The sequence below is a fragment of the Massilia sp. ZL223 genome (assembly GCF_018119395.1).
Taxonomy (GTDB): domain Bacteria; phylum Pseudomonadota; class Gammaproteobacteria; order Burkholderiales; family Burkholderiaceae_D; genus Telluria.
On sequence record NZ_JAGPWD010000026.1, the window covers coordinates 1 to 57671 of the forward strand.

Annotated in this window: 47 protein-coding genes and 1 tRNA gene (1 of these 48 running past the window's edge); 22 read left to right on the forward strand and 26 right to left on the reverse strand. The window is 66.8% G+C overall.

What is annotated here, in order from left to right:
• Window positions 1-128: 128 nt before the first annotated feature.
• Window positions 129-1304: a right-handed parallel beta-helix repeat-containing protein gene (locus tag KBW95_RS16095; protein WP_229429795.1), complete on the reverse strand. Its 1176-nt coding sequence runs from the start codon at window positions 1302-1304 to the stop codon at window positions 129-131.
• 368 nt (window positions 1305-1672) lie between these two features.
• Window positions 1673-2560, reverse strand: a complete 888-nt coding sequence (locus tag KBW95_RS16100; protein WP_211526797.1) for a cytochrome c5 family protein — start codon at window positions 2558-2560, stop codon at window positions 1673-1675.
• A 194-nt stretch (window positions 2561-2754) separates the two neighbouring features.
• Between KBW95_RS16100 and KBW95_RS16105 the strand changes: the two genes are divergently transcribed.
• Window positions 2755-2830, forward strand: a tRNA-Arg gene (locus KBW95_RS16105).
• Between the two features lie 85 nt (window positions 2831-2915).
• Here KBW95_RS16105 and KBW95_RS16110 read toward each other — a convergent pair.
• The 4 genes from KBW95_RS16110 to KBW95_RS16125 all read right to left on the reverse strand — a co-directional run bounded on the left by KBW95_RS16110 (window position 2916) and on the right by KBW95_RS16125 (window position 9052).
• Complete coding sequence (locus KBW95_RS16110; protein WP_211526422.1) at window positions 2916-3974, reverse strand: polysaccharide deacetylase family protein; 1059 nt, start codon at window positions 3972-3974, stop codon at window positions 2916-2918.
• A 97-nt stretch (window positions 3975-4071) separates the two neighbouring features.
• Window positions 4072-5127 carry an acyltransferase gene (locus KBW95_RS16115; RefSeq protein WP_211528747.1) on the reverse strand — a complete coding sequence of 352 codons (1056 nt, stop codon included), beginning with the start codon at window positions 5125-5127 and terminating at the stop codon, window positions 4072-4074.
• The gene (locus KBW95_RS16120; protein ID WP_267875470.1) at window positions 5124-6461 is read right to left on the reverse strand and encodes a putative O-glycosylation ligase, exosortase A system-associated; all 1338 of its coding nucleotides are present in this window, start codon (window positions 6459-6461) and stop codon (window positions 5124-5126) included. Before KBW95_RS16120 ends, KBW95_RS16115 begins: the two co-directional genes overlap by 4 nt.
• 446 nt (window positions 6462-6907) lie before the next feature.
• Complete coding sequence (locus tag KBW95_RS16125) at window positions 6908-9052, reverse strand: hypothetical protein (RefSeq protein ID WP_229429796.1); 2145 nt, start codon at window positions 9050-9052, stop codon at window positions 6908-6910.
• Window positions 9053-9601: 549 nt separating this feature from the next.
• On the opposite strand from KBW95_RS16125, the gene KBW95_RS16130 reads away from it, so the two are divergent.
• The 5 genes from KBW95_RS16130 to KBW95_RS16150 all read left to right on the forward strand — a co-directional run bounded on the left by KBW95_RS16130 (window position 9602) and on the right by KBW95_RS16150 (window position 16652).
• Window positions 9602-11107, forward strand: a complete 1506-nt coding sequence (locus tag KBW95_RS16130) for a right-handed parallel beta-helix repeat-containing protein (RefSeq protein ID WP_211526425.1) — start codon at window positions 9602-9604, stop codon at window positions 11105-11107.
• 66 nt (window positions 11108-11173) lie between these two features.
• The gene (locus tag KBW95_RS16135; protein ID WP_211526426.1) at window positions 11174-12916 is read left to right on the forward strand and encodes an asparagine synthase-related protein; all 1743 of its coding nucleotides are present in this window, start codon (window positions 11174-11176) and stop codon (window positions 12914-12916) included.
• Window positions 12917-12947: 31 nt separating this feature from the next.
• Window positions 12948-14393 (forward strand): lipopolysaccharide biosynthesis protein, encoded by a 1446-nt coding sequence (locus KBW95_RS16140; protein WP_211528749.1) that lies wholly within the window; start codon window positions 12948-12950, stop codon window positions 14391-14393.
• 137 nt (window positions 14394-14530) lie between these two features.
• Complete coding sequence (locus KBW95_RS16145; RefSeq protein WP_211526428.1) at window positions 14531-15730, forward strand: hypothetical protein; 1200 nt, start codon at window positions 14531-14533, stop codon at window positions 15728-15730.
• Window positions 15723-16652, forward strand: a complete 930-nt coding sequence (locus KBW95_RS16150; protein WP_211526429.1) for an AAC(3) family N-acetyltransferase — start codon at window positions 15723-15725, stop codon at window positions 16650-16652. The genes KBW95_RS16145 and KBW95_RS16150 overlap by 8 nt, the downstream gene beginning before the upstream one ends.
• On the opposite strand, the gene KBW95_RS16155 is transcribed toward KBW95_RS16150, so the two are convergent.
• From KBW95_RS16155 to KBW95_RS16170, 4 genes are all read right to left on the reverse strand, one after another.
• Window positions 16653-18023 carry a glycosyltransferase gene (locus KBW95_RS16155; RefSeq protein ID WP_229429797.1) on the reverse strand — a complete coding sequence of 457 codons (1371 nt, stop codon included), beginning with the start codon at window positions 18021-18023 and terminating at the stop codon, window positions 16653-16655.
• 53 nt (window positions 18024-18076) lie between these two features.
• Window positions 18077-19060, reverse strand: coding sequence for a polysaccharide deacetylase family protein (locus tag KBW95_RS16160; protein ID WP_211528750.1), 984 nt, complete (start codon window positions 19058-19060; stop codon window positions 18077-18079).
• Complete coding sequence (locus tag KBW95_RS16165) at window positions 19057-20235, reverse strand: glycosyltransferase family 4 protein (protein ID WP_211528751.1); 1179 nt, start codon at window positions 20233-20235, stop codon at window positions 19057-19059. The genes KBW95_RS16160 and KBW95_RS16165 overlap by 4 nt, the downstream gene beginning before the upstream one ends.
• An 85-nt stretch (window positions 20236-20320) precedes the next feature.
• Window positions 20321-21382 carry a GNAT family N-acetyltransferase gene (locus tag KBW95_RS16170; RefSeq protein ID WP_211526432.1) on the reverse strand — a complete coding sequence of 354 codons (1062 nt, stop codon included), beginning with the start codon at window positions 21380-21382 and terminating at the stop codon, window positions 20321-20323.
• A gap of 374 nt (window positions 21383-21756) precedes the next feature.
• Here KBW95_RS16170 and KBW95_RS16175 point away from each other — a divergent pair, with 374 nt between their 5' ends.
• The 5 genes from KBW95_RS16175 (at window position 21757) to prsR (ending at window position 29189) form a co-directional block, all read left to right on the forward strand.
• Window positions 21757-23046 (forward strand): nucleotide sugar dehydrogenase, encoded by a 1290-nt coding sequence (locus KBW95_RS16175; protein ID WP_211526433.1) that lies wholly within the window; start codon window positions 21757-21759, stop codon window positions 23044-23046.
• Window positions 23047-23143: 97 nt separating this feature from the next.
• Entirely contained in the window at window positions 23144-24172 is a 1029-nt protein-coding gene (locus tag KBW95_RS16180) for an SDR family oxidoreductase (protein WP_211528752.1), read from the forward strand.
• A 51-nt stretch (window positions 24173-24223) separates the two neighbouring features.
• Window positions 24224-25627 (forward strand): TIGR03013 family XrtA/PEP-CTERM system glycosyltransferase, encoded by a 1404-nt coding sequence (locus KBW95_RS16185; protein WP_211526435.1) that lies wholly within the window; start codon window positions 24224-24226, stop codon window positions 25625-25627.
• 73 nt (window positions 25628-25700) lie between these two features.
• Complete coding sequence (prsK, locus tag KBW95_RS16190) at window positions 25701-27809, forward strand: XrtA/PEP-CTERM system histidine kinase PrsK (RefSeq protein ID WP_211528753.1); 2109 nt, start codon at window positions 25701-25703, stop codon at window positions 27807-27809.
• Between the two features lie 21 nt (window positions 27810-27830).
• Entirely contained in the window at window positions 27831-29189 is a 1359-nt protein-coding gene (prsR, locus tag KBW95_RS16195; protein ID WP_211528754.1) for a PEP-CTERM-box response regulator transcription factor, read from the forward strand.
• Here prsR and KBW95_RS16200 read toward each other — a convergent pair.
• The 6 genes from KBW95_RS16200 to KBW95_RS16225 are packed head-to-tail and all read right to left on the reverse strand — an operon-like array spanning window position 29176 to window position 33769.
• Entirely contained in the window at window positions 29176-30048 is an 873-nt protein-coding gene (locus KBW95_RS16200) for a hydrolase 1, exosortase A system-associated (RefSeq protein WP_211528755.1), read from the reverse strand. The genes prsR and KBW95_RS16200 overlap by 14 nt on opposite strands.
• The gene (locus KBW95_RS16205; protein WP_211528756.1) at window positions 29949-30452 is read right to left on the reverse strand and encodes a hydrolase 1, exosortase A system-associated; all 504 of its coding nucleotides are present in this window, start codon (window positions 30450-30452) and stop codon (window positions 29949-29951) included. The genes KBW95_RS16200 and KBW95_RS16205 overlap by 100 nt, the downstream gene beginning before the upstream one ends.
• Entirely contained in the window at window positions 30445-31281 is an 837-nt protein-coding gene (locus KBW95_RS16210) for a hydrolase 2, exosortase A system-associated (RefSeq protein WP_211528757.1), read from the reverse strand. The genes KBW95_RS16205 and KBW95_RS16210 overlap by 8 nt, the downstream gene beginning before the upstream one ends.
• On the reverse strand, window positions 31282-31530 hold the full coding sequence (locus KBW95_RS16215; RefSeq protein WP_211528758.1) for an acyl carrier protein: 249 nt from the start codon (window positions 31528-31530) through the stop codon (window positions 31282-31284).
• Complete coding sequence (locus KBW95_RS16220) at window positions 31527-32600, reverse strand: GNAT family N-acetyltransferase (protein ID WP_229429798.1); 1074 nt, start codon at window positions 32598-32600, stop codon at window positions 31527-31529. Before KBW95_RS16220 ends, KBW95_RS16215 begins: the two co-directional genes overlap by 4 nt.
• Window positions 32597-33769, reverse strand: a complete 1173-nt coding sequence (locus KBW95_RS16225; protein WP_229429799.1) for a DegT/DnrJ/EryC1/StrS family aminotransferase — start codon at window positions 33767-33769, stop codon at window positions 32597-32599. The genes KBW95_RS16220 and KBW95_RS16225 overlap by 4 nt, the downstream gene beginning before the upstream one ends.
• 128 nt (window positions 33770-33897) lie before the next feature.
• Here KBW95_RS16225 and KBW95_RS16230 point away from each other — a divergent pair, with 128 nt between their 5' ends.
• The 3 genes from KBW95_RS16230 (at window position 33898) to KBW95_RS24880 (ending at window position 38078) form a co-directional block, all read left to right on the forward strand.
• Window positions 33898-35484 (forward strand): acyl-CoA ligase (AMP-forming), exosortase A system-associated, encoded by a 1587-nt coding sequence (locus KBW95_RS16230; protein ID WP_211528760.1) that lies wholly within the window; start codon window positions 33898-33900, stop codon window positions 35482-35484.
• Complete coding sequence (locus KBW95_RS16235; RefSeq protein ID WP_211528761.1) at window positions 35481-36713, forward strand: pyridoxal-dependent decarboxylase, exosortase A system-associated; 1233 nt, start codon at window positions 35481-35483, stop codon at window positions 36711-36713. Before KBW95_RS16230 ends, KBW95_RS16235 begins: the two co-directional genes overlap by 4 nt.
• 159 nt (window positions 36714-36872) lie before the next feature.
• Complete coding sequence (locus KBW95_RS24880) at window positions 36873-38078, forward strand: GNAT family N-acetyltransferase (protein WP_211528762.1); 1206 nt, start codon at window positions 36873-36875, stop codon at window positions 38076-38078.
• 84 nt (window positions 38079-38162) lie between these two features.
• Here the strand turns inward: KBW95_RS24880 and KBW95_RS16245 are convergent, their stop codons facing one another.
• The 10 genes from KBW95_RS16245 to KBW95_RS16290 are packed head-to-tail and all read right to left on the reverse strand — an operon-like array spanning window position 38163 to window position 51260.
• Window positions 38163-39380 carry a TIGR04063 family PEP-CTERM/XrtA system glycosyltransferase gene (locus KBW95_RS16245; protein ID WP_211528763.1) on the reverse strand — a complete coding sequence of 406 codons (1218 nt, stop codon included), beginning with the start codon at window positions 39378-39380 and terminating at the stop codon, window positions 38163-38165.
• Between the two features lie 5 nt (window positions 39381-39385).
• On the reverse strand, window positions 39386-41302 hold the full coding sequence (locus tag KBW95_RS16250; RefSeq protein ID WP_211528764.1) for an XrtA/PEP-CTERM system amidotransferase: 1917 nt from the start codon (window positions 41300-41302) through the stop codon (window positions 39386-39388).
• Window positions 41290-42468: a TIGR03088 family PEP-CTERM/XrtA system glycosyltransferase gene (locus KBW95_RS16255; protein WP_211528765.1), complete on the reverse strand. Its 1179-nt coding sequence runs from the start codon at window positions 42466-42468 to the stop codon at window positions 41290-41292. Before KBW95_RS16255 ends, KBW95_RS16250 begins: the two co-directional genes overlap by 13 nt.
• Window positions 42468-43997: an exosortase A gene (xrtA, locus tag KBW95_RS16260; protein ID WP_229429800.1), complete on the reverse strand. Its 1530-nt coding sequence runs from the start codon at window positions 43995-43997 to the stop codon at window positions 42468-42470. Before xrtA ends, KBW95_RS16255 begins: the two co-directional genes overlap by 1 nt.
• Window positions 43997-45250 carry a TIGR03087 family PEP-CTERM/XrtA system glycosyltransferase gene (locus tag KBW95_RS16265; protein ID WP_211525068.1) on the reverse strand — a complete coding sequence of 418 codons (1254 nt, stop codon included), beginning with the start codon at window positions 45248-45250 and terminating at the stop codon, window positions 43997-43999. Before KBW95_RS16265 ends, xrtA begins: the two co-directional genes overlap by 1 nt.
• Window positions 45250-46134, reverse strand: coding sequence for an XrtA system polysaccharide deacetylase (locus KBW95_RS16270; RefSeq protein WP_211525069.1), 885 nt, complete (start codon window positions 46132-46134; stop codon window positions 45250-45252). The genes KBW95_RS16265 and KBW95_RS16270 overlap by 1 nt, the downstream gene beginning before the upstream one ends.
• The gene (locus KBW95_RS16275) at window positions 46131-47198 is read right to left on the reverse strand and encodes an XrtA/PEP-CTERM system-associated ATPase (protein ID WP_211525070.1); all 1068 of its coding nucleotides are present in this window, start codon (window positions 47196-47198) and stop codon (window positions 46131-46133) included. Before KBW95_RS16275 ends, KBW95_RS16270 begins: the two co-directional genes overlap by 4 nt.
• A gap of 14 nt (window positions 47199-47212) precedes the next feature.
• Entirely contained in the window at window positions 47213-48790 is a 1578-nt protein-coding gene (locus KBW95_RS16280; protein WP_211528767.1) for a TIGR03016 family PEP-CTERM system-associated outer membrane protein, read from the reverse strand.
• A complete protein-coding gene (locus KBW95_RS16285) occupies window positions 48771-49703 on the reverse strand; it encodes an XrtA-associated tyrosine autokinase (RefSeq protein WP_211525072.1) in 933 nt (310 codons plus the stop codon). Before KBW95_RS16285 ends, KBW95_RS16280 begins: the two co-directional genes overlap by 20 nt.
• A gap of 21 nt (window positions 49704-49724) precedes the next feature.
• The gene (locus KBW95_RS16290; RefSeq protein WP_211525073.1) at window positions 49725-51260 is read right to left on the reverse strand and encodes an XrtA system polysaccharide chain length determinant; all 1536 of its coding nucleotides are present in this window, start codon (window positions 51258-51260) and stop codon (window positions 49725-49727) included.
• A 411-nt stretch (window positions 51261-51671) separates the two neighbouring features.
• Between KBW95_RS16290 and KBW95_RS16295 the strand changes: the two genes are divergently transcribed.
• The 8 genes from KBW95_RS16295 to KBW95_RS16330 all read left to right on the forward strand — a co-directional run.
• Window positions 51672-52430 (forward strand): serine protease, encoded by a 759-nt coding sequence (locus KBW95_RS16295; RefSeq protein WP_211525074.1) that lies wholly within the window; start codon window positions 51672-51674, stop codon window positions 52428-52430.
• 156 nt (window positions 52431-52586) lie between these two features.
• A complete protein-coding gene (locus KBW95_RS16300; RefSeq protein ID WP_211525075.1) occupies window positions 52587-53201 on the forward strand; it encodes an XrtA/PEP-CTERM system exopolysaccharide export protein in 615 nt (204 codons plus the stop codon).
• A 188-nt stretch (window positions 53202-53389) separates the two neighbouring features.
• Window positions 53390-54046, forward strand: a complete 657-nt coding sequence (locus tag KBW95_RS16305; RefSeq protein WP_211525076.1) for a hypothetical protein — start codon at window positions 53390-53392, stop codon at window positions 54044-54046.
• A 21-nt stretch (window positions 54047-54067) separates the two neighbouring features.
• Window positions 54068-54316 carry an HPr-rel-A system PqqD family peptide chaperone gene (locus KBW95_RS16310; RefSeq protein WP_211528768.1) on the forward strand — a complete coding sequence of 83 codons (249 nt, stop codon included), beginning with the start codon at window positions 54068-54070 and terminating at the stop codon, window positions 54314-54316.
• A complete protein-coding gene (locus KBW95_RS16315) occupies window positions 54310-55227 on the forward strand; it encodes an HprK-related kinase A (protein ID WP_211525078.1) in 918 nt (305 codons plus the stop codon). The genes KBW95_RS16310 and KBW95_RS16315 overlap by 7 nt, the downstream gene beginning before the upstream one ends.
• Entirely contained in the window at window positions 55227-56312 is a 1086-nt protein-coding gene (locus KBW95_RS16320; RefSeq protein ID WP_229429810.1) for a nucleotidyltransferase family protein, read from the forward strand. The genes KBW95_RS16315 and KBW95_RS16320 overlap by 1 nt, the downstream gene beginning before the upstream one ends.
• A 102-nt stretch (window positions 56313-56414) precedes the next feature.
• The gene (locus KBW95_RS16325) at window positions 56415-57140 is read left to right on the forward strand and encodes a GAF domain-containing protein (protein ID WP_211525080.1); all 726 of its coding nucleotides are present in this window, start codon (window positions 56415-56417) and stop codon (window positions 57138-57140) included.
• 6 nt (window positions 57141-57146) lie between these two features.
• On the forward strand, window positions 57147-57671 hold the start of the coding sequence (locus KBW95_RS16330; protein ID WP_211528770.1) for an FAD-binding oxidoreductase. Its footprint extends 1092 nt past the window's final position; 525 of the gene's 1617 nt are visible here — the first part of the coding sequence; it begins with the start codon at window positions 57147-57149; its stop codon lies beyond the right edge, outside the window.

Consider the following 57671-nt stretch of genomic DNA (forward strand, 5'->3'; position numbering starts at 1 on the left):
CCATCGCGACCTGCGCCTGCTGCGCTGAAGACTCCCAAAAAGAAAATGCCATCCAGTCTGCACTGAACGGCATTCCCGCTTGCGCGGCTTGTCATGCTGCGCCCGGGGACAGGCCCCGGGCCCCGGTTTTACAGCGCGGACTCGTAGGCGCCGACGTCGATCGCGTTCAGCACCGGACGGGCCGCGGCGGTAGCGCGGTGCTTATAAACGATGGTCGGCTTGAGCGACACGCCGGCCGGGGAAACGCCCGGTACCGAACCGGCATTCACCACCATCGCATTCGCGGTCGGACGCAGGTCCCAGGCGGCGCGGTTGACGAAGCCCGGCGCCAGCGAACGGTAGTTGTTCTTCTCGATCGGACCGACCTGGTTGGTCAGGGTCCCCACGCCGCCGAAGATATTGTTCTGCAACAGGATCTTCTTGGTGACGGTGCTGCCGACAGCCACGAAGTTGCCGCGGGCGCTGTCGTCGTTCAGGAAGGTGTTGTTGACGATATACAGATCGTGGCCAGGGTTCTTGGCGCCTTCCATGCCGTAAGCGACCAGGTTCGAGTTGCTGTGTGCGGCCGGCTGCTGGATCACGTTGCCGATGATGTAGGAGGTGCCCGCGTTCGGCAGGTCGATCTCGTAGCTCGGCTTGCCGCTCGCGGTACCGTCGAACTGGCCCGCCGGCGTGCTCGAGAAGCGGTTGTAGGTGATCGTGTTGACCGTGGCGCGCGACTTCAGGTTGTGGCCGACGACGGCATCGTGCGAGAAGTTGTAGCGGAAGGTCAGGCTGGCAGAGGCGCCGATATACAGGTTGTGGGTCTGGCCGGTGCCGTTGCCGTTATGGCCGAATTCGCTGTACTCGATCACGATCCGGCTGGCCGGACGGGCGTTCGAAAGGATGCCGTTCTCGTTGTCGTGGAGGAAAGCGCGGCGCAGGGTGAAATTGTCGCCTTCGAGACGCAGGGCGGCGCCGTTGGCGTCCGGCACCTTGGCGCCGGACATCTCCACGTTGTCGATCGTGATGTTATGTCCCTGGACAACCCAGATGCCTTTGCCGAGAGCGTTCTTGCCGGCAGCGGCGATCACCGGACGGCCGTTCACGCCGCGGATGGTGAGGTTGCTCTTGGTGATGGCGCAAACGTCGCCGCTATAGGTCGTGTTTCCGGTGATTTCGATGATGTCGCCGGCAGCGGCTGCGGCGAAAGCGCGGCAGGGCGTCGCATAGGTCTTGCCGGGGCCGACGTAGCGGGTGGCGGCGCTAGCAGGCAGAGTGGAGGACAGGCCAAGCAGGGCGATCAGGGTCAGGCGGAATTTCATTGACGGTTTCCTTGTAAAGCTTGCTGAATTGTGTCGGAGGAATATTTCCCGAAGAAACATTTGCCCAGCATAACTCCTGCTTTAAGGAAAAAACGTAACCAGTTGTAACAGAACAGGGGAGTTTACCTGATTTTCATAGGGAAATACTGCTCAAAAAAATTTTCTATGTGCAGCTAAAATGTCGGGTAAACGCGTCAATGTCGCGCAAAATCTTGACGGCGCGCGTGAGGATGTGGTGATGAAATACAAACGGGAGCAGGCGGACCCGCTCCCATGGATGGAAGGTGCTTGACTGGAAGTACAGGCCGTCCTTGGCGCGCGGGGAGCGCGCCCGGCCTGTGCGGTGAATGCTGAAGAGGGGTGTTTCCTTACTTGACCGCGGCGACCATGTAATCGACAGCCGCCTTGACGTCGGCGTCCGAAGCGGTCGAGCCGCCTTTCGGCGGCATCACGCCGGCCTTGCCCTGGAAACCCTTGATGGCATGTTCATAGAGCACGGCGTCGCCCTGCTGGATCCGGGCCGCCCAGGCCGCCTTGTCGCCGAGCTTGGGCGCACCGGCGATGCCGGCGCCATGGCAGGCGACACAGGCGGCATTGAAGGTGTTCTGGCCTGGATTCGCGGCGACGGCGGGGGCTGCTGCCGGAGCGGCTGCCGGGCTGGCCGTGGCCGGCGCCAAAGCCGGAGCAGCGGCCGGCGCAGGAGCGGCGGCCGGCTCGCCGGCGGTGGCCGCAGGCGCTGCTGCCGGGGCAGGCGCTTCCGGTTCCTTGAAGCTGGCGCCGCTCTTGTTGGCCATGAAGACGAGCGCGCGCGCGACTTCCACATTGTCCAGGTCCGGGTTGCCGCCCTTGGCCGGCATGGCGCGGATGCCTTCGATCGCGTGCTTGAGCAGGGTGTCGTAGCCCTGGGCCAGGCGCGCGCCCCAGGAGGCCGTGTCGCCGACCTTGGGGGCGCCCGCCGCGCCGCTGTCGTGGCAGGCCGCGCACACCGCCGCGTAGACCGCGCCGCCGGCCTGCAGCACCTTGGGCGCATTGGCGTCGACCAGGGTGAAACCTTCCTCGGCAACCGGACGCATGCGCGCGGCCAGGGCCTCGGCGCTCTGGCTCTCGGTTCCCGCACCGGTGACGCGCTCGCTGGTGGCGAAGATAACCAGCAGGATGATGCCGATGACGATGACGAGGAAGAAAGCCGTGACCGCGACGATCAGCTGCTTCGGCGTGCGGATCATCGATTGATGTTCATTGTGTGCGTCGCTCATGATTTCCTTAATACGATTAAAAAAACCTGCCACTACAGCATTGCCGATTCAGCTTATTTCGTGCTTTTATGCAAATGCCTCCAAACGGTCGATTATAGTCATAAAGCTTGCTCGCTGTAATGAAAAATCAAGGCGAAGCGCGACGGTTCCCATGGACGCGGGCAGCGAAAGACTGTATCCTTCGCATTCCTCCAGCGGCTGTAGCTCAGTGGATAGAGTATTGGCCTCCGAAGCCAAGGGTCGTGGGTTCGATCCCCGCCAGCCGCGCCACTCCAGGTTCGCCGAACCGCCCACAGCGATACCGCTGCCGATGTGCCGTATTCCCAATGCCAACCGGCAACCAGTCCTCAGCGCCTCACGCCCGCTTGTCGTTTCCGTATTTACGGGCAAGCATCTTCCTGCCGAACCAGTGATAGACGACTTGCGCAGCCATGCGCGGCAGCGCATGCCGCAGCGAGCCTTTGAGCAGGATGTTGGCCGGGGCCGCCGCCGCCGCCGGGCTGGCCTCCGCTGCCGCCACCAGTCCGCATGCCTCGAAGCGGTCGCTGTTCTGCTGCAGGAATTCGCACAGCTTGCGCAGGCGCGCCTGGGTCAGGCGGTTGCGCCGCGTCTGCTGGAAGCCCAGGTCGTGGTTCTGGACGAATTCGAACGGATGGGTCAGCACGACGACCAGGGGTACGCCCTCGCGGCGCGCCTTTTCCAGGAGATCGCGCGTCTCGGCGAAGCTCGAGCCGGCGATCGTCAGGGACTTGATGTTCCGCTTGGGACCGATCTTCCAGTCGGAAAATGACAAGACCGGGAACTCCTGCACGCCATGCCGTTCATGCTGGCCGCTGTACAGCGTGTAGTCGGGCTCGCCGTTGCTGTAGATGGCCACCCCGATGTTCGAGCTGTAGGGAATGCCGCATTGGGCCAGGGCCTGGTACAGGCCTGGGCCGTGATTCAGGTTGCCGCTGCGGAAAGCCTTGGGAGCGGGAATCTGCCATTCCCGGAAGGTCTCGATGCCCTGCTTGATGAGGCCGACCGCCTCGTCGACGCTGTATTTGCTGATGTCATCCCGGTGTTTCATGCCGCGCGACTTGTCCCACCAGTCCGGGTCCTCGAACAGTTTCCAGCATGGATGGGTATGCAGCTGCACTTCATGGCCCTCGGCATGGATTTGCTGGGCAATGGGGCGCATCGGATCGTGCTTGAAATGATAGCGCTGCTGCGTTTCCACAAAGAAGGTTGCCTGGACACCGTATTGGCGGAAGGTGTCGAGCAAGAAACCCAGGCCTTGCGAACGGCCCTCGACATTGCACCATACCAGCGGCTCGGCGACCGGCTGCCTGGACCTGTCCGAGAAAGCACCGGCGATACTGAACTCCGTGTCGATCGTGATGCAGACCCGGGTGCGCTGTGACGCTGTATTCATGATCTCACCAGATGTTGCGGCTGACGATGCTTGCCAAAAAATTCATGCCGAAAGTATAAGAGTGCGGCCTGGCCCTGTCCACTCCGTTGGAGCGATCTCATCGGCTCGACAGCCTGCGGAAATAGCGCTGCGACGGCATATCGATCAGGTGGTGCAGGACGACCGACAGGATCAGCACCAGCACGAAGGACAGCCAGACATACACGGGAGCGATCTGGTTGGTGTTCGACATGAACCCGGCCTTGAGCAGGTCGTAGACCAGGTAATGCACCATATAGGTGGAATACGAGATTTCGCCCAGGTAGACCAGGGGCCGCGCCGACAGGGGGGCGCTGATGCCCGTCGCCGTGACGCTCAGGTAGGCGATCAGGAGCGCGAACGCCACCGGGATGATGCTGTAGTCGGCGAGGGGGGCGAAGACGTAGACGATGCCCAGGCCGAGGAAGCCGCCCAGGGCAGCATGGCGCCAGCTTTCCAGGAACGAACGGTAGTTGACGTAGAGCGAGCCGATGAACACGCCCATCAGGAATTCCAGCAGGGTCCGTACCAGGGCCATGCGCGGCACGTTGGCGCCCAGCGAGGAGATGTTGGCGGCGGTGTAGATCAGGTGCAGCAGCAGGGCGACCAGGGCGATGATGACCAGGTGGGCGCCGACGCCGCCGCGCAGCCGCCGCAAGCCGAAGGCCATCAGCGGGAAGAACAGGTAGACGAACCATTCCGAGCTGATCGACCAGGAGGGAACGTTCCAGGTCAGCTCGCTGCCGACCCACATATGTACCAGGAACATGCTCTGGAAAAACGCCGTCCAGGTATAGGATTCGGGCGCCGTACCGCTGCTCGAGAAATAGCTGAAGGCCACGAACAGGGCCAGGTAGCCGCCCAGCATCGCCGCATGCAGCGGGTAGATGCGCGCCAGGCGGTTCCAGTAGAACTTGCCGATGCTGCGCGGGGAGCTGTTCGCCAGCGCGGCGTGGTAGCTGAGGAAGATGACAAAGCCGCTGAGCAGGAAGAACAGGTCGACGGCCAGGTAGCCGTGCGCGATGATCCGGGCCAGCGGCGCATAAATCGAGTCGCCCAGCAGGGCCAGCGAGTGGAAGAACACCACCCACCATGCGCAGATGCCGCGCAGGCCGGCGAGTTGATTGAGTTTCACGATGTCACGAATCCTGTTTCTCTGGATGGAAGCTTGTGCTTGAGGCCCTTCTGCACCCGCGCGGAGTGGTGGTCGATCGCCACGGTCAGGCCGACCATGTAGAAGATGAAGGGCTGGTAGGCGATACCGACGAAGGCGCCGCCGGCCAGGAATACCAGGACCGAAGCAGTCAGGGCGTCGGCGAGCGCGGTCATCCAAGCCATGCCGGCATGGCCGCGCCAAGTCTTGCGGATGGCGCGCAGGCGGGCCAGGACCAGCAGGATGATGCCGAAATAGATCAGGAAGCCGGGAATGCCCTGTTCGCCCAGGACTTCGAAGTAAATACTGTGGAAGGCCTTGCCCGCCAGCCGGTCCTCGGGATAGTAATGGATGATGCCGTCTTCGGTGACGTTCATGATGCGATTCAGGACGAAGGCATCGAAGCCGCCGCCGGTCGGATGCTGGCCGACGTAATCCACGGTCCATTCCCAGACCTTGAGGCGGCCGAGCGCCGACGAATCCGTATTGTAGGACTCGATGGTCGACATGCGCGCTCCCCAGGGCGTCGCCGAGAGGTCGATATTCATGAGGATCGTGCCCGCCAGGGCGATCCCCGCCAGCCACCACAGCTTCTTTTTCGACTTCAGGACCAGGATCAGGCCCAGCATGCCGATCGCGACGATGCCGGTGCGCGCACTGGTGCCGATGATGGTTGCCATGGCGGTCAGGATGACGCCCAGGAACAGGCAGCGTGTGAACAGATTCTTGGGAAACAGCAAGTTATGGCGCATGACGTAGATCACCATCGGCACCAGCATGGCGCAGACCACGGCCAGCGTGCTGCCTTCGGCCAGGCCGCTATTGCCCCCGCCCATGACTGCCAGGACCCCGTAGCCGCCGCTCCCGAGCAGGGTCTTGACGCCGGTGGAGGCGAAGATGGTCGCGGCCGAGAAGATAAAGACCAGAATGAAGGCTTCGATCTGGATGCGCGAGCGGAACACGAAAGGTATGAAGAGCGCGAACAGCATCACCTTGAAGGCCCAGTCCCACTTGAGCCAGGCACGCTCCGGGATCGGCGACATCATCGTGGTCAGGGTGATCCAGACGGTGAACAGCGCAAGCAGCCACAGGAGTCCACCAAAGCGGGGCGGATCCTTCCTGTCCTTGACGAAATATAGGCCCAGCATCGTCAGCGCCGCGACGAGATTCAGCGGCCAGCCGCTGATGATGGCATAGGCCAGCTGCTGGGGCTTCACGACATCGACCCAGACGAAGCCGAGCGCAGCAGCGAAGGCCGCGGAAAAGCCCATGAACAGCAGGCTGAAGAAGACAGCCGTTAAATAAAGACTTTGCATAGTTGCGTGTGGTGGCTTGCGTTGCGCCCGTCAGGCGGCATCATGACGCCTGTCCGGCAGTCGGGATGCCGCGCCGGGAGTGCTAGCGACTCTTCTTTTTCTCGGGTGGAGGGAGCTGCGCTTCGCTGTCCGGGGCGAACCAGGGAATCAGCTTGTCGAGCCGGAGCGCACGGAAGACTGTATACAGGATCGCCAGGCCAAAAACCAGCAATGATGCGTTGTCAATCATAAATGCCCTTAATAAAGTGACTCGGCCGGGTGACGCGGTCGCCGCCGTCTTCCGCTGGTGGATTCCCCGAACGGGAGCGGACGCTAGGATACCATGTGAGAAATGGCAACACACCGCGCACACCGTATTTTCGTATTTTTTTGACATCAAAATTGCATTAGGCAAAAAAAAGCGGAAGTCCCGGGGGACTTCCGCTCGAGCCGGAGGCGGCTGGCGATTAGCGCGGCACGATCGCGAACTGCGGCGAGGTGGCGTAGTCGGGCTGGTACGGACGCTTCGCGTACAGGTCGTATGCGCTGCGGCCGTTGGCATCGACGCCGACGCTGTAGGCCAGGGCCGGGCGCATGATCGACTGCGAGCTCTCGACCGTGACGTAACCCGTCATCTGGCCGGCTTTCAGGCCCAGGCTGCTTGCCATCTGGGTGCTGGCGCAGTCCAGTTGCAGGAAGGTCGCGGTATGGTTAGCCGCATACACTTGCTTCATGCTCGTGTACAGCGGGGAAGTTGCGCTGTCGCGAACCTTCAGGCTGTAGGCGGGCGCCTCGATCCAGCAATAACCGTCGCCGACCATGCGGTTGACCGGGAAGCTGGCCTTCCACTTCAGCAGCGGCTGGGCACGGGTGAAGCCGAGTTCCACCATGCGGCCGACGGACGCGGTGAAGAAGTCGTCCTGCCACGGCGCCAGGCCGGTGCTGGTGTTGTAGACGATCGCATAGCCGTGCTCCAGCGCACCCAGCTTGTTGGCCGCGGTGTTGTTGGTGTAGTTCGCGTCATACCAGTCGATGTTGTGGTTGACCATGGCCGCGAAGTTCGCCTTCTGCGGATCGTTGTCCGGCGTGATGTAGGCGGCTTCGCTCAGCGTACGCAGGCTCCACGCCTGGCCGCGCACCTGGTCCGACTTGACCAGGCCCTTCAGGTTCTGGCGATAGCCCGGGTTGCCGGAGATCGAGTTGTAGTTGGCCCAGAACTGCAGCTCTTCCAGGTGATAGTAATCGCCCGTGACCAGGTAAGGCAGGTAGGCGAACGCGGCCTGGTGCGAGGTGTCCGCCGTCAGCGGGGTGGCGCACACGGTCTGCGGGCAGGCCGGGAAGCCTTCGTTCAGCTTGGTCACCGGGTTCTTGCTGTCGCCCGAGATGCCGAGCGCCGCGTACGGGAACTCGGCCAGCATCACCGGACGGCCGGTCTGCTTGTTACGGTAGTGGATCGACCAGCTGCCGGCCTGGTCCGACATGCCGAGCGAGATCTTCTTCATGCGCTCGTCCATGCTGAGCAGGTACAGCGCGCTCCAGGCCGGCAGGAGGCCGAGTTCCGGACGGGCGCCGGTCGCCGGCATGTAGGCGTTGGCCACGCCGGCCTGCATCGGACCGGTCTTGGCGCCATTCCACTTGCTGACCCAGGAGGCGATCGTCGTTTCGGTGATCTTCAGCGACTGGTCATAGTTCGGCAGGGCCTTGGTGCCGATCAGGTAGGCGGCATCGTGGCGCACGTTCAGCGCCGGGTCCTTGCCCCACCATGCCACCTTGCGCCAGCGGGCGTGGTGGTAGTGGGTCATGGCGGCCTGCGAGAACACGGACTGGCCGCCGACCAGCAGCTGGGCGTTGTAGACGAAGTTCTGCGGAGCGGCTTCGTACGCCCAGCCGTTCTCGATCGCGACGTCGACACGGGCGTTGTTGCTGCCCGGATAGGAACGGATGGCGAAGCGCGCGCTCAGGTGCGGATGCTCCACGCCGGCGGCAGTCTTCAGCGGCGCCGAGACAATCCATTCATTGGCCAGCGAACCGGACAGCCAGGTGGTGTACTTGCCCGACTTGAGCAGGGCGTCGGCCGATGCCGAATAGACGACGCCGCCGATGGTGGCGTTGAAGCTCGCGGTGAAACCGCTGTTCAGCAGGGTCGTGGGGCTGGCCGTGGTGGCCGCGGCGGCCGTGGTGCTCTTGACCAGCTTGATGGTTTCCACCTGGCCGGCGGTGCTGCTCGGCAGTTGGACAGTGATGACCGCATGGCGCAGCGAGCCGTCCGGATGGCGGGCCTTGGCGTCGACTTGCAGGGGCACGGCGGCGCCGGCGGCAGTCTGGCCGACCAGGGTCGAGCCGGCCGGAACGTGGCCTTGGGCGAATGCCTGGCCGAAGGTGGCGGTCGGACGGGTTTGCGCAGCGGTGCTGGTCAGCTGAACCGTGGTGATGGCCACAGCAGTGCTGGGCAAGGTGGTGCTTGGCGAGGTGGTCGGGCCGGTCGGAGTGGTGCTGCCTGCGGCCGCGGTCGAACGCGAGCCCAGCAGCGGGTTGCTCAAGGTCTTGGTGCTCTCCGCAGCATTGCCGCAGCCCATCAGGGCCATCGAAGCGGACAGGGCGGTGATGATCATCGGAACTTGAGTCGAGAAGGAATTTCGCATGTCTATATACCCACAAAAAGTTTCGGCAGAAAAAATATTGCCGTACGGATAGATCCAGAATACAGCGGAAGATCAAGTGCCGTGCGGAAAAATTCCGCTTTGTCAACGGAAAAATTCCGAAAAACAACACAATATTGTTCGGTGGTTCAACATTGATGTCAATAAATATTTGACCAAATGCATTAATTTGTTAGTGTTGTTTTGTAAATTTCCATTTTTGCAAAACGACATTTCGTTGACTAAGCGATTACACCTATTGCTTTGTGAGCAAAATTTCTAAACATTTGCATCAAGATTGTTGTAATCGGTACATCGTTGCCTGATTAGCAGGCAGGGGTGCTGTGGCATAATGCCGGGTGACTTTTTCATGCCGACGAGGCTGTTTGATGTCTACGAGCCTTGCCGTAAAGGATGAATGGTTTGCGGTGGGGAAATAGTTTGGAACTACAGCGATATAAAACATGGGCCGTGTGATGCGCCATCGATCTACTTGCCGAGCCGACCTGGGCCGCCTACGTGATGGCAAGCACACCTAGAAGCGCCGGCCAGCGGGCGCGCCGCCGCCCTTTCTGGATCCGGCTGGCCATGACGGGAGTGCTGCTGGGTGCCGCCGTCGCTGGCGGCGCGCTCTATTTCTTGAACGACGCGGGCATCACGCCGCGTTCGCTTGGCCCGTATATCGAACGCCGCAGCCAGGGACATAACCCTGTGATCGAAGGCATTGGACGCAGCGCGCGGAGCTGGCTGATCGCGGCCGACCGCGGCGAGCAGCCTTTGGCAGCCGCGGCTTGGCGCCCCGGCTTCGTCGGCATGCAGGAAGCAGCGGTCCTGCCTGCCACGCAGGCGACGGAGGGGGAGCGTGAAGTGCTGGTCGTCGATGGGCCCGACCTGGCGCGCGCCCTGCGCGCCGCCGTGCCTGGCCAGCGCATTACCCTGTTGCCGGGAATCTATCGGATCGAAGGCACGCTGGAGGCCTTTCGCCCGGGCAGTGCGGAAGCGCCGATCAGCGTGCGCGCGCACCGGCCGGGCAGCGCCGTCCTGGAGATCGCCGGGGGCGAGGGTTTCAGGGTCACGGCGCCCTATTGGCGCTTCGAGAACCTGGTGCTGCGCGGCGTCTGCAGCGGGAACAGCGAATGCGAGCACGCCTTCCACGTGGCCGGCGATGCCCATCACTTTGCCGCCGTCAACAACCTGGTGGAGGACTTCCACGCCCACTTCAAGATCAATGGCGAGCGGGGGCGCTACCCGGACCATGGGGTGATCGAGTCCAATACCTTGCGCAACAACACCGTGCGCCTGACCGAAAAGCCGGTCACGCCGATCGACCTGGTGACGGCCAGCCATTGGCGCATCCGCGGCAACCTGATCAGCGATTTCGTCAAAGGCGCCGGCAACCAGGTCAGCTACGGCGCTTTCGCCAAAGGCGGCGGCAGCGACAACATCCTGGAGCGCAATGTGGTGATCTGCGAAGACCGCTTGCGCGGCGCGCCTGGACAGCGCATCGGCCTGTCGCTCGGCGGCGGCGGCACCGGCCGCGATTACTGCCGCGGCGGCAAGTGCATCACCGAGCAGACCGGCGGCATCCTGCGCGCCAACCTGGTCGCCTCCTGTTCGGACGACGGCATCTACCTGAACGCGGCCGCGCGCAGCATCTTGCTGCACAACACCGTGGTCGACACCGGCGGCATCACGGTGCGCTACCCGGAGAGCAGCGCCGACATCGCCGGCAACCTGGTCGACGGCATCATCCGCAGCCGCGACGGCGGCCTGCTGCGCCTGGCGGACAACCTGCATACCTCGGCCGCGCGCCTGTATCTCGGCAGCCACCCCTACCGCGCGCTGTTCCGCGACCCGTCGAGCCTGGACTTCCGCTGGCGCGAGCCGGCGCCGGTCCGTCCGGCCGCGGATGGAGCAGCACCGGACCTGTGTGCGCCGGCGCGGCCGGCCATGGCGCGCTACGGCGCCTTCGAGGATTTCGCGGCCTGCCTGGATCCTGCGGCGAGGACGGTGCGCACGCTTCAGTAGCGCCTGGAAATACTGCCTAGAGTAAAATATTATTTATTTAGCACTTCTTTCTTTGAGGAAAAGAACATGTCCATCTTTGCAGGCGTGTATGCGCGCCGGGCAGGCCAGCAGGTTCCGCCGCAGCTTGCGCAGCAGCTGCGGGCAGCGATGTCGCGTCATCCCGAGGATGCCGGCCGGGTGCAGGAATACACGGATGGCCGGGCGCTGCTGCTGACGCTCGATGTCGGCGCCCTGGGCGGCACCGGCGCTTATGCGGATGACGGGCGGGTCGCCTTCGCCGCCGGTGCTCCCTTGCTGCAGCCTGCGGCAAGCGCCGAGCCGCTGGCACGCGACGACAGCGTGGCTGCGCTGGCGCGCGCCATCGGCGGCGACGAGGCGCTGCGCGCCTGCCGCGGCACCTATTGCGCCGTAGTGTACGAGATCGCGGAGCAGCGCCTGCACCTGATCACGGACAAGTCCGGCGTGCGCCCGGTCTACTGCTGGATCTCGCCCGACTACCTGGTGTTCGCCACGGCCCTGCGCATCATCGAGGCTGTGTCCTTCTGCAAGAAAACCCTGAACATGCAGGGCATCGCCGAATCCTCCTGCTTCGGCTTCCCGCTGGGCGACCGTACTCCCTACGACAACGTGATCTCGATGCTGGCCGGCGAACACCTGGCGGCCGAAGGCGAGCAGCTGAGGCGCCCGCGCTACTGGCGCTGGGATGAGCCGATGACGCCGGCCGCCCCCGGCCCGGGCCCGCACGAACGCCTGTACCGCAGCTTCCAGCAGGCGGTGCGCATCCGCCTGGGCGCGGACCGCTCGACCGCTTCCTTCCTCAGCGGCGGCCTGGATTCGCGGGTGATCGTGGCCGAACTGCGCCATGCCGGAGCCAGCGTGTTCACGGCCAACTATGCCCCGGCCGGCAGCCAGGACCAGGTGCTGGGCAAGATGATTTCGGACCGGCTCGGCACCCACAATACCCCGCTGGTGCGCACCGCCGTGGTCGAAGGCGACCCCTACAGCAAGGCCACGGTGCACGAATGGCTCAAGCTGCCGGAATACCAGGCCACCCAGCCGGCGCGTCCGCGGGTACTGTGGTCGGGCGATGGCGGCAGCGTGGGCCTGGGCCATGTCTACCTGAACCAGGGCATCGTCGACGCCATGCGCGCGGGCAAAGTGCAGGAATCGATCGACCGCTTCTTCGCCTATAACCGGCTGGCCTTGTCGGTCAAGCTGTTCAAGCCGGAACTCGGCGCCGACCTGACCCGCCTGGTGAACCAGGGCGTGCTGTCCGAGCTGGAAGCGCTCAAGCCGGCCGACCCGGGCCGCGCCTGGTACCTGTTCCTGATGATGAACGACCAGCGCCGCCACCTGTTCAACCATTTTGAATCGATGGACCTGGGACGCCTGGAGTTCGAGCTGCCTTTCTTCGACGCCGAGTTCCTGGCCGACGTGATGCGCGAACCCTTCGATCCCTTCCTGCGCCACGCGTTCTACGTGGAGTGGCTGAAATGCTTCCACCCCGCCGTCGCCGGCACCCCGTGGCAGGCCTACCCGAACCACGTGCCCTGCCCGCACCCGCTGCCCGCGGAGGCCACCTACCAATGGGACGGGCTCACCCCGGGCGAATTCTCCAAGAGGATCGCCTTCTCGCTGGAGTGCGCGCGCGGCCTGCTGGCGGCGTCCGAGTTCACGCGGCGCTTCCTGGGCGCCTTCCGCATGCGCCTGTTCCTGCTTGCCCTGCGCCTGACCGGCCGGGATTATTCGCACCAGCTGAAGGCGCCCTCGCTGATGCACCAATACTGGACCCGCACCCTGGCCGAGTAAGGACAGACCGCAAGGAAACGCGCATCGCTTCATGAAACTACATACTGAAATCGCACGGGGCCTGAAATGGACGGCCGGGGCCAAGCTCGGCAGCCAGCTGGTCACCTGGGGCATCACGATCTATGTCATGCGCGTGCTCGATCCCGGCGACTATGGCTTGCTGGCCATGGCCACCGTGTTCCTGGCGCTGCTGGCCATGTTCGCCGAGGTCGGGCTGGGACCGGCCCTGGTGCAGAAGAGCGAGCTGGCGCCGGAGACCGTGCGCCGCGCCTACGGCATCGTCTGGGTCGTGAACCTGGTCCTGTTCGCCCTGCTGAACCTGGCGGCCGGCCTGGTGGCCGGTTTCTACGGCGAAGCGCGGCTGGTGCCGGTATTGCACGTGCTGTCGCTGCAGTTCCTGATCATTCCCTTCATCGTCGTGCCCGACGCCATGTTGCAGCGCAAGCTGGACTACAAGTGGCGCTCGCTGATCGAACTGGCCACGGCCGTCGCGGCCAGCGTGGCGACCCTGCTCATGGCGCTGGCCGGCTACGGCGTCTGGTCGCTGGTCGCCGGCATGCTGGCCAACACGGCCTGCAAGGCGGTGCTGCTGAACGTCGTCTCGCCTTACCTGCGCCTGCCCAGCTTCGCGCTGGGCGGCATGCGCCAGGTGGTCCAGTTCGGAGGAAACGTCACGGCCTCGCGCTTCCTGTGGTTCTTCTTCACCCAGATCGACGTGGTCCTGATCGGCCGCCTGCTCGGCGACCATGTGCTCGGGCTGTATTCGGTGGCCGTGCACCTGGCCTCGCTGCCGGCGCAGCGGGTGTCGGGCATCCTCAACCAGGTCGCCTTCCCGGCCGCGGCCCGCTTCCAGCACGACCGCGCCGCCATCGGCGCCCAGCTGCTGCGCGCCATCGGCTACGTCAGCCTGATCGCCTTCCCCATCCTGTGGGGCATGTCCTGCGTGGCCTACGAACTGATTCCGGTCCTGCTCGGACCCGAATGGGGCGGCGCCATCCTGCCTTTCCAGATCCTGACCCTGGTGATGCCGTTCCGGATGATCATCGGTTTCCTGCCGACCGTCACCGACGCCCTCGGCCGCTCGGATGTCGCGCTGCGCAACGCGGCGCTCGGCTGCCTGGTCATGCCGGCCGCGCTCTACGTGGGCAGCCATTGGGGCATCGCCGGCGTGGCCTATGCCTGGGTGACCGCCTATCCGGTGGTCCTGTTCATGAACTTGCGCCGCATGCTGCCCGTGATCGGTATTTCCCTGCGCGCGGTGGCCGAGCGGGTGGCGCCCGCGCTGTTCTCGGCGGCCGGCATGTACGGCGCGGTATGGGCCGTGCGCATGGCCTGGCGCGGCGCCGGCGGCGTGACGGCCCTGGTGCTGGAAATCGTGGCCGGCGTGTGCAGCTATGTGCTGCTCAGCATGGTTTGCAACCGAGCGCTGCTGGCCGAACTGTTGCGCCGCGGCCGCCCGGCAAGCCCGGCGGCATGAAGACGGCGTATGCACGGCGGCGCTAAATTGACAGCCGCCACTAATGATGCCACCATCATATTTATCATTTTGTAAATTTTTTGATCAACGCGCTGGCGCCTTCCCTGCGAACGGCGCCCCACTTTTCAGGACGCACCGTGTTCCAATTGCTTAAATCGATCAAGAACCAGTTTTCCCCACAGCCGCCCCTGACCGACCTGGCCAAGGCCGAGCTGGAACGCGACCAGCGCGGCCTCCCGGCGCGCGATCCCGGGATCGAGGCCGTGATTGAGGCCTGCACCCGCTGGCTCTGCCTGGCCCAGGACAAGTCCGCCTCCAACGACGGCGGCGTGGCGCGCGACTTCAGCCTGCAGAAGGGCTGGGCGACCTCGTATCCGGAAACCACCGGCTACATCATCCCGACCATCATCGAACTGGCGCGCCGCAAGGGTGACGCCGGCCTGCATGCGCGTGCGCGCCGCATGCTGGACTGGTGCGTGGCGATCCAGTTCCCGGAAGGCGGTTTCCAGGGCGGCAAGATCGACGCCACTCCACGCGTCCCGGTCACCTTCAACACCGGCCAGATCCTGATCGGCCTGGCCGCCGGCGCCGCCGAATACGGGGATCCGCGCTACCTGGAGTCCATGCACCGCGCCGCCGCCTGGCTGCGCGACGACCTCGACGCCGACGGCTGCTGGCGCAAGCACCCGACCCCGTTCGCCAAGCCGGGGGAAAAAGCCTATGAAACCCACGTCGCCTGGGGCCTGTTCGAGGCCGAGCGCGTGGCGCCGGGCCACGGCTACGGCGCAGCGGGACTGCGCCAGGTCGACTGGGCCCTGAGCAAGCAGCAGCCGAACGGCTGGTTCGCCTCGAACTGCCTGACCGACGCCGACAACCCGCTCACCCACACCATCGGCTACGTGCTGCGCGGCGTGCTCGAAGGCCACCTGCTTTCCGGCCGGGCCGACCTGCTGCAGGCCGCGCAGCGCACCGGCGCCAGCCTGGCCGAGGCGGTCGGCCCGGACGGCTACCTGGCCGGACGCCTGGACCGCAACTTCCGTCCGGCGGTCGACTACGTCTGCCTGACCGGCTCGGTGCAAATCGCGCATTGCCTGTTCCTGCTGCATCGCCTGACCGGCGAGCGGCGCTTCCTGGACACCGGCCGCAAGCTGACCGCCTACGTGCGCCGCAGCATCCGCATCGAAGGCGGCCCCGGGGACACCGTGGGCGGCGTGAAGGGCTCGTTCCCGGTCAACGGCGACTACGGCCAGTGGGAATACCTGAACTGGGCCGCCAAGTTCTGCATCGACGCCAATCTGCTGGAAGCGGAACTGGTCGGAGCGGGCGTCCATGCTTGAGCCGCTCAAGCGCGCCGTCAAGGCCAGGCTGGAACAGCTGCGGCGGCGGCGCAGCGAGCAGCAGCTGCGCCAGGCCGGCCGCCATGTCACCCGCGCCGGGCTGGCGCAGGACCTGGCGCGCCTCGGCATCGCGCGCGGCGACACCGTCTTCCTGCATTCCTCGCTGAAGAGCCTGGGCTATGTGGAAGGCGGGGCCGCCAGCGTGATCGGCGCGCTGCAGGACGCCGTGGGGCCGCAAGGCACCTTGCTGGTGCCGACCTATTACCTGCCGGCCGGCACCGTCAAGGCCACCTGCGAGCTGGAAGGCTATGTGTTCGATCCGCGCAGCCACGGCACCAACATGGGACGCCTGCCCGAGACCTTCCTGCGCGAGGCGGCCACCCACCGCAGCCTGCATCCGACCCATTCGGTGTCGGCCTGGGGCCGCCATGCGGACTACCTGACCTCCGGCCATCATGAAGCGCCCTCGATCTTCGGCGCAGGCTCGCCCTGGGAGCGCTTCGTGGGCCTGGAGGGCGCCAAGGTGCTGGGCCTGGGCGTGTCGATGGGGCCCGTGACCTTCTATCATGTCGTGGAAGACGCGCTGGGCGAGGCTTTCCCCGAGCCGATCTGGGAGCCGCGCACCTACCGCCTGCCTTGCCTGGACAAGTCCGGACAGCGCTGGGAGGTGCCGGTGCGTCCGTTCGCGCCGGACGTGGCGGCGCGCCGCATCGACTATGCCGCACGCGAAGACCTGCGCGACTATTTCCGGCGCGAGTTCGAGCGCGCCGGCCTGCGCGTCAACGGCCGGGTGGGAGAGGCCGACGCCTGGTTCATCCCGGCGCGCGGATTCTTCGACCACCTGCGCACGCTCGCGGCCGAAGGCATCACCATCTATTCGACCCCGGAACAACTGGCCGCGCGGCCGGCGGACCGACGCTGATCAGGCCCGGGCGCCTTCCTGCACCACTTCGTCGAGCAGAGCGGCCAGCTGTTCGCTGCGCGAGCGGCGCGAGTAGAACTGGCTGGCGTTTTCCGGCGGCAGCGGGGCTTTTCCTTCGCGCAGCAGGCCGACGAAACGCATCAGGCCGGACTTGATATCTTCCTTGTCGTCCAGGCGCGCGATGGTGTCCAGACCGGCCTTGCGCATGGTGGCGGCGGTATCGCCTTCGGGATCGGTCAGCGCCAGGATCGGACGGCGCGCCCGCATGTATTCGTACAGCTTGGCCGGGATCTGGGCGTTGCAGTGCGCAGCCTGCATCACCAGCAGGCCGTCCGCATCCAGCATCTCGGCCAGCGCCGCGCGGTAGGGAATCGGCGGCTCGAGCATCACCAGGCCCTGCAAGCCGAATTGTTCGATCAGGCGGTTCAGCAGGTCTTCGTGCACCGCGGCGCGCAATACCACGCGCAGCTTGTCGGGACCGACCAGGCCTTCCCGGCGCAGTTCGCCCAGAGCCGCCAGCATGGGCGTGGGGTCGCGCTCGAGCGGATAGATGATGCCGCTGTGGAGCAGCACCAGCGGACCGTCCCCGCGCGGCGCCGGCTGGTAGTTCGCGGTGGCGCGCACGAAGTCGTCTTCATCGTAGCCGTTCTCGATCAGGCGGAAGCGGCTGGCCGGCACCTCCGGATAGCGCGCGCGGTACAGAGCCAGCGCTCCCGGGGTCGTGAACACCAGGCGGGTGCAGTTGCGCACCGTGAGCTTTTCCACCCAGCGGTAGGCATGCCAGACCATGCGGTTCTCGGGCGTGTTCTTCTCCGTCATCGGGTCGCGCATGTCGGCGATCCAGGGCAGTCCGCTCAGGCGCTTGAGGGTGTAGCCGATCAGGTGCGCGGTCGGGATCGGATAGGTCGACCAGATCACGCGCGGGCGGAATTCGCGAATCAGCTTCAGGCCGGCCGGTACGGCCCCGAACAGCCAGGTGACCCAGCGGTCGGGCAGGGCGGTCGGGCGCAGGTAGCGGCCGCGGATCGCCAGGTGGCGCCCGGAATCCAGGGCGAAGGGACGCCGCACCACCAGGTCGGCCGGTACGTCGCCCATCTGGTCGTCGCTGCTGGCCGCATAGGCGCGCCGGTGCGCCGACAGCACCAGCGGCTTCCATCCCAGCTGGGGAAGATGCTGGGAGAACTTCAGCGTGCGCTGGATGCCGCTGCTGCCGCGCTGCGGCGGAAAATGGAAGGCCACCAGCAGCACGGCCGGGTTGGCTTCCTTGCGCGCAGCGGGCGCGGACGGTGCGCTGAGGGGTTCATGCTCCGGCTCGCGCTGCGCCAGCAGTTCCAGGGTATCCGGCTGGGGCGGGGTGCTACTGTTTTGCATCTGAGGCTTTCTGGTTTCGGATAAGGCAATCGATGTCGGCGGTGTTGCCGCGTTCAGCTGGCCAGCCAGCGCAGCAGGCGCAGCATGTAGAAGAAGGTGCTGGCATCCCAGGGACGCGAGCGCGGCAGCGTGTACAGGTCCTGGCCGGGCGCGACCGCGCCGGTGGCGGTCGAGAAGGCGGCGGCGAAACCGGCCTCGCGCACCATCGCGGTGTGGCGGGCATCGAAGTCCAGCTCCGCTTTGCCGTTCGGATAAGCGAAATAGCGTACCGGCTCCCCGATGATGGCTTCCAGCGCCGTCTTGCTGCCCTCGATCTCGGCGCGCGCCTCGGCATCCGGCAGCTTGGTCAGGATCGGGTGCGAGACCGTGTGCGCGCCGATGGTCACGTTCGAGCGGTGCAGGGTGCGCACCATCTCGCTGCTCAGCATCAGCGGACGGGTGCCATGCCCGGCCAGCGCTTCCAGCGCTTCGATCAGGTCCAGGCGCTCGCTGGGCGGCAGGTACTTGGCGCGCGAGGTCAAGGCCTGCACGGCGGCGCAGCGCGCCTCCAGGCCGTCGATCGGCACGATGCCGGCGCCGGCGGCGCGCAGGTCGAGTGCGCTGCCGGAAGCGCCGCGCACGGCGTCGGCGATGCGGTCGTTCCACATGTTCTCGGCGCTGTCCACGTAGCCGCTGGTGACGAACACCGTGGCGGGCAGGCCGAACTCGCGCAGCACCGGCAGCGCCAGGTCGTGGGTGGAGCGGTAGCCGTCGTCGAAGGTGATGCAGACGGCGCGCGGCGGCAGGCGGTTCTCGCGCAAGGCTGCCAGCGCCTGGTCCAGGGACAGCACCTTGAAGCAGTCCGCCAGCATCTTCATGTGTTCGCGGAAGGTGGCCACGTCCGGCTCGTTTTCCAGCAGCGGGTCGTGCGCTTCGAGGATGCGGTGGTAGGTGACGATGCACAGGCGCGCGCGCCCCGCCTGCCACAGCGCGTAGCTGTTGCCGATGGCGCGCACCAGCATGGGAACGGGGGCTGCCGAGCGCTGATAAGTGCTCATGCCGCGTGTTCCACGATGATTTTCTGGAACAGATCGATCTGGCCGCGGGTGGTGAAGTCCCAGCTGAAGCCTTCGGCGTAGCGCCGCGCCGCGCCGCGGTCCGGCTGGCGCTCGCGCAGGCGCTGGACCGCTTCGGCCACGCCCTCGCTGCTGTACTGCCCCATCAGGATGCCGGCCTCGGGGGCGGCCACCACTTCGGGCGAGCCGCCCACCCGGCTGGCCACCACCGGGGTGCCGCAGGCCATCGACTCGAGCAGGACGTTGGCCCAGCCTTCGCGGCTGGAGGCCAGGACCATCAGGTCGGCCGCATTGAAATATTGGGCCAGTTCGGCGTGCGGCACGGCGCCCAGGAAGCGCACCCGGTCGGCCACGCCCAGGGTCCGGGCCAGGGCTTCCAGGCGCGCCCGTTCCGGGCCGCTGCCGGCGACGAGCAGCTCCGTGTCGGGCAGCCGGGGCAGGGCGCCGATCACCAGGTGGTGGCCCTTGAGCTCGACCAGGTGGCCGACCGAGATCAGGGTGAAGCGGCGCAGCCCGAGCGCGGCGCGCACGGCATCGCGGTTCATGGGGTGGAACTTCTCCAGGTCGACGCCGTTGCGCAGCGGAGTGATGGCCGCCGGCGCCACGCCCAGCTGCACCAGGCCTTCCTTCAATGCGTTGCTGACCGTGATGATGCCCTTGGCCTGGCGGGCAGCCCACTGGATCATGCGGCGCGGCAGGGGGTAGCGGGGCAGCAGGTTGACGTCCGAGCCGCGCGCCGTGATGACTACGGGCTTGTTGAAATAGCGCCCCAGCATCGCGGCAGCCACCCCGTCGGGGTAGAAATAATGGGCGTCGATGGCGTCGAAGTCGTAGCCCTGGTCCAGGATGCGGCCGATTTCGCGCTTGGCGCCCTGGGCCAGCAGCATGGGCGCGACGTTCATGCCGACCTTGGGCAAGGCCACGTAACGTGGATGATGGATCTCCAGCCCATGGCGGCGCTCGCGCGCCGGCACGCCGGCGTAGAGCGCATACTGGCCGAAGCGCGGGTGGCTGGAGGGGAACCAGGGCACCGGCGCGACGACCCGCGAGCTCACCTGCCCGCTGGCGACCAGCTCGCGTAGCCGTGTCTCGACGAAAATGCCGTGCCCGGGCTGCTTTTCGTTGGGGAACAGAGTGCTGAACGTCAATAGCTTCATCAATTAGCCTGGGAGGGGCGGACCGGTCTGGAGATAATAAAATTGAAAGTGTTATTAAGCAAGATAAGCGAAGGACGTGTGCGCATCATAGTGTGATATAGCGGCGCAGCCGCGGCCCCACCGTATTGGCGACGCTCAGGGGCAGGCGCTGCCACAGCTGTTCGACCAGCGGCCGCAGGCTGCCTCCGGCCGGGGCGCTTGCCTGTTCGGCGCGCGGTTGTCCGGCGCCGTCCCATTCCTGCCAGTCGAGCGCATAGGGAAGCGCTCCCCACTGTTTCTTGAACTTGTAGGTGCCTTCGCCATAGGTCGAGCGTCCGAAGTCGAAGCGGCGCACGCCCAGCCCGCACAGATGGGCCTGGATGGTCCAGTACAGCAGCATGTTCGGCGCCAGCGCGTTGTATTCGCTCAAGGTCGATGCCCAGGGGATGGCGGCGCGGCCGCCGCACAGCAGGACCAGCCCGGCCCCGACCGCTTTGCCTTCCCGGCGCACCACAGCCAGGAAAGCCTCATCGCCGTAGCGCCGCAACACCGCTGCGAACCAGGCCTGGCTATGCGGCGGGCTGCCGAGGCGGCGCATGTTCTTGCTGTAGACCTCGTAGAAGGCGGCCAGCGCCGCCGGCCCGGTTTCGATCGCCGCGTTCAAGCCGTTCTTCTCGGCCTTGCGGATCTGGCTGCGCAGTTTCGGCGGATAGCCCTGCATCAGCGCCTCTGCGCTCGCGGGCAGCTCGAGCAGCATGCGCACCTTGCGTCCCTCCAGGGCGTCTTCCGCGCTCGGCATGCTGACCGAGCCGCGTGCCTCGAAGCCGGCGGCGCCGGCTTCGGCGGCGTCACTGGCCACGCGCCTGCTCAGCGCCGCGGCCAGGGCGGGGGTGGACGCCAGGGGGCCGCCGACGTCGCAGAATGGCAGGGCGCTCCAGCGCGGTTTCCCGAAGGGACGCGCCACGATGCAGACAGGCAGGCAAGCAAGCAGTGCGGCGCCGTCGAAGGCGGCCAGGGTCCTGGCGGAGTAGCCGTAGGCATCCGCCACCGCGGCGCGCCAGGCGCTCAGGTGATAGGGCGTGCCCTCGGGGTGCTGGCGGACAAAGCGATCGAGCGCGGCGCCGTGTTCCTTGTCATCCGTATAGAAAAGATTCAGCCCGTCCAACATTCTGGCTTCCCGCGTGTTGTTGTTTCAGATGGAAACGTCATTGACATTAAGTTTTTATATTATATGCAATGCCGCTGAGGTATCGTATGAACGAATTGTGTGGCCTGCGCACGATTCAATGCGTTCTGGAACTGTTTTTTTTGAAACTGTTAAGATATTGTAAAGTCCGCGCCGATGTGGCGGGAAGCCCGGTACAAGCGCGGAAGCAGGCTTTTCAAGCTGGACCATACTGATCGACAAGATAGCAACAGACATTGTTAACAAGTCGTTGTTTCTTATTGACAGTCGTGGCGTTCGCATTGAGTCAAGGAACGATCCCATGGTATATTGTGTTAGCAATATAGCAAAACTTAATTTTCAAACGGAACCCGATAATGAAAGCAGATGAAGTCGTCGCGGTAGTAGGACTGGGATATGTCGGTTTGCCACTGGCAGTCGAATACGGCAAAAAGGGACGGACCATCGGCTTCGACCTGTCGGCCTCCAAAATCGAGAACTACAAGAAGTTCGTCGATCCGACCGGCGAGGTGTCGAGCGAGCAGCTGCAAGCGGCGCGCCACCTCGAGGTGAGTACCGACCCGTCGCTGCTGGCCCAGGCCGATTACATCATCGTCGCCGTCCCGACCCCGGTCGACATCGCCCACAATCCCGACTTCACGCCCCTGATCGGCGCCAGCAAGTCGGTCGGCAAGAACATGAAGCGCGGCGCGGTCGTCGTCTACGAATCGACCGTCTATCCGGGCGCGACCGAAGAGGTCTGCATCCCCATCCTCGAGAAGGAATCGGGCCTGAAGTGGAAAGAGGACTTCCACGTCGGCTTCTCGCCGGAGCGCATCAACCCGGGCGACAAGGAACACACCCTGACCACCATCCTCAAGGTCGTCTCCGGCGACGACGAGGAGTCGCTCGAGCGCATCGCCAAGCTGTACGAACATGTCGTGACGGCCGGCGTCTATCGCGCTTCCAGCATCAAGGTGGCCGAGGCTGCCAAGGTAATCGAGAACACCCAGCGCGACCTGAACATCGCCCTGATGAACGAACTGGCGATCATCTTCGACAAGATCGGCATCGACACCCTGGAAGTGCTGAAGGCCGCCGGCACCAAGTGGAACTTCCTGCCCTTCCGTCCGGGCCTGGTGGGCGGCCACTGCATCGGCGTCGATCCCTACTACCTGACCCACAAGGCCGAGATGATCGGCTACCACCCGCAGGTGATCCTGGCGGGCCGCCGCATCAACGACGGCATGGCCAAGTACGTGGCGGAAAAAACCGTCAAGTCGATGATCTCCTCGGGCTTCCACGTCAAGGGTTCGAAGGTCAACGTGATCGGCCTGACCTTCAAGGAAAACTGCCCCGACCTGCGCAACTCGAAGGTGGCCGACATCATCCACGAGCTGCAGAGCTACGGCGTGGACGTGCATGTCTACGACCCGGTGGCCGATTCGGAAGAGTCCGAGCACGAGTACGGCATCAAGCTGGAAAGCTGGGACAGCCTGCCGAAGGCCGACGCCGTGGTCGTCGCCGTGCCGCACAAGGAAGTGCTGGCCCTGTCGCTGACCGATTTCCAGTCCAAGCTCAACGACAACGGCTGCTTCATCGACGTCAAGGCGCAGTTCGATCCCAAGGCGCTGCGCGAAGCCGGCTATTGCGTCTGGCGCATGTAATTGCGTCGATCAGTATGAAAGGCCGCCGCTGCCGGCGGCGGCCGCACCGGCCCCGGCGCCTGCGAGGCGCCGGCGTCAATCAGAAAGTGCCCCAAACGTGAATAAGTTTCAGGAAGTCCAGCATCACCTCGCCCTTCACAGCTACCACTGGTTAGTGACCGGTGCGGCAGGCTTCATCGGTTCGAACCTGGTGGAAGCCCTGCTCAAGCTGAACCAGCGCGTCACCGGCCTCGACAACTTCGCCACCGGCCACCGCCACAACCTGGAACAGGTGAAAGATTCGGTCACGGAAGGGGCCTGGATGAAATTTAATTTCATCGAAGGCGATATCCGCAATCCGGCCGACTGCGCGCGCGCCTGCGAGGGCGTGGACTTCGTGCTGCACCAGGCCGCGCTCGGCTCGGTGTCGCGCTCCATCGATAACCCGGCGCTCACCAACGCGGTCAACATCGACGGCTTCCTCAACATGCTGGTCGCCGCACGCGACGCCGGCGTCAAGCGTTTCGTCTACGCCGCCTCGAGCTCGACCTACGGCGACCATCCGGCCTTGCCCAAGGTCGAGGACCGCATCGGCAAGCCGCTCTCGCCCTATGCGGTGACCAAGTACGTCAACGAGCTGTACGCCGACGTGTTCGGCCGCACCTACGGGACCGAGGCGATCGGCCTGCGCTATTTCAACGTGTTCGGCCCGCGCCAGGATCCGCACGGCGCCTATGCCGCCGTGATTCCCCAGTGGGTGAGCGCCCTGATCCGCAACCAGCCGCTGCGCATCAACGGCGACGGCGAGACCAGCCGCGACTTCTGCTACATCGACAACGTGGTCCAGGCCAACCTCCTGGCCGCGACCGCGGACAAGGAGGCGGCCGGCCAGGTATACAACATCGCCCTGGGCGACCGCACCACCCTGAACCAGCTGTACGGCATGATGCGCTCCCTGCTGGCGGAGCGCTACGCGCACGTGGCAGGGCACGAGCCGCAGTACGTGGATTTCCGCCGCGGCGACGTGCGCCATTCGCAGGCGGACATCGGCAAGGCCGCGGCGCTGCTGGGCTACCAGCCCACGCACCGCATCGGCGAAGGCTTGAAGCAGGCCATGGACTGGTATGTCCGCAACTTGCCGCAGTAACCGGGACACCCATGCATATCCAGAAAAGTAATAACAAGTTCGGAGGCTGCCGTGTTTAGGATCTCTAACCACTATGTGTCGAAGATCGTGTTCCTGCTCCTGTTCGTCGAGGTGCTGGTGGTGCTGGGCGCCGCCTACGTCGGCGCCGCGGTGCGGATGCTCGAGTACGGCGACGCCGCGGTCGCGCACCACATCGACCACTTCTTCACGTCCGCCGTCGCCTTCACGGCCGCGATCATCTTCAGCATGAGCGCGATGGGCATGTACCAGCTCGACTACGACGAGGGCCTGCGCCATCCCTTCTTCATGAAGCTGATGCCGTCCTTCGTGATGGGCTTCATGATCCTGGCCCTGGTGTTCTACGTGGCGCCCGAGCTCTACCTGGGCCGCGGCACCATGGTGCTGGTGTTCGCCCTGTCCGGGATCGGCATCTTCCTGGCCCGCATGGTGTTCTTCAAGACCTCGGAAGCGCGCTTCCTGCAGTCGCGCATCATGTTCCTGGGCGGCGGCCCGCTGGCCAAGGAATGCAGCGAGCTGGCCACCAGCAAGTCGCGCTACCACAAGTACGACATCGCCGGCTTCCTGCCCGGCCCGAGCGAAGAGCTGTGCGTGCCCTCGGCGAGTCTGCTCAAGATGCGCGACGGCGACTCCCTGGTCAAGCTGGCGCGCCAGTACAACGTGGAAGAGATCGTGGTCTCGGTGCAGAACCGCCGCGGCGGCTTCCCGATCAAGGAGCTGCTCGACTGCAAGCTGCAGGGCATCAAGGTCACCGACGCCGCCACCTTCTTCGAGCGCGAGACCTGCCAGATCCGCGTCGACTCGCTCCAGCCCTCGTGGCTGGTGTTCGGCGGCGGCTTCGACCAGAGCTTCGTGCGCACCTTCATGAAGCGCAGCTTCGACCTGGTGTGCAGCGTCCTGATCCTGGTGATGACCTTCCCGCTGATGCTGGCCGCGGCCGTGGCCGTGTGGCTGGAAGACCGCGGCCCGGTGTTCTACTCGCAGGAGCGGGTCGGCAAGGACGGCAAGACCTTCCGCGTGCACAAGTTCCGCTCGATGCGCGCCGACGCCGAGAAGAACGGCAAGCCGCAGTGGGCCGCCCAGGACGATCCGCGCATCACCCGCGTCGGCAATTTCATGCGCAAGACCCGCATCGACGAACTGCCGCAGATCCTCAACGTCTTCACCGGCGAGATGTCCTTCGTCGGCCCGCGCCCGGAACGCCCCTACTTCGTCGAGCAGCTGATCGAGGTGGTCCCGTATTACAACGTGCGCCACAGCGTCAAGCCGGGCATCACCGGCTGGGCCCAGGTGCGCTACGGCTACGGCTCCTCGGCCGAGGACGCATTGCAGAAGCTCCAGTACGACCTGTACTATGTCAAGAACAATAGCCTGTTCCTGGACATTCTGATCCTGATCAATACGCTCAAGGTCGTGCTGTTCCGCAGCGGCCGTTGATGCCATCCGGCGGCCTGCAAGCAGGGCCGCCGGATCCTTTTCCCGACTGTCCCCCGATCGCCAACGCCTGAAGATGGATGCCACTTCCCTGACCAGCATCGCGGTCTACAGCCACGCCCTGGCGGCCGTGTGCTTCTTCGTCCTCGGCGTACCCATGCTGGCCGGCTGGCGCGCGCGCCCCTACGGCGCGGCCCTGGCCGCCGCCTGCCTGTTTACCAGCCTGTGGGCCGGCCTGCTGGCCTGGGCCGCCTGGCGCGAGGAACTGTGGTCGGTGGCTTCGGACGCCGCAGGCATCCTGCGCAACGCCGCCTGGATGCTGTTCCTGGGCCTGCTCGCGGGACGCGTGCGCGATCCCCACAGCCGCCTGCCGCTGCGCCTGCGCAAGGGCACGGCCCTGGCCGCGCTGGGCTTCATCGCCCTGTTCGGCATGGCGGTGCTGGGACGCTGGGACCTGGCCCACAGCGGCCTGGGACTGGTGCCGGTGACCCTGCGCGTGGGCCTGGCGATCGCCGGCCTGCTGCTGGTCGAACAGGTCTACCGCAGCCGTTCGCTGCAGGAGCGCTGGGCGGTCAAGTTCGCCTGCCTGGGTATCGGCGCCATGTTCGCCTACGACTTCTACCTGTTCAGCCACGCCATGCTGTTCCGCGAGATCGACCCGGACATCTGGGCCGCGCGCGGCGTCGTCAACGCGCTCAGCGTGCCCCTGCTGGTGGTCGCGCTGGGCCGCAGCAAGCTGTGGGAATCGCCGCTGGCGGTGTCGCGGCGCGCCATGTTCCACTCGACCGCGCTGTTCGGCTCGGCCATCTACCTGCTGGCGATGGGCTCGGCCGGCTACTACCTGCGCTTCTTCGGCGGCAGCTGGGGCGTGGTGATGCAGGTGGCCTTCCTGTTCGTGGCCTTGGTGGTGCTGGTCGGGGTGCTGTTCTCGGGCAGCTTCCGCGCCCGCCTCAAGGTCTTCATCAGCAAGCATTTCTACAGCTATAACTATGACTACCGCGAAGAATGGCTGCGCTTCACCCGAACCCTGTCCGAACCGGGACCGGGCCTGGGCGAGCGCGTGATCGAGGCGGTCGCCGCCCTGGTCGAAAGCCCGGGCGGGGTCTTGTGGCAGCGCCGCGAATCGGGCCGCTTCGAGCCCGCCGCGCACTGGCAGGCCCCGGCGGCCAGCAGTTCCGAACCGGCCGACTCGGCCTTCTGCCAGTTCCTGGAATCGAGCCAGTGGGTGATCGACGTGCAGGAATTCGCGCAGACGCCCGACAAGTACGACGCCCTGGTGCTGCCGGAATGGCTGGCCGGCTATCCGCGCGCCTGGCTGGTGGTGCCGCTGATCCTGCACGCGCGCCTGTTCGGCTTCGTGCTGCTGCAGACCTCGCGCAGCCCGATGGAGCTGAACTGGGAAGTGATCGACCTGCTCGAGATCGCCGGCAGCCAGGCCGCCAGCCAGCTGGCCCAGCAGGATGCGGCCAACGCGCTCACGGTGGCGCGCCAGTTCGAATCCTTCAACCGCATGTCGACCTTCGTGGTGCACGACCTGAAGAACCTGGTGGCCCAGCTGTCGCTGATGAACGCCAACGCCGCGCGCCACAAGGACAATCCCGAATTCCAGGCCGACATGCTGGAAACCATCGACCTGTCGGTGCAGAAGATGAAGCTGCTGCTGCAAAAGCTCAGCCGCACCACCAACCAGGAAAAGCCGGCCGTGCTGGCGATCGAGGACGTGGTGCGCCAGGCGGTGGCGCTGAAGGGGGCCTTCGAGCCGCATCCGCAGCTGCGCATCGAGGCCAGGGGCCTGCGCGTGCTGGCCGAGCGCGAGCGCCTGGAGCGCGTGGTGGGCCACCTGATCCAGAACGCGATCGAAGCCACGCCGCGCACCGGCAGCGTCACGGTGCGCGTCGCCGAGAGCGCGGCCGGCGGCGTCGTCGAGATCGTCGACACCGGCGAAGGCATGAGCGAGGAATTCATCCGCGAGCGCCTGTTCAAGCCCTTCGACTCGACCAAGTCGGCCGGCATGGGCATCGGCGTGTTCGAGAGCCGCGAATATATCAATGAACTGGGCGGCAGCCTGGAGGTCAGCAGCTCGCCGGGACGCGGCACCACCTTCCGCGTGGCGCTGCCGCTGTATCGGCAGGAAGCAAGGCAGAATTCGCAGCAAGAAACACAACAGGCCTCGAAGGCCGCCTGAAGAGACCAACCCGAGGACAACGTGACACAGAATAAACCCAAGCTACTCATCATCGAAGACGATCCCGGGCTGCAGAAACAGCTCAAATGGAGCCTGGACGCCTACGACGTCGCCGTCGCCGGCGACCGCGAAGCGGCCCTGGCCCAGATCCGCCGCCACGAACCGGCGGTGGTGACCATGGACCTGGGCCTGCCGCCCGACCCGGACGGCTCCACCGAAGGCCTGGCCACCCTGCAGCAGATCCTGGCGCTGGCGCCGGATACGCGCGTCATCGTCCTGACCGGCAACCAGGATCACAGCAACGCGGTCAAGGCGATCGGCCTGGGCGCCTACGACTTCCACCAGAAGCCGGTCGACCCCGAGGTGCTGAACCTGGTGATCCAGCGCGCCTTCTTCCTGCACAATCTGCAGCAGGAGAACCGCCGCATGCAGCAGAACCAGGCCGATTCGCCGCTGTCCGGCGTGATCTCGCGCGACCCCGGCATGCTCAAGGTCTGCCGCAACATCGAAAAGGTGGCTCCGACCTCGGCCTCGGTAATGCTGCTGGGCGAATCGGGCACCGGCAAGGAAGTGCTGGCGCGCGCCGTGCACCAGCTGTCGCCGCGTTCCAAGGAGCGCTTCATGGCGATCAACTGCGCCGCGATTCCCGAGAACCTGCTCGAGAGCGAACTGTTCGGCTACGAAAAGGGCGCCTTCACCGGCGCGGCCAAGCAGACCAAGGGCAAGGTCGAACTGGCCCACGGCGGCACCTTCTTCCTCGACGAGGTGGGCGACCTGCCGATGGCGCTGCAGGCCAAGCTGCTGCGCTTCCTGCAGGAGCGCGTGATCGAGCGCATCGGCGGCCATGAGGAGATTCCGGTCGACGTGCGCATCGTCTGCGCGACCCACCAGAAGCTCAAGGAATTGTGCGCACAAGGGCGCTTCCGCGAGGACTTGTATTACCGCCTGTCCGAGATCGTGGTCACCATCCCGCCGCTGCGTACCCGCGAAGGCGACAGCGCGCTGCTGGCGCATCACTTCAAGAACAAGTTCTGCGCCCAGGAGTCACGCGCGGCGCTGCACTTCTCGCCGGACGCGATCGCGGCGATCGAAGCCTACCAGTGGCCGGGCAATGTGCGCGAGATGGAGAACGTGATCAAGCGCGCGGTGATCATGGCGGACGGGAACACCATCGTCGCCGACGACCTCGGCCTGCCGGGCGAGGGCGCCGTGGAAGAGCCGATCAACCTGCGCCAGGTGCGCGACGAAGCCGAGTACAAGGCCATCGTCAAGGCCCTGGCCCGGGTCGACGGCAACATCGTCAAGGCCTCGGAAGTGCTGGGAATCAGCCGCCCGACCCTCTACGACCTGATGGGACGGCACGGCATCAAGACCGGCTGAGCGCCTGCATCTTCCCGAGCCAGGCGCGCGTCCATTGCGTGGCCTGGCTTTGCCATTCGCGGCGCGACAGCGTATGGTCGGCGCCATCCAGGCGGTGGCGCGTGACGCGCGGCGCTTCCAGCAGCCGCCGCCACGGCCCCGGGCCGCTGTCCAGGTCCGCGAATTCCTGGGCGGTCAGGTCGGCGCCGCTCAGCAGCACCAGTATCCGTCCGTCGAAGCGCGTCAGCGCCGCGTACATGCGCTCGGGCAGGGCCGCGGGCGCGGCTGCGGCTGCGGCGCCGTCTTGCGCCGGCGCGCCGCGCGCGGCCGCCAGCGTGCGCCGCAGCGAGGACAGGGCCGCGCGCCAGTCGAAGCGGCCGCTCGCGATCTTTTTCCATAGCCCCGGATCGAACAGGCGCGCCCGGTAGTAATGGCGGACGGCGGCGCGCGCGGCGCCTTGTTCCGTGCGCACCCATGGATTGAGCAGGGCCAGCCCGGCCACGCGCCCGTCCTGGGGCGCATACAGCGCGGCGGCGGTGGCGCCGTCGCACAGGCCCCACAGCACCACCCGCTTCACCGACGGCGCCTCCTGCTGGAAGCGGTCGATGGCGGCGCGCAGGTCCGCACCGGCGTGCTCGAAGCCGCCAACCTGGCCGTCGCTGTCGCCCATGCCCCGGTAATCGAAGCGCAGGGCCGGCATGCCGGCCGCCGCCAGGTCGCGTGCGAGCAGGGTGAACTGCCGGTGGCTGCCGGCGCGGTATTGCGGTCCGCCGACCACGATCAGCACGCCGAGGTCGTGGCCCGGCGCCTGGTCCGGCAGGCTGGCGATCCCGTACAGCCAGGCGTCGCCGGAAGCAAAGGCCAGGGCCCGCTCAAGCATGGATTGAGCAGGGCCAGCCCGGCCACGCGCCCGTCCTGGGGCGCATACAGCGCGGCGGCGGTGGCGCCGTCGCACAGGCCCCACAGCACCACCCGCTTCACCGACGGCGCCTCCTGCTGGAAGCGGTCGATGGCGGCGCGCAGGTCCGCACCGGCGTGCTCGAAGCCGCCAACCTGGCCGTCGCTGTCGCCCATGCCCCGGTAATCGAAGCGCAGGGCCGGCATGCCGGCCGCCGCCAGGTCGCGTGCGAGCAGGGTGAACTGCCGGTGGCTGCCGGCGCGGTATTGCGGTCCGCCGACCACGATCAGCACGCCGAGGTCGTGGCCCGGCGCCTGGTCCGGCAGGCTGGCGATCCCGTACAGCCAGGCGTCGCCGGAAGCAAAGGCCAGGGCCCGCTCAAGCATGGGCGGCCTCCGCGAAGCAGGCGAGGCTGGCGCGCACCAGGGCCGGCGCCTCTGCCACTTCAGGCGTGGACCAGAACGGCGGTCCCTGCACCAGCTCCTGATGGACCCGGGCGCCGCGCGCCTGCCAGATGGAGGCGACGCGCGCGGCCGCCGGCGGCATGGGGCGGCCCGCTTCGGCCGCCAGCTCGAACCAGTGCACCGGGCAGGGCAGGGACAGGGGCGCCGCGTCGGCTTGCTCCATGCCGCCCGCCAGCGCCTCGGTCAGGCCGTAGCCGGCGATCTCGATCGTCTCGCCGGCCCGCAGGCAGGCGCGCAGGGCCTCCGCGCCGCCATGCGCCCCGCCGGCCAGCATGTCGGCCGCCAGGCGCAGGCGCAGGAACTGGTTGAGGTGGGCCAGGCCTGCGGTCACCGGCTGCCACAGCAGCACCTGTTCCGGCGGCCGGGACGCGCGGTGGGCGGCCTGCAGGGCCAGCAGGCCGCCCAGGCGCAGGCCCCACAGGCCGGCCGTGCGTCCGAGGCGCGCCTCGAGCCAGGCGCGGCCGGCATCGATGTCGGCCAGCCAGCCGTCCCAGCCGGCGTCGGCGAAATCGCCGTCGCTGTCGCCGCAGCCGTGCAGGTCGAGCAGCAGCACCCCGACCCCGCGGGCCGCGAAGGCGCGCGCCTGCAGCGCCGCCATGCGGCGCGCCCGGTTCATCTCTTCGGCGAAGGGATGGACATAGAGCAGCGCGCCGCGGCAGGCGCCCTGGGGCGCATGGAACAGGCAGAAGCGCCGGCCGGCGGCGGTGTCGAGGAAAAACGGCTCGGCCGGAGCGGCGGCGGGGCGGGGCATCTAGGCGGCGCGTTCTTCGACGAAGGCGGCCAGGCTGCCGACGGTGGCGAAGGTGCTGGCGCTGATGTCGTCGTCGTCGATGGCGATGCCGAAATGCTCCTCGAGCGCGCCGATCAGGCTCACCACGGCCATCGAGTCGAGCTCGGGCAGGCTGCCCAGCAGCGGTGTGTCGGCGCCGAGGGCGGCGCCGGACGCGCCGAGTCCGAGCACGTCGGTGAGGATGGTTTTGACTTGGTCCAGATACGTCATGATGGTTGTTCGTCGATTGGCGCGCCGGAGGCCCGGCGCCGGCGCGCCTCGCGCAGGGCATGGAGATGCCGCAGCGCAGGCCAGCGATAATGATTGACATGGTACATAGTGCGCACCTCTTCCGTCCAGCGCGTGTGCCATTCCATGACGCGGCCATAGAATTCGAGACGCGCGAAGCGGCCGGAGGCGAACAGCGCGCGCATCGCTTCCTCGCGCATCAGGAGGGCCGGCGACAGCCAGGCCGGCGCGTTCTCGTCGTAAGCGGTCTTGAGCACCACGATGCTGTCGCGGTCCTCGATGCACAGGTCCATCGCGACCAGCTCCTGGCCAAGGTAATAGCGGTAGACGCTGGCCGCATCGCGGCTGGCCATCGCTTCGAGCATGGCCCGGTAGAAGCGTCCCTGGGCGTCGTCGGCGCGCACCGCGGTGCCGGCGCCGGCCTTCCAGCCGCTGCCTTCCAGCCGGCTGTAGTCGAGCACGGCCTGGGCCATCGCGCCCGGCGCGCGCGCGATGTCCAGGCGTCCCGCCACGCCCTCGCGTTCGAGCCGGTTGCGCTGCTTCTTGAGGTTGCTGCGCAGGTTCTTGCCGCGCGCATCCCAGTAGGCGTCGAAACCGCCGGACAGGGTCACGCGCGCGGTGCGGATGTAGTCGAGCGTGCCCAGCGCGGGGCCGCCGGACGGCCGCGGCATCAGCATCGGATCCATCTGGGTCAGGGCGCACAGCAGCGGGAAACCCGGCAGGGCGCCGAACAGGGCGCGCACCAGCAGCCCACTGTCGAGGCCGGGCAGCTGCAGCCACAGCCCGACCGGCGCCTGCGCCGGCTGGAAGCTGGCCCAGGCGCCGCGCCGCGAGGGCGCCAGCACGGCCATGGCCAGCAGGCGCCCGTCGCCGCGGCAGGTCGCCAGCAGCTCGGGGCCGGCGGCGAAGGCGGCCAGCAGGGGCGCGACGAAGTCCGGGGCAAGCACGGCGGAGCCGCCGGCGGCGGCGTGCAGGGCGGCCCAGTCGCCGCGATGGGCGCCGAATTCGCTGGCCGGCGCCAGGGTCCAGCTCATGGTCATGCGCTTGCTCATGCCAGCGCCGCCCTGCGCAGCGCGTCGGCCAGCCACGTGGCTTCGCTGTCGTCCAGTTCCTGGTGGCAGGGCAGGCCCAGCACATGGCGCGACAGATAGGCGGCGTGCGTACATGCCGCCGGGTCCATGCCTTCCCACAGCGGATAGCCGAAGCGGGTCAGGGGGACGCCGTCCGCCAGCAGGCGCCGCGCCAGGCCGTCCGGGTCCTCGGCCACCAGCGGGAACAGCCAGGGGCAGACGCCTTCAGGCAGGGATGCATGCAGCGGCCGCACGCCGGGCAATCCTTGCAGCGCCTGCTGCAGCCGCAGGTAATGCTCACGGCGGCGCGCCGCCACCCGCGCCGGCGACGACAGGGCGAGGATCAGGCGGGTGCAGCGCGAGGCGCGCTTGTCGGCCCAGGCCGGGTCGAAGCCGTAGCCGCTGTCGGAAGACGCCGGGGCCAGCTGGGCGCGCGGCGGCCTGCTGCGCTTGAGCGCGCGCCAGGCCAGGTCCTTGGCGCGCAGCGGCAGCCACAAGGCCGCGCGCAGGGCGCCCAGGCGGCCGAAACTGAAGCCGCGTTCCAGCGTGTTGAAAGCCGCCTTCAGCTCGAAGCCCGGTCCGGCCGGGAGCAGCCTGAGCGCGGACAGGTCGCGGCGCGCCGAGACCAGGGCGCCGCCCTCGTACAGGGGAAGGAATTTCATGATGCTGGCGGCCGCGTAGTCGCCCCAGGATCCCAGCGGCCTGCCTTCGTGCTCGCCGATGAAAGCGTGGGCGCAGTCTTCCAGCAGGGCGATGCCGCGCGCGTCGCACAGGGCGCGCAGGGCGGCCAGCGGCTGCGGAAAACCGAAGAAATGGGTCGCCACCAGCACCCGCGTGTGCGGGGCGATGCGGGCGGCGATGTCGTCCAGGTCGGCCTGGCCATCCGGACCGACGCGGTAGAACAGGGGCAGGGCGCCGCGCCACAGCACCGGCGGCACCATCGAGGCGCTGTGGTAGGCAGGCAGCAGCACGCTGTCGCCGGCACCGACGCCCAGCTCGCGCAGGGCCAGGGCAATCGCAACCCGGCCGCTGGTGACCAGGCGCGCTGCGCCCGCGTCGAGCACAGTGAGGGCGCGCGCGCCGCCGTCCCGGCGGAAGGAAGCCAGAGACAGCACCGGCGCGAGCGGAATGGCGGGACGATTGGAGCGCATGGCGGCAAGCATGGCCCAGTATAAACCGGCGGCCGAAAATTGCCACGCACCGGCGTCGCCGTGCGCCTGGACTGCGGCCGATGGTAAGATGACGGGCTGCGGCGCGCGCCGCGTTTACCTTGTTTGCCATGGCCGACCTGATTCACGACTTCATCTTCGCCGCCGCCCGCCGTTCCCCCTCCGCGCAAGCCCTGGTGGACGGTTCCCGCCGCCTCGACTATGCCGCCCTGGCCGGCGCCGTCGAGCTGGCCGCGGGCGCCTTCCTGGCGGCCGGCGTGCGGCGCCGCGAACGGGTCGCGGTCTACCTCGACAAGCGGATCGAGAACGTGGCCGCGATGTTCGGCGCGTCCCTGGCCGGCGCCGTCTTCGTGCCGGTCAATCCCCAGCTCAAGGCGGCCCAGGTGGCCCACATCCTGGCCGACTGCAATGTGCGCGTACTGGTGACGTCGGCCGAGCGCCTGGCGCAGATGGAAGCGGCGCTGGCCGATTGCCCGGACCTGCGCAGTGTGTTCGTCACCGGCGCGGCATCGGCCCCGGCCCCGTCGTCCGGGTTTGCCGTGCACGGCTGGGAAGCGGCGCAGACCCCGCCCGCACCCGATGCGCTGGCGCAGCGGCGCGCCATCGACGCCGACATGGCCGCCATCCTCTACACGTCAGGCAGCACCGGCAAGCCGAAGGGCGTGGTGCTGTCGCACCGGAACATGGTGGCTGGCGCGCAGAGCGTGGCGTCCTACCTGGACCTGCGTGCGGACGACCGCGTGCTGTCGGTGCTGCCGCTCAGCTTCGACTACGGCCTGAGCCAGCTGACCTGCGCCTTCCTGGCCGGCGCCACCGCGGTGCTGATGAACTATCTGTTCCCGAAAGACATCCTGCAAGCCGTGGTGGGCGAGCGCATCACCGGACTGGCCGCGGTGCCGCCGCTGTGGCAGCAGCTCGCCGCCCTCGACTGGCCCGCCGACTGCAGCCTGCGCTACCTGACCAATTCCGGCGGCGCCATGCCGCGCACCACGGTGGAGGCGCTGCGGCGCGCGCTGCCGCGGGCCGAGCTGTTCCTGATGTACGGCCTGACCGAGGCTTTCCGTTCCACCTACCTGCCGCCGTCGGAGCTGGACCGCCGCCCCGACTCGATGGGGCGGGCGATTCCGAACGCCGAAGTGATGGTGGTGCGCCCGGACGGCACGCCCTGCGCGCCGGACGAGCCGGGCGAGCTGGTGCACCGCGGCGCGCTGGTGTCGCTGGGCTATTGGAACGATCCGGCGCGTACCGCCGAGCGCTTCCGTCCCGCGCCCGGCCAGCCGCCGGGCCTGCCGCTGACCGAAATGGCGGTGTGGTCGGGCGACACCGTGCGCATGGACCGCGACGGCTACCTGTACTTCATCGGGCGCAGCGACGACATGATCAAGGTGTCCGGCTACCGGGTCAGCCCGACCGAGGTCGAGGAGGGGGCGTACGCCACCGGCCTGGTGGCCGAGGCGGTCGCCTTCGGCGTGCCCCACCCTGCGCTGGGCCAGGCCATCGTGCTGCTGGCCCTGCCGCGCGAGCCGGGCCTGGACGGCGCCGCCCTGCAGCGCCAGTGCCAGCGCCAGCTGCCCAGCTGGATGGTGCCGGCGCACGTCGTGCTGGCGCATGCGCCCTTCCCGCGCAACCCGAACGGCAAGCTCGATCGCAAGAGCCTGCGCGAACCCTATCTCACCCTGTTCGATCAACCAGCATGACGTCCAAGCCCCTCCACGCCAGCCAAACCCTGTTTCCGGTCGCCGACGGCTGCCTGCAGGTCGGCGGCATCGCCTTGCCGCGCCTGGCCCAGCGCGTCGGCAGTACCCCTTTCTATGCCTATGACCGCGCGCTCCTGAGCGCGCGCGTGGCGCACGTGCGCCGCCACCTGCCGCAGGAAATCGCCCTGCATTATTCGATGAAGGCCAATCCCATGCCGGCGCTGGTGCAGCACATGGCGGGCCTGGTCGACGGCATCGACGTCGCTTCCGGAGGCGAGCTGAAGGTCGCCCTCGATACCGGCACCGATCCGTCCCGCATCAGCTTTGCCGGTCCCGGCAAGCGCGGCGCCGAGCTGCTGCAGGCGGTCGCCGCCGGCGCCTGCGTGCATGCGGAATCGGAGCGCGAGCTGCGCGCGCTGGCGCAGATCAGGCAGGAGACCGGCATCGCGCCGCGCCTGGTCCTGCGCATCAATCCGGACTTCGAGCTGAAAGGATCGGGCATGCGCATGGGCGGCGGCGCCAAGCAGTTCGGCATCGACGCCGAGGACGCGCCGCGCGTACTGGGGCTGGCGGCCGAACTGGGCCTGGAAGTGCTGGGCTTTCATATCTTCAGCGGCTCGCAAAGCCTCAAGGCCGAGGCCATCATCCAGGCGCAGGCCCAGACCCTGGAGCTGGCCCGGCGCCTGGCCGCGGCCAGCGCCGATCCGGTGCGCATCCTGAACCTGGGCGGCGGCTTCGGCATTCCGTATTTCCCCGGCGAGCAGGCGCTCGACCTGGCCCCGATCGGCGCGGCGCTGGCGGCGGCGCTGCCGCAGGTGCGGGAGGCGCTGCCGCAGGCCCGCCTGTCGATCGAACTCGGACGCTACCTGGTGGGCGAGGCAGGGGTGTATGTCGCGCGTGTGATCGAACGCAAGGTCTCCCGCGGCCAGGTCTTCCTGGTCACCGACGGCGGCCTGCACCACCATCTGGCGGCATCCGGCAACTTCGGCCAGGTGATCCGCAAGAACTACCCGGTCGCGATCGGCAACCGCATGGACCAGCCGGCGGGGACGCCGGTCTCGGTCGTCGGGCCCCTGTGCACGCCGCTCGACCTGCTGGCCGACCAGATGGCCCTGCCGGATGCCGAGGCGGGCGACCTGGTGGTGGTGTTCCAGTCCGGGGCCTATGGCCGCTCCGCCAGTCCGCAGGATTTTCTCAGCCACCCCGAAGCGGTCGAAGTGCTGGTCTGAACAGGGGGCACGTACCGCCCCTATGATGTTGCGCAGCTGACACACAAAAAAATGCATGTAGGATTTGTCTGACGCAAGGTTACAATGGCGAGGGTCAATACGATAACCTTTAGTTAACCGCTCCCAGCCACCAAGACGAATCCTTTAGGCAGCCAGTCAGTGAACAATCCAATTGCTAACCGAGACTTCCCGATCGAGATCGACCTCCGTGCGCTGCCGGCTGAACTCAAGGAGGAATTCGATTTCGACGTGTGCCGCAGCACGGCGGACCTTGCATGTCCAGTACTGGACGATGCCTGGAACCGGATGCTGGAAACCGGGCGCAGCCCGGAAAAGTTTTATCAGATGCCCGCTTTCGTACGGTCCAGGAACAGCGGGCAATATCTGGAAAAGCACTGGGAGCTGGTGACGGTAAGACGCCGCAGCGATGCAGCCGTCGTCGGTATTCTTCCTTTGCGCAAAGGTGAGCAAGAAGTTGGCTTGCACCTCGGTTCGATTTGCCTGTTCAAGTACAAGATCAAGGTATTGCAGCTGCTTGGCAGCGTACCTCTGTTGCATCCGGTCGAAGAGCGCTTGTTCGGCTTCGTTCTGAGTAAGCTGCTCGAGCGGCATCCGGATTGCCAGGCCTTGTCCATGCAGGCCGTGCCGCTGGAACTCATCGGTGAATTCCGGGATGTCAAAGGCTTGTCCTGTCACGTCCTGCATGGCTGGCGCGAGTGCCATACGGTTCCGCTGCCGGATACGGTCAGCGAATATCTTCAGAAATTCAGTTCGAAGAAGCGGTATAACCTGTCGCGGCAAATCCGCCTGCTGTCCAAGGAAGCCGGCGAGGCTCGCCTGGTCCGCATCACGCAGCCCGACCAGGTCGCGGACCTTATTGCAGCGCTCAAATCCCTGCCTTCCGGACAACAGCACGCGACACCAGCGCTGCAGACGGAGCTGGAAAACTCCGCGCGCAACGGTTTGCTACTTTCCTACCTGCTCCAGTGCGGCAGCGAAACCGTCGCTGCGATCATTGGCAGTTCGGGTGAAAAGGTCTGGCATGTCCATAACATCCTTTGCAAGGACAAATACCTGGAGTTGTCGGTGGGGACGAGCATCACCCATTTGGCCATGCAAGATGTCATTGAAGACCTGTCTTTCAAGCTTGTCGATTTCGGCTATGGAACGCCGAACCAGGAATACCGTTCGACGCATGTCCTGAAAAAGCGCGCCCAGGTCTTGCTGTGCCGCAGCCGCAGCCTCTTCAATGCGATGTTCGTCATCCAGAATATGCTCGGCGCGCTGAATAAAACGATGGTCGAGCGCATCAAGAAAACGAGCAAGGAATTTCGCCGGAGGGCGCAGAAGCCCGGGAAACCGTAATGCAAGGCGCCCAGCCTTGACATTGCCGCCGCCTGGGGGAGTGCCCCTGGCGGCGTTGCTGGCTGAAAGCGGCGGGTTTCGCCTTCAGGCCGCTTTCAGTCCGGTCACCCGGCCGTAGATCTGCTTGTAGCGCGCCACGCTGACCGGCCAGTTGCGCTCGTTTTCCACGTATTCCCGTCCTGCCTTGCGCAGCGCCGGCCAGTCGGTCCGGGCTTCGAGCAAATCGCCGACCTTGCTGGCCAGGGCCTGGGGATCGTCGGGTGCGAACAGGATGCCGGTCTTGCCGTCGGTGATCAGTTCGCGGTGTCCGCCGACCCCGGAAGCGGCCAGGATGCGGCCCTGGGCCATGGCCTCGAGCGGCTTGAGCGGGGTGACCAGGTCGGTCAGGCGCATCGACAGGCGCGGGTAGACCAGCACGTCGAGCAGGTCGTAGTAGCGCTGTACCTGATCGTGCGGCACGCGGCCCGTGAACACCACTTTGTCGCCGATGCCGAGTTCCTTCGCCAGCTGGCGCAGCTGGGCGTCCTGGGGACCGCCGCCCACCAGCAGCACCCGCAGGTCGGGGGCGCGCACGCACAGCGCGGGCACGGCGCGCAGCAGCACGTCCAGGCCTTCATACGCGTAGAAGGAGCCGATGAAGCCGATCAGGCGGTTGTCCTGCAGGCCGAGCTGGCGCTTGAGTTCCAGGTCCGGCTGGCCGCCGACGGCGAACTTGTCGATGTCGACCGCGTTCGGGATCACCGTCACCTTCTCGGCCGGGATGCCGCGCCCGAGGATGTCGCCGCGCAGGCCTTCGCAGATGGTGGTGACCGCATTGGCGCGCTTCAGGGCATAGGTCTCGAGCGCGCGCGTCAGGCGATAGCGCAGGCCGCCCTCGCTGCTGGTGCCGTGGTCGACCGCGGCGTCTTCCCAGAAAGCGCGCACTTCGTACACCACGGGAATGCCGAAGCGGCGCCCGGCGCGCAGGGCGGCGATCGCGTTCAGGCAGGGGGAATGGGCATGCAGGACGTCGGGCTTGATGCGCGGGATGATCTCGGCCAGGCGCTTCTCCAGGCCGCGGATCACTTCCAGCTGGTTCAGGACCGGCATCTTCGCCAGGATGCTGCGCGAGCGCGGGGTGCGGAAGAAATGCAGGCCGTCCGCGGATTCCTCGGGCAGGTCGTTGCCGCCCTGGTGCTTGGCGCCGGTGACATGGAAGGTTTCCCAGCCGAGCGCGCGCTGTTCGCGCAGGATGGAACGGGTGCGGAAGGTATAGCCGCTGTGCAGCGGGATCGAATGGTCGAGGACGTGAAGAACACGCATTGCTGTCAGCTCCGGATGGCGGCGGTCGCGCCGTTCTTGCGCAGGAAGGCTTCGAACATCAGCACGGCCCACAGCGCCGTGCTGTGGTCCTTGGTGCCGGCCTGGTGTTCGTCGAGCATCTGCCTGAGGTACTTGTCGTTGAAAATGCCGGTATCGAGCAGCATCGGGTTGAGCACCGCGCGCTCCAGGGACTCGCGCAGCGGTCCGCGCAGCCAGGAAGCAAGCGGAATCGAGAAGCCCATCTTCTTGCGGTACAGGATGTCGTCCGAGAGATAGGGCTGGAGCGCCTTCTTGAAGATGTGCTTGCCCTCGCCGTTGCGCAGCTTGCACGAGGAAGGCAGGCCCGAGACCCATTCCACGAACTTGTGGTCCAGCAGCGGCACGCGCACTTCGAGCGCATGCGCCATGCTGGCGCGGTCGACCTTGGTCAGGATGTCGCCCGGCAGGTAGGTTTTCATGTCGACGTACTGCAGCAGCGAGAGCGGGTCGTCGGTCGGCGAGTTGGCGGCGTGGGCGCGCATGACTTCCGCCGCGCGGTAGCCTTGCAGGCGGGCGCGGAAGGAGTCCGAGAACAGCTGGTCGCGCACCCGGTCGACCAGGATCGACACGCCGTGGAAGTAGCCGTCGACCAGGTCGCGCGCCAGGGCCTCGAACGTGGTCTTGGCGCGGAAGATGCGGGGCGCCCAGTCGGCCTTCGGGTAGGCCGCGCCGAGGAAGCCGAATACCGGCTTGCGCAGCGCCAGCGGCAGCATCGAGCGCACCTGCTGTTCGCCCATCGCCATGCGGTAGCGGCGGTAGCCGGCGAAGTTCTCGTCGCCGCCGTCGCCCGACAGCGCCACCGTCACGCGCTTGCGGGCGAGCTGGCATACGCGGTAGGTCGGAATCGCCGAGCTGTCGGCATAGGGCTCGTCGTACAGCCCCGCCAGCAGGTCGACCAGGCCGTAGTCGTCCTTGTCCACGGTCTCGGACTGGTGGTTGGTCCGGTACTGCTCCGCCACCTGGCGCGCGTAAGTCGATTCGTCGAAGGCCGGGTCGTTGAAGGCGATCGAGCAGGTGTTGACCGGATCCTTGGACAGGCCCGCCATCATGGCCACGACCGCGCTCGAATCGACGCCGCCGGAGAGGAAGGCGCCCAGCGGGACCTCGGCCTCGAGCTGGCTCTCGACCGCTTCGCGCAGGCGCGTCACCAGCTCTTCCTCCATCTCGCGCTCGCCCATCGGCGCATGCGGGGTGAAGGGCAGGTCCCACCAGCGGCGCGGGCGGGCGGCGCGGCCGTCGGCGCCCACGTGCAGGGTCAGGCTATGCCCGGGTTCGAGCTTGAAGGCGTTCTTGAAGATGGTGCGCGGTTCCGGCACGTAGCCGTAGGCGAAGTATTCCTCGACCGCGCGCGGCTCGATGGTGCGCGGCAGCTCGGGGAAGGACAGCAGCGACTTGAGCTCCGAGCCGAACACCAGGGTGCCGTCCGGCAGGAAGGCATAATGCAGCGGCTTGATGCCGAGGTGGTCGCGCGCCAGGAAGAAGGTGCGTTCCTTGCGGTCCCAGATCGCGAACGCGAACATACCGCGCAGGTGGCGCACGCAGTCGTCCCCCCACTGTTCCCAGGCGTGCACGATGGTCTCGGTGTCCGACTGGGTGCGGAAGGTGTGGCCGAGCGCTTTGAGCTCCGCCATCAGTTCGCGGAAATTGTAGATTTCGCCATTGAATACGGTGACCACGCTGTGGTCTTCGTTGAACAGCGGCTGCTGGCCGCTGGCCAGGTCGATGATCGACAGGCGGCGGTGGCCGAAGCCGACGCCGGGTTCGAGGTAGACGTCGCCTTCGACGGGGCCGCGGTGGAACTGGGTCTGGTTCATCCGCTCCAGCACCGCGCGATCGATGTCGCGCGTGCCGCGCGGGTCAAAAATGCCAACTATTCCGCACATGGTCGGGTGATTTCTTCTGAGTTGATGGTGACGTCGCGCAGGCGGTCGTAGAGGGCCGTATAGGCGCCGACCATTGCCGCGACACTGTAGTTGCGCTCGATACGCTCGCGCGCTGCGATCCCGTGCGCGCGCAGGCGCGCCGGATCGTCGAGATAGGCGCCGAGGGCGGCCGCCAGCGCGGCCGGGTTCGACGGCGGGACCAGGGCGCCGGTGGCGCCCTCCTGCACCACGTCCGGGATGCCGCCGACGGCGCTGGCCACCACCGGCAGCCCGCAGGCCATGGCTTCGAGCAGGGTGACCGGCGTGCCTTCGGCGATCGAGGACAGGGCGAACACGGAGAAGCCGCGCATCAGGTCTGCCACGTCGCTGCGCGCGCCCGGCATCCAGACCAGGTCGGCGACTCCCTGTTCCCTGGCGCGCCCGGCCAGGGATTCGCGCAGCGGGCCGTCGCCGACGATGGCCAGGCGCAGCGCGCCGCGCTGCTGCGGCCGTTCGCGGCACAGCAGGGCGAAGGCATCGATCAGGCCGGCCTGGTCCTTGACATCCTGCAGGCGTCCGACAGTGCCGATGACGAAAGGCGCCGCCGCAAGCGGCCAGGGCGGATCGGCCACCGCCAGTCCGGGCGCGTAGCGCGCCGTGTCCACGCCGTTCTGGATCAGTTCGGTCTTGCGTGCGGGAATGCCGACCAGGCCGGTCAGCCAGTTCTCCAGGTCGCGCGAGACCGGGATGTAGCGGCCGATCCAGGGCGCCAGCGCGCGGCGCAGGAAATTGTGCTTGCGGTTGCGGCCTTCCGGATCGCTGGCGTCGCGCCCGTGCTCGGCGTGGATGCGCACCGGCACGCCCGCGGCCCAGGCCGTGAACGCATATTCGGCGCAGGCGAAGTTATAGGTGTGGACGATGGCCGGCCGCAGGCGGCGCAGCAGGCGCCACATGGCCAGGTGGATACCCAGCCCGAGGCCGGGCGGCTTGTGCAGCGCGAACAGCTCGACGTCGGGCTTGGCGATCCTGTCCGCGAACTCGGTATAGCCGGTCAGGCACACGATCGCGTGGCGGTAGCGCGCGGCAGGCATGTGGTTGATGCAGTCCACCAGCAGCGTTTCCAGCCCGCCGAAGTCGAGCCGGTAGATCACGTGCACCACCAGCGGGCGCTGGTCCTTTGCAGCCATCAGCGTCCCCGTGCGGCCCCGAGGCTCGCTTCGAGCGGCGCCAGGTTGGCTTCCAGGAAGGCGCGCAGCGCAGCGCGCGCGCTGTCCGGATTCTCGCCGAAGGGCGCCGCCACCATGACGGCGGCGCCGTCGTCGCCGCGCAGCAGCAGCGTGGCGCGGGCCTGGCGCAGCTTGCCCTGGACGTCGCTGGCGGTGAAGCCGCCATCGACCCACAGCCAGTGCCAGACCAGGAACTGTCCCTGCGGGCCCTTGATGCGGGTTTCGCGCAGCGCCAGGCTTCGTCCGCCGACGCGCTCTTCGCGCCCGCCGGAGGCCACTTCCAGGAATTCCTTGCGGGTGCCCACGCGGTTGGTCGAGCTGATCAGGATCTTGCCGCGCTCCTGGTTGCGGTAGTACAGCACCTGGAGATTGACCGGCTGCGCGCCCGGGGCGGCATAGGTGCCGCGCAGGGCGGCGTCGGGATCCATGAAGCTGGGCTGCCAGGCGGTCCAGGCCGGCGCCTGGCTCCAGGCAAGGCGCTGGGCGTCCAGGCGGACCGGCGCCGGGTTGTGGTTGGCGCGATCGACATAGGCCGCCAGCGCCGGCCAGACGGCGCAGGCGAGGACGGCGGCCAGCGCCACGCCCGCGATCGGACGCGCCGGCACGGCCGGTGCGTCGGCCAGGACGCCGGCCGCGGGCTCGGACTGGTCCTCGCGCCAGTAGCTGCCGATCCAGAACATGATGAACATCACCAGGCCGAAGAACAGCCAGCCGTAGATCAGGTGGTCCACGCCAGTGGCCAGTTCCATGCCGCTGAAGTGGCCGATCATCACGATCATCACGGCGCGCAAGCCGTTGGCGACGATCGGCACCGCGATCGACAGCCCCACGAACACTAGGCGGCGCGTCAGGCTGCGATAGCTCAGGTAGGCGTACAGGCAGCCAAGGGTGACGGAAGAAATCAGGTAGCGCACGCCGCTGCAGGCCTCGACCACCGACCAGTTCCCGGTCGGCAGCTCGAAGTAGGTGCCGTTACGCAGCACCGGGATGCCGAATGCGCGCACGGCGGCCACGGTGAAGTCGGCGGTGAAGTTGATCAGGTGCGGGACGAAGGCTTCGCCGAAAGGCACCGCCAGCAGGATGAAGGCGAGCGGGAAGGCGAGCGAGCGCGCCAGCTGCCAGCCCAGCACCGCCACCGCGCTCAGGGGCAGCATGGCGGCGAAGGCGTATTGCATCGCGAATTGCACCTCGCCCAGGCGCGCCAGCAGCCAGCCGGCGCCGCACAGCGCCAGCAGGCCGACCGCGGGCCAGCAGGGCGCGACCGGAATCCGCTTGAAGACGGCGCGGCGGGTCCAGATCAGCCACAGGCTGATGGGCAGGATGGCGTAGCCGTGGGCGAAGGTGTCGGAGCTGTTCCAGATCGAGACGATCGAGGCGGCGGTGCCGAAGTAGAACAGGAAGGGCGCGAGCAGCGCCATGGCGATCAGCGCCACGCTGGCGCCGGGGATGGAGGTGCGCACTGCGCCGGCCAGCGCCGGTTGGTCGTTCATCAACATTCGAGCCTCTCTTCGATGCTTGACAGGTGGGCAGGCCAGCTATAGCGGCGTTCGACGCAGGCGCGCGCCGCGCGGCCCATGGCGTCGCCGGGCGTACGCAGCAGGGCAAGCAGCCGGCTTGCGTGGTCCTCGGGCGCATCGGCCACCACCAGTTCGCTGCCCGGCGTGGCGTCGATGCCTTCGAACGCCTGGGGAGAAGCGACCACGGGGCGCGCCATCGCCATCGCCTCGAGTACCTTGTTCTGGATGCCGCGCGCAATGCGCAGCGGGGCCACCGCGACCGCGGCGTGCGCCACATAGGGCCGCACGTCGGGCACGCTGCCGGTGACGGTGATGCCGGGACGGGCGGCAAGCGCCTGCACGGCCGGGGCAGGGCGGGCGCCGACGATCACCAGGCGGGCACGCGGCTCCCCGGCCAGCACCAGCGGCAGCACGTGGTCGGCGAACCACTGGACCGCGTCGATGTTGGGCCAGTAGTCCATGGCGCCGGTGAATACCATGGCCGGGCCGCCCTTGCCTTCCGCCTCGTAAGGATTCGGATAGGCACGGTCCGGGCTGAAGTACTCGGTATCGACGCCGTTGTTGAAGAATCCGATGCGGTCCGCGCTTTCGGGAGCGAGCTGGCGGAACAGCTCCGCCTCCGGGGCGGACACGAACAGCGAGGCGTCGAAGCGCGCCGCCACCTGCCGCTCGTAGGCGAGCAGGCGGCCCGCCTCGTGGCGGTACAGCCAGCTCATCGGCCAGGACTTCTTGTCGGCATACTGGCGCCACTTGTCGGAGTCGACGTCGCAGAAGTCGATCACCCGGCGCGCCGCGGCATGGGAGTCGGCGTACTGGGCCATCGGCGAGCAGAACACCACGATGCGCCCGACGCCGTGCTCGCGCACCGTGCGGTCGACCCAGGCCTGCATGCCGGCGTCGCGGTAGAAGCCTTGCGAGATCGAGCCGCCGGCGGCGAGGCTGCCCATGCCGCGCAGCCGGCCCTGGAGCGGGCCGAGGCGGACGAAGTGGCTGCTGGCGCACATCGCCTCGACCGCCGGGACGTGCTGCCAGTCGTCGGGATCGTCGATGAAGGTCGCCAGATGCACGCGATAGCGCTGCGCCAGGTGCTTGAGCAGGTTGTAGGAGCGGATCTTGTCGCCCTTGTTGGGCGGATAGGGGATGCGGTGCACCAGCAGCAGCAGGTCGGCCCGGGCCTGCGCCGGGGCCGCGGGCTGCTTGTCCAGCACTGCGTCGGTCAGCAACATCAGCGGCGCTCCAGGAAGATCCGGTCCATGCGGTCCCACGCGAAATCGCGCGCCAGCGCTTCCAGCCGCGACTCCATGCGTGCGATGTTGACGTAGTGGCGGAAGCGCGCCTTGGCGCCCAGTCCTTGCGGACGCGGCTGGCCGGGATCGAGTTCCCAGGGATGGAAGTAGAACAGGGCTGGTTCGCCGTCCTCGCGGTTGACCTTTTCCATCATCCAGCGCGACAGGGCGTAGGGAAGCAGGCGGAAGTAGCCGCCGCCGCCGGCCGGCAGGTTGCGTCCGCCCATCCGGACCGTGGTGACCGGCACTTCCAGCAGGCTGTCGGGGCCGTTCGGATAGAAGGCGAAGCGCGGCGCGTCCGGCATGCCGTAGTGGTCGTGGGCGATCGGGTAGATGCTGGAGCTGTAGCGGTAGCCGGCCTCGTGCAGCGCGTCGAGCGCCCACAGGTTCTGCGCGCCGATCGAGAAGCTTGGCGCGCGGTAGCCGAGGACCTCCTGGCCGCCGATGTCTTCCAGCAGGGCCTTGCTGGAGCGGATGTCGTTGTCGAACTCGGCGCGGCTCTGGTCCGAGGCGCGCAGGTGGCCGTAGCCGTGGCTGGCCAGCTCGTGGCCGCCGGCGACGATGCGGCGCACCAGGTTCGGATAGCGCTCGGCGATCCAGCCCAGGGTGAAGAAGGTGGCGCGCACGCCGTGGCGCTCGTACAGCGCCAGGATGCGGTCGACGTTGGCCTCGACCCGGCATTCGCGCGCATCCCAGCTGTCGCGCGAGATGTAGGGGGCGAAGGCGGAAACCTGGAAGTAATCCTCGACGTCGCAGGTCATGGCGTTGCGGATGCGCTCGCCCGGGGCGGGACGCGGCCTTGCTGCGGGGGTGTGCATCTTCATTCCTGGTTGTCCATGTGCTGGGCCGGCGCGCCGGGCGGCGCGGCGACGATTTTCTTCAGGATCGACAGCACCGAGACGATCGATTTCTCGAGGCGCATCATGCGCTCGTCGAGCAGTTCCACGCTGGCGCCGCCGGTGCGGCGTTCGCCCAGGCGCAGTTCCTCGCCGGCGCCGAGCAGGTCGGCGCCGTTGGCGCCGGCATGGGCGGCGCGCGCCCCATTTGCGGCGCCCGGGATCTCGGTCTCGGGCAGCTGGTATTCCTCGGAGATGTCGCGCACCACTTCGTTGATGTGGCTTTCCGCGAAGGCGTGCAGCTCTTCCAGGTAGCCCATCAGCAGGACGCGGTCCATCAGGGTATTGGTCTTGCGCGGGATGCCGCCGCTGTAGCCGAAGATCGCCGCATGGGCGCCGTCGTCGAAGGACGGGTCGCCCTGCCAGCCGACCGTGGCCAGGCGGTGCTCGACGTAGGCGCGGGTTTCCTGCGCATCCATCGGGCCCAGGTGGTAGCTGGCGATCACGCGCTGGCGCAGCTGCTGCATGCCGGGGCTGTGCAGGGTGGCGCGGAATTCCGGCTGGCCGAGCAGGAAGGTCTGCAGCAGCGAGCGGTCGTCGGTCTGGAAGTTGGACAGCATGCGCAGCTCTTCGACGGTGCGCGCGTTCAGGTTCTGGGCTTCGTCGATCACCAGCAGGGCGCGCTTGCCCTGGCGGTCGACCGTGCGCAGGAACTGTTCCAGGCGGTTGAGCAGCTCGGCCTTGCTGGCCCCTTCGTAAGGCAGGCCGAAGCTCGACACCACCATGCGCAGCGTGTCTTCCGGATCGAGGCTGGTGTTGACGATATGCGCCGCGACGATCTGGTCGGTCGGGATCTTGTTGAGCAGGTTGCGCACCAGGGTGGTCTTGCCGGCGCCGACCTCGCCCGTGATGACGATGAAGCCTTCGCCCTGCGACAGGCCGTACTCGAGGTAGGCCATGGCGCGCTTGTGGCCCTTGGAGCCGAAGAAGAAGTGGGGGTCGGGGCGCAGCTGGAAGGGCTTGGCCGACAATCCGTAGTAGGTTTCGTACATCGTTGTTCTTCCGGTTAAAGCTTCATCGACAGGCTTGCCGAAATGGCGTTTTCCGAGTAGGTCCCGCTATTGCCGACCCCGACGTCGCCGCTGCGGCGCCGCATTTCCACCGTGCCCAGCATGCGCTCCCCATAGCGGCGGGTCAGGCCCACCCGCAAGGTGCGCTGGTGGTTCACCAGGCCGGTCGTCAGCGACTGGCTGCGCTGCACGTTCCAGCCGCCGATCACGCTGGAACGGCTGTTCAGCTGGCGGGTGAAGGTCGCATCCAGGCCACGCTGGCGCACGTTGGTATTCAGGTTGCTCAGCTGGCTGCCCAGCAGGTCGCTGTCGCTCTGCGCATCCGTCAGGGCGATGCGCTCGTTCGCATACAGGCTCAGCACCGCGCTGCTGCGCCCGAGCCGGTAGGCGCTGGTGGCCTGCAGCGACTTCTGGCGCATGTAGCGGTTGCTCAGGAAATTCACGCTGTCGGCCAGGCTGGGCGGCAGGCCGGTGGCCTGCATGTAGGCCGCGACCACGCGCTGGCGTTCGACCGGATCGGGGAAGGAGGCCGAGAACAGGCGGTCGAGCAGTGCGGCGGTGTCGATCGCGGTGGGCAGCAGGAATTGCTGGCGCGAGGTCGTCACCGCGTCGCTGTAGCTGACGCTCCACACCGTCTGGCGGCTGCGGTGGCTCGCCAGCAGCGAACCGGTCTGGCCATAGTAGTGGCGGCCGAGCGAGGCTTCGAGGCTGGTGCGGGCGCCCGGCTTCCAGGCGAAGCCGGCCGACCAGTTGCGGCCCTCGTCCTTGTTGTCACTGCCGAGGCCGCCGAAATCGTAGCGGTCGTAGCCGGCGGTGGCGGTCAGCGCCAGGCGCGGCGAAATGCGGTAGCTCAGGTTGCCGCGCAGGGACTCGGTCGTGGATTCCCCGTAGCGCGCGGAATCCAGGTCCTGGCGGTAATAGTTCAGTCCCCAGCCGACGGTGTCGAAGTTGCTGCCACTGGCCAGGCTCGCGCTGACGGCATCGCTGTCCGACTTGTAGAAGCCGTTCCGCACGGCGTCGCCCAGCACGCTGCCGCCGGCCGAGTCGACCGCGTCGCGCGTATAGCGCAGCTGGGCGCTGGCGGTATTGCCGAAGCGGTGCACCAGGTAGGGGCTCACGCTCCAGGTCTCGATCTCGGTACGGTTGCCGAGCGAGTACAAATCGGTGCTCAACTGCGGGCCGAAGGCGGAGGTGCTGCGCTGGCCGCGCGAAGTGGAGGCGTCGATGTACAGCAAATCCTCGGACAGGATGCCGCGCAGGGCGCCGCTGTACTGGCGCTGGTTGTCGGTGGTGCGGTTGCCGACGTCGTGCAGGAAGGCGAACTGGTGCCACTCGGCGCTGGCCGACACGTTCAGGCGCGGCGAGGTGCCGATCACGGTCACTCCGGGGGCCAGCTGGGCCACCAGTTCACTGCGCTTGCGCTCGTCGGCCTGGAGATTGATGTTGTCCGTGTAGGTGACGCTCGTCGTCAAGGTCGGGACGACACGCCAGCCGGCTTGCGCCGGCAGCGCCAGCAGCATGGCTGCGGCCAGCGGCGCCAGGCGCGGCAGCCGCTTAGCCGTAGTGATAGTCATACGTCTCTTCGATGCCCGGGATGTCCCTGGTCTTGTTATAGATGAGGTTAACGTTGTTCATGCCTTCCAGCTGGTGCAGCGCTTCCTTGACCGCGTGCTGGGTCGTGGTCTGGGCTTCCACCACGACCACGATCTGGCCCATGTGGCTGGCCAGCACGCGCGATTCGCTGGTCAGCAGCAGCGGCGGCGAATCGAAGATGATGACGCGGTCCGGATAGCGGTTGGCCAGTTCGTTCAGCATCGCGCTCATGGTCGAGCTGGCCAGCAGTTCGGTGGCGCGCGAGGTGCTGGTGCCGGCCGGCAGGATGGACAGGGTGTCGACATTGGTGCGCAGCATGACGTCCGACAGGTCGAGCTTGTCGTCGAGCAGGATGTCCATCAGGCCGCGCTGGGCCGGCAGGCCGAGCGTGCGCAGCACCGAAGGACGCGCCACGTCGGCGTCGACCAGCAGCACGGTGTGGTCGAGTTCCATGGCGATGCTCATCGCCAGGTTGATCGCGCAATAGGTCTTGCCTTCGCCCGGCAGCGAGCTGGTCACCATGATCAGGTTGGCCGGCTTGTCCTTGGGACCGCGCTCGGCAAAGGCGCGCTGCAGCAGCGGGCGCTTGATGATGCGGAATTCCTCCAGCAGGGCGGTGCGTCCGCCGGCGGCGGTGACCATGCCCGTGTCGCGCATGCGCGCCAGGTCCAGGTCGACCTTGCGGGTACCGGCGCGGGAGCGCGCCGGCGCCTCGGCGGCGGGCGCGGCCGCAGGCGCGCTGTCCGGCAGGGGGACGGCGGCCGGCGCGGCCGCGACGGCGGCGCCATGCTCCGGCGCGTAGCCGGCGGCATCGGCCGCCGGGGAGAAGGTAACGGGGGCGGCGCTCTGGCGCTGCTTGTCGATGCGGCTGGCCGCTTTTTCAATGATGCTCACATTCGCTCCTTGGCAACGGCCTTACATGTTGGGACGGACGAGGATGGCGGCGACGCCGGCCCCATAGGCGCTGAACAGCACCAGCACCGAGACGCCCAGCGCCACCAGGCGGCGCTTGCGGCGGACGGTCTGCTCGGCGGTCCAGTTCATGCTGATCGAACCGAGGATCGGCACGCCGGTCACCTCGCGCAGCGCCGCATGGCTGAGGAAGGTCGGGCGCAGCTGGCTCATCAGGAATGCACCGGCCAGGCCGGCGGCCAGCGCAGCGACGAACACGGCCGAGAACAGGCGCAGGCGGTTGGGGCCGGACGGCACCGGCGGCGCGGTCGGCGGCTCGATCACGCGGAAGGTCAGCATGTCGGTGGCCGAGGACAGGTCGCCCGAGAGCTTGGCCGATTCGCGGCGCTCGACCAGCTTCTGGTAGTTTTCGCGGTTGACTTCGTAGTCGCGGTTGAGCTGGGCCAGCTGGGCCTCGACTTCCGGCGCCTGGGCGCTCTGGTTGCGCAGCTGCGCCACGCGGGCGCTGTATTCGGCCACCCGCGCCTGCAGCGAGGCCACGCGCGCATCGGCTTCCGACAGCGCGACGGTGAGCTGCTGCAGCATCGGGCTGTAGCTGGCGCCCGGATCGGCGCTCGGCTTGCGGTTCTTCGCCTGCTCTTCCTTGCGCGCCTGCAGCTGCTCGAGCAGGCGGCGGTTGGCGACGATGTCCGGGTGCTGCTCGGTGAACTGGGTGCGCAGGGAATCCAGGGTCTTGGTGACGGTGGCGATGCGCTCTTCCAGCGCCGGGTCCACATAAGGCAGGCTGGGGCTGGCCCCGCCCTTGGCGCCGCTGCCGCCCGAAATCTGGCGGCGGATCGCATTGCGTCCCTGCTCGGCTTCGGCCAGCTCCAGGCGAGCCTGGCTCAGGGCTTCGTTGGCGGCGATCATGCGCGAGCCGAAGTCCGCGCCTTCGCGCGGCAGCATGCCGACGTTCTTGATCTTGAACTCCTTGAGCGTGTTTTCGGCCGTGGCCAGCTTCTCTTCGTAGCTCTTGATCTGGTCGTCGATGAACTGGACCGCCTTCTCGGAGTCCTGCTTCTTCCCGCCGAAGCTGCCCTCGACGAAGATGGTGAGGAAGGCCTGGACCACGTCCTTGCCTTCCTTGGCGCTGGGCGCCGTGTAGGTGATGGTATAGATGTCGTCGCGCTCGGTGCCCGCGATCTTGATGCGCGAAATCATGTCGTCGACCATCTTTTCCTGCTCCTTGCTGTCGCGCGCCTTGACGTCGAGGTCGACCATGCGCATGACGCGCTCGACGTTCGGACGGCTGATCAGGGTGCGGCGCATGAACAGCACCTGCTGGTCCAGGTTCGGCACCGTGGTCATGTTCGACAGCAGGGGTTTGAGGATGCTCTGGGTGTCCACGTAGACACGGGACGACACTTCGTACTGGTTCGGCAGCTTGAACACCACGGCCCATCCGGCCAGGGCGACGACCCAGGTGATAACGACGGCATGCCAGCGGTATTTGCCGATGGCTTTCAGAAATGTAAGGATCAGGGCTGTAATCTCGGCCATCTTGTCAGTCTCGCCAGTAAGAGCCCGGTGACGGGCTCAACTAATTAAAGATCTTGCATGATCGCTTGTACACTAAGCAATTGCAATTACGTATTTAGAAATTGCGGCTTTCCAGCTTCAGAGTGCAAACTGTTTGCAACAGAACTTCTGCAGTGCAACAAAATTTCAAGGACTTGCCCGTTTTCACCTCGAAATCTTGTTGCATTATCGCAAACATTCGGGCCGAAGAGTGATTGTATTTTTCTACACCCTTTGGCAGTGTTGCTTCAAGCTTAAGCAGGCAAGTCAGTAGCAATAGAATAATTCTGTTGCTGTACGTTAAACATGCTTATTGTAATGTTTAATGTTGGAAAGGGCCTACACGATTGGAAGTCTTTGGCAACAGGTTTACCGGAGAAATATGATATGCGAATGACAACAAGGCGCGCCACCTGCCTTTTGCTGGGCGGCCTGCTGGCCTGGCCAGCCCTGGCGGCCGGCCTGCCGGACACCGCTGCGGCAGTAAAAAGATCCGTGGTCGGCGTCGGGACTTACCAGAAGACGCGCAGCCCGGCGACCGTGTTCGTCGGCACCGGCTTTGTCGTGGGCGACGGCCTGAGCGTGATCACCAACGCGCACGTTGTCCCCGATGTCTTGAATGGCACCCGCGTGGAGGAGCTGGGCGTGGTGGTGGGCAAGGGCGAGCAGATCGCGTTCCGTCCAGCGACCCTGGTCGGCCTGGACCGGGAGCACGACCTGGCCCACCTGCGCCTGAGCGGCGCGCCGCTTCCGGCCGTGACGCTGGGGGACGACGCACAGGCGGTGGAGGGCCAGGAACTGGCCTTCACTGGTTTCCCTTTGGGAATGAATCTCGGCCTGTTCGCCGCGACGCACCGGGCGCTGCTGGCGGCCATCACGCCGGTGGTGCGTCCTTCGCTGAACTCGCGGGGCCTGGATGCGCGCGCCATCGCCCAGCTGCAGCGTTCTTCCTTCCAAGTGTTCCAGCTTGACGCGACCGCCTACCCGGGCAACAGCGGCAGTCCACTCTACGATCCGGCCAGCGGCGCCGTGCTGGGCGTGATCAATGCCGTGTTTGTCAAAGGCTTGAAAGAAAGCGCGATCAGCGCGCCCAGCGGCATCACCTACGCCATCCCGGTACGCCATGTCCACGCGCTCTTGCAACGAAAGTAAGCACGAGTATTTCAACTGTGCATGCATTTCCACAGGCCGCTGTTATACAATACCTACGCTTGTTAATTGATGTATAACATTTTTCAATCGCTAGACGATGTCGCGCAGGCAAGCCGCCGCGCGGCCGCGCGAAGGGGACTCGACGTGAGCAAACTGATGCATTTGACGAAATATCTCGTGGCCGCGGGCGCCGCCGGCTTCCTGCTGCTGTTGGGGGGCTGCGCCACCCCCGCCGCGCCAAGCCAGGCCGCGCTGGCGCCGGTCAATCCCGATTACCTCATCGGTGCGGGCGACAGTGTAAACATCATCGTCTGGCGTAATCCGGAAGTGTCGATGTCGGTCCCGGTACGCCCGGACGGCAAGATCACCACGCCGCTGGTCGAGGATCTCCAGGCCGCGGGCAAGACCTCGACCCAGCTGGCGCGCGACATCGAGCAGGCGCTGGCGAAATTCATCCAGCAGCCGGTGGTGACGGTGATCGTCACGAATTTCGTCGGCAACTACAGCGAGCAGATCCGCGTCATCGGCCAGGCGGCCCGTCCGCAAGCGTTGCCGTTCCGCCGCGATATGTCCTTGATGGATGTCCTGATCGCGGTCGGCGGCGTTACCGAATTTGCTGCCGGCAATAAGGCAACGATCGTGCGCACCGTCGACGGCAAACAGGAAAAGCTGCCGGTACGTCTCGACGCCCTGTTGAAGGACGGCGATATTTCGGCCAACGTGATGATGCGTCCCGGCGACGTTCTTGTCATTCCGGAAAGCTTCTTCTAATTCGTGCCTGTCGAACATTTTTACAACAGACAGGCCAGATGGATGGCGACTTGCCGCGCATAAGCGATTAGTATTTGATAACGCAGGTTTTTTTCGGACGGGTCTATCGAAGGCATGGAAATTGCTTGTAGAAAATGACTTGCCATTAAGAAATTACGGCATACATTTTTCCCTTAAGGATCTAGTTCATGGACAAAGATATCGGTTCCACGTCTGACGACAAGCGCACCCCGGGCACGCTCGGCGCACGCGGCGCGGCGCGCCGCCGGTTCGCCCGGGCAGGGGTGGGCGCGACCGGTATCGTCCTGACCTTGAGCAGCAAGGGCGCCATGGCCAATGCCTGTTCCTCGCCCTCCGGGTTCGTCTCGGCCTCGCTCAAGGGCAGCAGCGGCCCCGCCTTTTCCTGCGCCTCGAACGGTTCGCACGGGTACTGGAAGAACCACCAGGAGGAGTGGGGGATCACCGGCGTGAAACCCACCGACCTGTTCGGCGCCCATTTCGATACCGGCATCGGTTACGCGCACCTGAAGCAGATTCCCCTGATCGGCGTGCTCGACCCGAACGCCTACTTCGATGCACTCGCGCAGAAGGAAGGCAAGAAGAAGGGCGAAGTGCCGCCAGGTTTCGATCCGAACAATGTCGCGATGCAGACCATCGCCGCCTACCTGAATGCGCGCCAGGCCATGGCGACCGGGGCGCAGGGCGCGGTGCTGACACCCCAGGCAGTGAAGAAGATCTGGTCCGATTTCGTTTTCGATGGCAGCTACCTGCCCAGCCCCGGCGCCGAACGCTGGGGCGGCGCGCAGATCGCGTCCTACTTCGAAGGCACCTTCCTGCGCAAGTAGCCGGGAGAGCGGCGCTTGTCGATGTGGCGTGTCAGGTCCGGCCAGGAACTCTTGCATCGTTGCTGGGGCCATGAGTGCGTGCTGTATAACAATCTCTCTGGCAGCACCCACCTGCTCGATCCGGCCACGATCGATCTGCTGGCTTGCCTGGCCGAACAGGCCATGTCGCCGGCGGCGCTGGTGGACGAGGGCTATGCCGAGGCCGGCGATATCGGCGCCTTGCTGCGGGACCTGGAATTGCTTCACCTGATCGAACCCCTTCCATGCTGACCCTGGCCATGCTGGGCCGCGACACGGCCGTCCGGCGCCTGCGCGCCCAGGGCCTGCGCCTGCAGACCGGCCCCTTCGTCAACTGCATCCACAGCCCGCTGGATGGGCTGGCCGACCTGCTGCTGGCCATGTACGGCGACTACCCGGTCCTGTCCGACGAGGGAGTCGCGGACTTCCACCTGCGCCTCGTGCCGGGCCGGGGCCTGCGCCGCTGGCTCAGGCCCCAGGTGTTCTTCGAATACGCGGGGCAGGCGCCGTTCCAGCCCTTGCCCCGGGACCAGCTGTTTCCCATGCTCGAGTGGAGCCTGAACTGGTGTGTCTCGGCGCATGCGCAATCCTGGCTGATCATCCATGCGGCTGTCGTCGAACGCCATGGCAAGGCCGTGATTCTTCCGGCGCCATCCGGCTCGGGCAAGAGCACGCTGTGCGCGGCCCTGGTCAGCCGCGGCTGGCGCCTGCTGTCCGATGAGCTGACCCTGGTGCGGCTGGACGACGGCCGCATCGACCCCAACCCGCGCCCCGTCAGTCTGAAGAACCAGTCCATCGACATCCTGCGCGCGTTCGCGGCGCAGCAGGTGTTCACCGACCCGGTGGCCGACACCGTCAAGGGAACGGTCGCCCACATGCGCGCGCCCGCGGACAGCGTGCTGCGGGCGGGCGAAGCTGCCGAGCCCGCCTTCGTGGTGTTTCCGCGCTTTGCGGCGGATGCCGGCCTGGCGCTCGAGGAAGTGGCGCCCGCGCGCGCGTTCTTCCGGCTGGCGGAGAATGCCTTCAACTACAACCTGCTGGGCGCCGCCGGCTTCGAGGCCGTTGCCGGTGTCGTCGGGCGCTGCCGCAGCTACGATGTCAGCTACAGCAGCCTGGACGAAGCCCTGGGTGCGTTCGAGCGCCTGGTGGCGGGGCCGTGCTGATGGCCCGGCCGCTGCTCGTCACGGTCCTGGCAGAGCCCGCCCGGCTGCATGGGCTCGCGCCGGCGCAATGGGACCTCCTGCTGCGCCAGTCCGCCGCGTGCGGACTGCATGCGAGCCTGTATCACCTGGCGCTCGGGCAGGACGCCCTGGCGGGGATGCCCGAGCGGGCCAGGCGCCACCTGGAGTGGGCCGACCTGCGCTGGCGCGCTCATGGACGCGCGGCGCAGCATGAAGTCGCCTGCATCCTGGAGGCGCTGTCCGGCATCGGCGTCGCCCCGGTCCTGCTCAAGGGCGCGGCCTACGCCGCCGCGGGCTTGCAGGCGGCGCTGGGCCGCCGCTACGCCGACATCGACATCCTGGTCCCGAAAGAGCGCCTGCCCGATGTCGAGGCCGCCCTGATGCTGCATGGCTGGCGCACGACCGCACTCGATCCCTACGACCAGCGCTATTACCGCGAATGGATGCACGAGCTGCCGCCCATGAGCCATGCACAGCGTGGCAATACGGTCGATGTCCACCATGCCATCGTTCCCGAGACCGCCGCCGCGCGCCCCGATCCGGCCAAGCTGCGCGCAGCCGCGGTCCCGGTGCCTGGCCAGCCCGGCCTGTGGACCCTGTGTCCGCATGATATGTTCCTGCACAGCGCCGTGCACCTGTTCTGGGATGGAGAGTTCGAGCACGGCCTGCGCGACCTGTTCGACCTGCACCGCCTGGCGCTGCAATTCGGTCCCCAGCCCGGCTTCTGGGACGGGCTGGCGGCCAGGGCGCGCGAGCTGGACCTGGCCCGTCCGCTGTTCTATGCCTTGCGCTATTGCGTGCGCCTGCTGGGCACGGCGGTACCGACCGCGGTGCTGGCCGAGGCCGAGGCCGGTCCCGGCCGGCCCAAGGCCGCGCTGCTGGCGCTGATGGACGCACTGTTCCTGCGCGTGCTGCCGCCGCACCTGGGCTCCGCCGGCCCTGCGCGCCGGCTCGCCCACGGCGCCCTCTATGTGCGCGGCAACTGGCTGCGCATGCCGCCGCTGCTGCTGTCGCGCCACCTGTTCCACAAGGCCTTCCTGTCGCCCAGGCTTGCCGAAGCAGGTTGAACCGGCCTGAAGGGGTGGTGCACTGCGGAAGAATGGCATACTATTAACAGATTGCCCCTGCGGCCCTTGCGATTCATCCAACCTATCTCGCGGACAGGACACATGGAAACAGCGGACAAGCTGGTACGCCTGCAAGACCTGCGCCAGTTCCTGGCCGGCGGAAGCCTGGAGGAAAGCCTGCAGCGCCAGGCCGAGCAGGCCGCGCTGCTGGTCGGCGCCGACCACTGCTCGATCATGCTGATCAACAGCGGCAGCGGCGAGGAAATGCGGATGAGCATGTATGCGCGCCACGGCGACTTGCCGGACGCGGCCCTGCATGCCTCGATCGGCACCGGCGAGGGCATCTGCGGCCACGTGCTGGCCAGCGGCGAGGCGCTGCTGGTGGAAGACATCGGCCGCTCGCAGTTCGCGCTGCTGGCGCGCCGTCCCGACGCGGCCGGCCGCGCCCTGATGTCGGCGCCGGTGCGCATCGGCGAAAAAATCATTGGCGTGGTCAACGTGTCCGGGGCAAGCTTCGACCCGCTCGACCTGCCACTGCTCGACATCGTGGCCACCCTGATCGGCAAGTCGATCCAGGTGGCCCAGCTGCAGCGCGTGCTCGACTCGCGCTTCGCCCAGCTGGCCCTGCTGCAGGAAGCCCAGCTCAAGGTGGGGGAGCAGGTGCGCACCGCCTACCAGAACCCGGAGGACGTGGCGCGTATATTGGCGCGCGCCTTCTTCCGCGAAATGACCAAGGCCGGCTTCGCTTCCGGCCAGATCGTCAGCGCGGCCACCGAACTCATCGATCAACTCAATCATCAATTGCAGGCGGGCGGACAATCCGCCTGAAGAGGCATGGAAACAACCCACACCGCGCTCGAGGCGGCCGTCGCCGAGTGGCGGGCCTTGCTCGGCCACGAACACGTCCTATCCGGGGCCGCCGCCACCGCCGCCTACGGGCGCGACACCACCGGCATCGAACGCAGCGTTCCAGCGGCGCTGCGCATCGTGGACGGCGCAAAGCTGCCCGAAGTGATGCGCATCGCCCAGCGCCACCGGGTGCCGGTCTACCCGGTCAGCACCGGGCGCAACTGGGGCTACGGCAGCGCGCTGGCGGTCAACGGCGCCTGCGTGATCCTCGACTTGTCCGGCATGAACCGCATCCTGCACTTCGATGAGGAGATGGGCGTGGTGACCCTGGAGCCGGGCGTGACCCAGGGGGAGCTGGCCGCCTACCTCGACAGCCATGGCTACCCCTTCATGGTGCCGACCACCGGCGCCGGCCCCGAGTGCAGCCTGCTGGGCAATGCGCTCGAGCGCGGCTACGGCGTCACCCCCTATACCGACCACTTCGCCGCCGTGACCGACCTGGAAGCGGTG

Bases quoted from the DNA above. Each gene is read 5' to 3' on its own strand.
- KBW95_RS16095 (WP_229429795.1), bottom strand. From the start codon at position 1,304: ATGAAATTCCGCCTGACCCTGATCGCCCTGCTTGGCCTGTCCTCCACT.
- KBW95_RS16100 (WP_211526797.1), bottom strand. From the start codon at position 2,560: ATGAGCGACGCACACAATGAACATCAATCGATGATCCGCACGCCGAAG.
- KBW95_RS16110 (WP_211526422.1), bottom strand. From the start codon at position 3,974: ATGAATACAGCGTCACAGCGCACCCGGGTCTGCATCACGATCGACACG.
- KBW95_RS16120 (WP_267875470.1), bottom strand. From the start codon at position 6,461: ATGCAAAGTCTTTATTTAACGGCTGTCTTCTTCAGCCTGCTGTTCATG.
- KBW95_RS16125 (WP_229429796.1), bottom strand. From the start codon at position 9,052: ATGATCATCACCGCCCTGTCCGCTTCGATGGCCCTGATGGGCTGCGGC.
- KBW95_RS16130 (WP_211526425.1), top strand. From the start codon at position 9,602: ATGGCAAGCACACCTAGAAGCGCCGGCCAGCGGGCGCGCCGCCGCCCT.
- KBW95_RS16135 (WP_211526426.1), top strand. From the start codon at position 11,174: ATGTCCATCTTTGCAGGCGTGTATGCGCGCCGGGCAGGCCAGCAGGTT.
- KBW95_RS16140 (WP_211528749.1), top strand. From the start codon at position 12,948: ATGAAACTACATACTGAAATCGCACGGGGCCTGAAATGGACGGCCGGG.
- KBW95_RS16150 (WP_211526429.1), top strand. From the start codon at position 15,723: ATGCTTGAGCCGCTCAAGCGCGCCGTCAAGGCCAGGCTGGAACAGCTG.
- KBW95_RS16155 (WP_229429797.1), bottom strand. From the start codon at position 18,023: ATGCAAAACAGTAGCACCCCGCCCCAGCCGGATACCCTGGAACTGCTG.
- KBW95_RS16160 (WP_211528750.1), bottom strand. From the start codon at position 19,060: ATGAGCACTTATCAGCGCTCGGCAGCCCCCGTTCCCATGCTGGTGCGC.
- KBW95_RS16165 (WP_211528751.1), bottom strand. From the start codon at position 20,235: ATGAAGCTATTGACGTTCAGCACTCTGTTCCCCAACGAAAAGCAGCCC.
- KBW95_RS16170 (WP_211526432.1), bottom strand. From the start codon at position 21,382: ATGTTGGACGGGCTGAATCTTTTCTATACGGATGACAAGGAACACGGC.
- KBW95_RS16175 (WP_211526433.1), top strand. From the start codon at position 21,757: ATGAAAGCAGATGAAGTCGTCGCGGTAGTAGGACTGGGATATGTCGGT.
- prsK (WP_211528753.1), top strand. From the start codon at position 25,701: ATGGATGCCACTTCCCTGACCAGCATCGCGGTCTACAGCCACGCCCTG.
- KBW95_RS16200 (WP_211528755.1), bottom strand. From the start codon at position 30,048: ATGCTTGAGCGGGCCCTGGCCTTTGCTTCCGGCGACGCCTGGCTGTAC.
- KBW95_RS16205 (WP_211528756.1), bottom strand. From the start codon at position 30,452: ATGCTTGAGCGGGCCCTGGCCTTTGCTTCCGGCGACGCCTGGCTGTAC.
- KBW95_RS16210 (WP_211528757.1), bottom strand. From the start codon at position 31,281: ATGCCCCGCCCCGCCGCCGCTCCGGCCGAGCCGTTTTTCCTCGACACC.
- KBW95_RS16215 (WP_211528758.1), bottom strand. From the start codon at position 31,530: ATGACGTATCTGGACCAAGTCAAAACCATCCTCACCGACGTGCTCGGA.
- KBW95_RS16220 (WP_229429798.1), bottom strand. From the start codon at position 32,600: ATGAGCAAGCGCATGACCATGAGCTGGACCCTGGCGCCGGCCAGCGAA.
- KBW95_RS16225 (WP_229429799.1), bottom strand. From the start codon at position 33,769: ATGCGCTCCAATCGTCCCGCCATTCCGCTCGCGCCGGTGCTGTCTCTG.
- KBW95_RS16230 (WP_211528760.1), top strand. From the start codon at position 33,898: ATGGCCGACCTGATTCACGACTTCATCTTCGCCGCCGCCCGCCGTTCC.
- KBW95_RS16235 (WP_211528761.1), top strand. From the start codon at position 35,481: ATGACGTCCAAGCCCCTCCACGCCAGCCAAACCCTGTTTCCGGTCGCC.
- KBW95_RS16245 (WP_211528763.1), bottom strand. From the start codon at position 39,380: ATGCGTGTTCTTCACGTCCTCGACCATTCGATCCCGCTGCACAGCGGC.
- KBW95_RS16250 (WP_211528764.1), bottom strand. From the start codon at position 41,302: ATGTGCGGAATAGTTGGCATTTTTGACCCGCGCGGCACGCGCGACATC.
- KBW95_RS16255 (WP_211528765.1), bottom strand. From the start codon at position 42,468: ATGGCTGCAAAGGACCAGCGCCCGCTGGTGGTGCACGTGATCTACCGG.
- xrtA (WP_229429800.1), bottom strand. From the start codon at position 43,997: ATGAACGACCAACCGGCGCTGGCCGGCGCAGTGCGCACCTCCATCCCC.
- KBW95_RS16265 (WP_211525068.1), bottom strand. From the start codon at position 45,250: ATGTTGCTGACCGACGCAGTGCTGGACAAGCAGCCCGCGGCCCCGGCG.
- KBW95_RS16270 (WP_211525069.1), bottom strand. From the start codon at position 46,134: ATGAAGATGCACACCCCCGCAGCAAGGCCGCGTCCCGCCCCGGGCGAG.
- KBW95_RS16275 (WP_211525070.1), bottom strand. From the start codon at position 47,198: ATGTACGAAACCTACTACGGATTGTCGGCCAAGCCCTTCCAGCTGCGC.
- KBW95_RS16280 (WP_211528767.1), bottom strand. From the start codon at position 48,790: ATGACTATCACTACGGCTAAGCGGCTGCCGCGCCTGGCGCCGCTGGCC.
- KBW95_RS16290 (WP_211525073.1), bottom strand. From the start codon at position 51,260: ATGGCCGAGATTACAGCCCTGATCCTTACATTTCTGAAAGCCATCGGC.
- KBW95_RS16295 (WP_211525074.1), top strand. From the start codon at position 51,672: ATGACAACAAGGCGCGCCACCTGCCTTTTGCTGGGCGGCCTGCTGGCC.
- KBW95_RS16300 (WP_211525075.1), top strand. From the start codon at position 52,587: ATGCATTTGACGAAATATCTCGTGGCCGCGGGCGCCGCCGGCTTCCTG.
- KBW95_RS16305 (WP_211525076.1), top strand. From the start codon at position 53,390: ATGGACAAAGATATCGGTTCCACGTCTGACGACAAGCGCACCCCGGGC.
- KBW95_RS16310 (WP_211528768.1), top strand. From the start codon at position 54,068: ATGTGGCGTGTCAGGTCCGGCCAGGAACTCTTGCATCGTTGCTGGGGC.
- KBW95_RS16315 (WP_211525078.1), top strand. From the start codon at position 54,310: ATGCTGACCCTGGCCATGCTGGGCCGCGACACGGCCGTCCGGCGCCTG.
- KBW95_RS16320 (WP_229429810.1), top strand. From the start codon at position 55,227: ATGGCCCGGCCGCTGCTCGTCACGGTCCTGGCAGAGCCCGCCCGGCTG.
- KBW95_RS16325 (WP_211525080.1), top strand. From the start codon at position 56,415: ATGGAAACAGCGGACAAGCTGGTACGCCTGCAAGACCTGCGCCAGTTC.